Source organism: Rhodococcus sp. UFZ-B548, assembly GCF_903819475.1.
Taxonomy (GTDB): Bacteria; Actinomycetota; Actinomycetes; order Mycobacteriales; family Mycobacteriaceae; genus Rhodococcus_F; species Rhodococcus_F erythropolis.
Map to the genome: position 1 here is coordinate 57672 of NZ_CAIJDS010000020.1, position 57671 is coordinate 115342.

At 62.2% G+C, this 57671-nt stretch carries 48 protein-coding genes (2 of these 48 cut by a window edge); 8 read left to right on the top strand and 40 right to left on the bottom strand.

Features of this window, described 5'->3' with window-relative positions; translation table 11 throughout:
- A protein-coding gene (locus tag H7C86_RS18355; protein WP_182261977.1) for an arabinosyltransferase domain-containing protein crosses the window boundary here: on the top strand, positions 1-1880 show its 3' portion. Its footprint begins 1423 nt before the window's first position; the window shows 1880 of its 3303 coding nt (coding positions 1424-3303); the start codon falls outside the window, past its left edge; the stop codon is at positions 1878-1880.
- Here H7C86_RS18355 and H7C86_RS18360 read toward each other — a convergent pair.
- Positions 1877-2827: a DMT family transporter gene (locus tag H7C86_RS18360; protein ID WP_172932457.1), complete on the bottom strand. Its 951-nt coding sequence runs from the start codon at positions 2825-2827 to the stop codon at positions 1877-1879. The genes H7C86_RS18355 and H7C86_RS18360 overlap by 4 nt on opposite strands.
- 73 nt (positions 2828-2900) lie before the next feature.
- On the opposite strand from H7C86_RS18360, the gene H7C86_RS18365 reads away from it, so the two are divergent.
- Both H7C86_RS18365 and H7C86_RS18370 read left to right on the top strand, forming a co-directional pair.
- Positions 2901-3800 carry a LysR family transcriptional regulator gene (locus H7C86_RS18365; RefSeq protein WP_141487962.1) on the top strand — a complete coding sequence of 300 codons (900 nt, stop codon included), beginning with the start codon at positions 2901-2903 and terminating at the stop codon, positions 3798-3800.
- 150 nt (positions 3801-3950) lie between these two features.
- Positions 3951-4727 carry an SDR family NAD(P)-dependent oxidoreductase gene (locus H7C86_RS18370; RefSeq protein ID WP_182261978.1) on the top strand — a complete coding sequence of 259 codons (777 nt, stop codon included), beginning with the start codon at positions 3951-3953 and terminating at the stop codon, positions 4725-4727.
- A 51-nt stretch (positions 4728-4778) separates the two neighbouring features.
- Here H7C86_RS18370 and H7C86_RS18375 read toward each other — a convergent pair whose 3' ends face one another.
- The 16 genes from H7C86_RS18375 to H7C86_RS18450 all read right to left on the bottom strand — a co-directional run bounded on the left by H7C86_RS18375 (position 4779) and on the right by H7C86_RS18450 (position 19417).
- Positions 4779-5114: a response regulator transcription factor gene (locus tag H7C86_RS18375; RefSeq protein WP_182261979.1), complete on the bottom strand. Its 336-nt coding sequence runs from the start codon at positions 5112-5114 to the stop codon at positions 4779-4781.
- Positions 5024-5794, bottom strand: coding sequence for an autoinducer binding domain-containing protein (locus tag H7C86_RS18380; protein WP_182261992.1), 771 nt, complete (start codon positions 5792-5794; stop codon positions 5024-5026). Before H7C86_RS18380 ends, H7C86_RS18375 begins: the two co-directional genes overlap by 91 nt.
- A 304-nt stretch (positions 5795-6098) precedes the next feature.
- Complete coding sequence (locus H7C86_RS18385; RefSeq protein WP_134998589.1) at positions 6099-7619, bottom strand: sodium:solute symporter; 1521 nt, start codon at positions 7617-7619, stop codon at positions 6099-6101.
- Between the two features lies 1 nt (position 7620).
- Complete coding sequence (locus tag H7C86_RS18390) at positions 7621-7920, bottom strand: hypothetical protein (protein ID WP_134998590.1); 300 nt, start codon at positions 7918-7920, stop codon at positions 7621-7623.
- Positions 7917-9287, bottom strand: a complete 1371-nt coding sequence (locus tag H7C86_RS18395; protein WP_182261980.1) for an ArgE/DapE family deacylase — start codon at positions 9285-9287, stop codon at positions 7917-7919. Before H7C86_RS18395 ends, H7C86_RS18390 begins: the two co-directional genes overlap by 4 nt.
- A gap of 297 nt (positions 9288-9584) precedes the next feature.
- The gene (locus tag H7C86_RS18400; RefSeq protein ID WP_042950310.1) at positions 9585-10355 is read right to left on the bottom strand and encodes a GntR family transcriptional regulator; all 771 of its coding nucleotides are present in this window, start codon (positions 10353-10355) and stop codon (positions 9585-9587) included.
- Positions 10356-10458: 103 nt separating this feature from the next.
- Positions 10459-11238, bottom strand: a complete 780-nt coding sequence (gene fabG / locus H7C86_RS18405; protein ID WP_042950308.1) for a 3-oxoacyl-ACP reductase FabG — start codon at positions 11236-11238, stop codon at positions 10459-10461.
- A gap of 38 nt (positions 11239-11276) precedes the next feature.
- Entirely contained in the window at positions 11277-12293 is a 1017-nt protein-coding gene (locus H7C86_RS18410; protein WP_134998592.1) for a phosphotransferase enzyme family protein, read from the bottom strand.
- Positions 12294-12326: 33 nt separating this feature from the next.
- On the bottom strand, positions 12327-12935 hold the full coding sequence (locus tag H7C86_RS18415) for a microcompartment protein (protein WP_050794046.1): 609 nt from the start codon (positions 12933-12935) through the stop codon (positions 12327-12329).
- Between the two features lie 117 nt (positions 12936-13052).
- Entirely contained in the window at positions 13053-13334 is a 282-nt protein-coding gene (locus H7C86_RS18420) for a BMC domain-containing protein (RefSeq protein ID WP_124566847.1), read from the bottom strand.
- 62 nt (positions 13335-13396) lie between these two features.
- Positions 13397-13672 carry a EutN/CcmL family microcompartment protein gene (locus tag H7C86_RS18425; RefSeq protein WP_124566848.1) on the bottom strand — a complete coding sequence of 92 codons (276 nt, stop codon included), beginning with the start codon at positions 13670-13672 and terminating at the stop codon, positions 13397-13399.
- Positions 13672-14010 (bottom strand): hypothetical protein, encoded by a 339-nt coding sequence (locus tag H7C86_RS18430; RefSeq protein WP_308115616.1) that lies wholly within the window; start codon positions 14008-14010, stop codon positions 13672-13674. The genes H7C86_RS18425 and H7C86_RS18430 overlap by 1 nt, the downstream gene beginning before the upstream one ends.
- Before the next feature lie 149 nt (positions 14011-14159).
- Positions 14160-14762 (bottom strand): BMC domain-containing protein, encoded by a 603-nt coding sequence (locus tag H7C86_RS18435; RefSeq protein ID WP_003943811.1) that lies wholly within the window; start codon positions 14760-14762, stop codon positions 14160-14162.
- A gap of 3 nt (positions 14763-14765) precedes the next feature.
- Positions 14766-16328, bottom strand: coding sequence for an aldehyde dehydrogenase family protein (locus H7C86_RS18440; protein ID WP_182261981.1), 1563 nt, complete (start codon positions 16326-16328; stop codon positions 14766-14768).
- A complete protein-coding gene (locus tag H7C86_RS18445) occupies positions 16328-17614 on the bottom strand; it encodes an aspartate aminotransferase family protein (protein ID WP_003943881.1) in 1287 nt (428 codons plus the stop codon). The genes H7C86_RS18440 and H7C86_RS18445 overlap by 1 nt, the downstream gene beginning before the upstream one ends.
- A gap of 228 nt (positions 17615-17842) precedes the next feature.
- A complete protein-coding gene (locus tag H7C86_RS18450) occupies positions 17843-19417 on the bottom strand; it encodes an APC family permease (protein WP_372461250.1) in 1575 nt (524 codons plus the stop codon).
- A 397-nt stretch (positions 19418-19814) separates the two neighbouring features.
- Here H7C86_RS18450 and H7C86_RS18455 point away from each other — a divergent pair, with 397 nt between their 5' ends.
- Positions 19815-20603 carry a GntR family transcriptional regulator gene (locus tag H7C86_RS18455; RefSeq protein WP_134998596.1) on the top strand — a complete coding sequence of 263 codons (789 nt, stop codon included), beginning with the start codon at positions 19815-19817 and terminating at the stop codon, positions 20601-20603.
- Between the two features lie 42 nt (positions 20604-20645).
- Here H7C86_RS18455 and H7C86_RS18460 read toward each other — a convergent pair whose 3' ends face one another.
- The 13 genes from H7C86_RS18460 to glf form a co-directional block, all read right to left on the bottom strand.
- On the bottom strand, positions 20646-22187 hold the full coding sequence (locus tag H7C86_RS18460; protein WP_019746413.1) for an acyl-CoA carboxylase subunit beta: 1542 nt from the start codon (positions 22185-22187) through the stop codon (positions 20646-20648).
- Positions 22184-27112 (bottom strand): polyketide synthase Pks13, encoded by a 4929-nt coding sequence (pks13, locus tag H7C86_RS18465; RefSeq protein WP_182261982.1) that lies wholly within the window; start codon positions 27110-27112, stop codon positions 22184-22186. Before pks13 ends, H7C86_RS18460 begins: the two co-directional genes overlap by 4 nt.
- 37 nt (positions 27113-27149) lie before the next feature.
- On the bottom strand, positions 27150-29039 hold the full coding sequence (fadD32, locus tag H7C86_RS18470) for a long-chain-fatty-acid--AMP ligase FadD32 (RefSeq protein ID WP_003943899.1): 1890 nt from the start codon (positions 29037-29039) through the stop codon (positions 27150-27152).
- A gap of 182 nt (positions 29040-29221) precedes the next feature.
- Positions 29222-30217, bottom strand: coding sequence for an LLM class F420-dependent oxidoreductase (locus H7C86_RS18475; RefSeq protein WP_020968111.1), 996 nt, complete (start codon positions 30215-30217; stop codon positions 29222-29224).
- Positions 30218-30423: 206 nt separating this feature from the next.
- Positions 30424-31377 (bottom strand): cutinase family protein, encoded by a 954-nt coding sequence (locus tag H7C86_RS18480; protein WP_019746409.1) that lies wholly within the window; start codon positions 31375-31377, stop codon positions 30424-30426.
- A 9-nt stretch (positions 31378-31386) separates the two neighbouring features.
- The gene (locus H7C86_RS18485; protein ID WP_019746408.1) at positions 31387-31938 is read right to left on the bottom strand and encodes a DUF732 domain-containing protein; all 552 of its coding nucleotides are present in this window, start codon (positions 31936-31938) and stop codon (positions 31387-31389) included.
- 106 nt (positions 31939-32044) lie between these two features.
- The gene (locus H7C86_RS18490) at positions 32045-33928 is read right to left on the bottom strand and encodes an alpha/beta hydrolase-fold protein (RefSeq protein ID WP_020905771.1); all 1884 of its coding nucleotides are present in this window, start codon (positions 33926-33928) and stop codon (positions 32045-32047) included.
- A gap of 253 nt (positions 33929-34181) precedes the next feature.
- Entirely contained in the window at positions 34182-35192 is a 1011-nt protein-coding gene (locus H7C86_RS18495; protein WP_020905770.1) for an alpha/beta hydrolase family protein, read from the bottom strand.
- A gap of 331 nt (positions 35193-35523) precedes the next feature.
- Entirely contained in the window at positions 35524-37443 is a 1920-nt protein-coding gene (gene zomB, locus H7C86_RS18500) for a flagellar motor control protein ZomB (RefSeq protein ID WP_084324965.1), read from the bottom strand.
- Positions 37421-38326 carry a decaprenyl-phosphate phosphoribosyltransferase gene (locus H7C86_RS18505; RefSeq protein ID WP_003943808.1) on the bottom strand — a complete coding sequence of 302 codons (906 nt, stop codon included), beginning with the start codon at positions 38324-38326 and terminating at the stop codon, positions 37421-37423. Before H7C86_RS18505 ends, zomB begins: the two co-directional genes overlap by 23 nt.
- On the bottom strand, positions 38323-38856 hold the full coding sequence (locus H7C86_RS18510) for a phosphatase PAP2 family protein (RefSeq protein WP_003943893.1): 534 nt from the start codon (positions 38854-38856) through the stop codon (positions 38323-38325). Before H7C86_RS18510 ends, H7C86_RS18505 begins: the two co-directional genes overlap by 4 nt.
- Positions 38837-40750: a glycosyltransferase gene (locus H7C86_RS18515; RefSeq protein WP_084324964.1), complete on the bottom strand. Its 1914-nt coding sequence runs from the start codon at positions 40748-40750 to the stop codon at positions 38837-38839. Before H7C86_RS18515 ends, H7C86_RS18510 begins: the two co-directional genes overlap by 20 nt.
- The gene (gene glf / locus H7C86_RS18520; protein ID WP_024488040.1) at positions 40747-41961 is read right to left on the bottom strand and encodes a UDP-galactopyranose mutase; all 1215 of its coding nucleotides are present in this window, start codon (positions 41959-41961) and stop codon (positions 40747-40749) included. Before glf ends, H7C86_RS18515 begins: the two co-directional genes overlap by 4 nt.
- Positions 41962-42166: 205 nt before the next feature.
- On the opposite strand from glf, the gene H7C86_RS18525 reads away from it, so the two are divergent.
- Positions 42167-43087 carry a VOC family protein gene (locus tag H7C86_RS18525; protein WP_182261983.1) on the top strand — a complete coding sequence of 307 codons (921 nt, stop codon included), beginning with the start codon at positions 42167-42169 and terminating at the stop codon, positions 43085-43087.
- Here H7C86_RS18525 and H7C86_RS18530 read toward each other — a convergent pair.
- The 5 genes from H7C86_RS18530 to H7C86_RS18550 form a co-directional block, all read right to left on the bottom strand.
- Positions 43053-43523 carry a MarR family winged helix-turn-helix transcriptional regulator gene (locus tag H7C86_RS18530; RefSeq protein ID WP_182261984.1) on the bottom strand — a complete coding sequence of 157 codons (471 nt, stop codon included), beginning with the start codon at positions 43521-43523 and terminating at the stop codon, positions 43053-43055. The two genes, H7C86_RS18525 and H7C86_RS18530, sit on opposite strands and share 35 nt — an antisense overlap.
- Before the next feature lie 9 nt (positions 43524-43532).
- Complete coding sequence (locus tag H7C86_RS18535) at positions 43533-44456, bottom strand: MBL fold metallo-hydrolase (protein ID WP_182261985.1); 924 nt, start codon at positions 44454-44456, stop codon at positions 43533-43535.
- A gap of 108 nt (positions 44457-44564) precedes the next feature.
- The gene (locus H7C86_RS18540; RefSeq protein WP_029254205.1) at positions 44565-45716 is read right to left on the bottom strand and encodes an acyl-CoA dehydrogenase family protein; all 1152 of its coding nucleotides are present in this window, start codon (positions 45714-45716) and stop codon (positions 44565-44567) included.
- A gap of 2 nt (positions 45717-45718) precedes the next feature.
- Entirely contained in the window at positions 45719-46900 is a 1182-nt protein-coding gene (locus H7C86_RS18545) for a thiolase family protein (RefSeq protein WP_007731825.1), read from the bottom strand.
- Positions 46901-46990: 90 nt separating this feature from the next.
- Positions 46991-48412 (bottom strand): amino acid permease, encoded by a 1422-nt coding sequence (locus H7C86_RS18550; RefSeq protein ID WP_019746401.1) that lies wholly within the window; start codon positions 48410-48412, stop codon positions 46991-46993.
- 170 nt (positions 48413-48582) lie between these two features.
- On the opposite strand from H7C86_RS18550, the gene H7C86_RS18555 reads away from it, so the two are divergent.
- A complete protein-coding gene (locus H7C86_RS18555; RefSeq protein ID WP_182261986.1) occupies positions 48583-50076 on the top strand; it encodes a PucR family transcriptional regulator in 1494 nt (497 codons plus the stop codon).
- A gap of 102 nt (positions 50077-50178) precedes the next feature.
- Here the strand turns inward: H7C86_RS18555 and H7C86_RS18560 are convergent, their stop codons facing one another.
- Positions 50179-51741, bottom strand: coding sequence for a SpoIID/LytB domain-containing protein (locus H7C86_RS18560; protein WP_182261987.1), 1563 nt, complete (start codon positions 51739-51741; stop codon positions 50179-50181).
- Positions 51742-52072: 331 nt separating this feature from the next.
- On the opposite strand from H7C86_RS18560, the gene H7C86_RS18565 reads away from it, so the two are divergent.
- Entirely contained in the window at positions 52073-54082 is a 2010-nt protein-coding gene (locus tag H7C86_RS18565) for an N-acetylmuramoyl-L-alanine amidase (protein ID WP_070796556.1), read from the top strand.
- 37 nt (positions 54083-54119) lie between these two features.
- Here the strand turns inward: H7C86_RS18565 and H7C86_RS18570 are convergent, their stop codons facing one another.
- From H7C86_RS18570 to H7C86_RS18580, 3 genes are read right to left on the bottom strand one after another with little or no spacing between them, the layout of a single operon-like run.
- Positions 54120-54941, bottom strand: a complete 822-nt coding sequence (locus H7C86_RS18570) for a Cof-type HAD-IIB family hydrolase (RefSeq protein ID WP_024488043.1) — start codon at positions 54939-54941, stop codon at positions 54120-54122.
- Positions 54942-54994: 53 nt separating this feature from the next.
- On the bottom strand, positions 54995-55729 hold the full coding sequence (locus H7C86_RS18575) for a 1-acyl-sn-glycerol-3-phosphate acyltransferase (protein WP_029254200.1): 735 nt from the start codon (positions 55727-55729) through the stop codon (positions 54995-54997).
- Positions 55730-55732: 3 nt separating this feature from the next.
- Positions 55733-56488 carry a 1-acyl-sn-glycerol-3-phosphate acyltransferase gene (locus H7C86_RS18580; protein ID WP_020905757.1) on the bottom strand — a complete coding sequence of 252 codons (756 nt, stop codon included), beginning with the start codon at positions 56486-56488 and terminating at the stop codon, positions 55733-55735.
- 93 nt (positions 56489-56581) lie between these two features.
- Here H7C86_RS18580 and H7C86_RS18585 point away from each other — a divergent pair, with 93 nt between their 5' ends.
- Positions 56582-57421, top strand: a complete 840-nt coding sequence (locus tag H7C86_RS18585; protein ID WP_060939538.1) for a hypothetical protein — start codon at positions 56582-56584, stop codon at positions 57419-57421.
- A gap of 10 nt (positions 57422-57431) precedes the next feature.
- On the opposite strand, the gene H7C86_RS18590 is transcribed toward H7C86_RS18585, so the two are convergent.
- Positions 57432-57671, bottom strand: the 3' end of a protein-coding gene (locus H7C86_RS18590; RefSeq protein ID WP_182261988.1) for an Ig-like domain-containing protein. It continues 2652 nt past the right edge of the window; only the last 240 of its 2892 coding nucleotides appear in the window; its start codon lies beyond the right edge, outside the window — the gene reads right to left on this strand; its stop codon occupies positions 57432-57434.

Sequence of the window (57671 nt, forward strand, 5' to 3'; positions counted from 1 at the left end):
TGGTGGTCATCTTCGCCGACCAGACCTTTGCCGGCGTCATGGAAGCCACGCGCGTCCGAACGATCATCGGGCCCAATCTCGAGTGGTACCAGGACTTCCTGCGCTACTACTACCTCTTCGTCCAGACGGTCGACGGCTCGGTTGCCCGACGCTTCGCGTTCTTGACGATGATCCTGTGCCTCTTCACGACGCTCTTCGTGTTGTTGCGGCGCGGCCGCGTCCCCGGCGCGGCAACCGGTCCGTCGTGGCGCCTGGTCGGCGTCGTCTTCGGCACGATGTTCCTGATGATGTTCAACCCCACCAAGTGGACTCACCACTTCGGTGCGTACGCGGGCATCGCCGGTTCTCTCGCCGCGCTGACCGCCGTGGCTGTGTCCGCGTCTGCCCTGCGCTCGCGTCGTAACCGATCGGTGTTCGTGGCCGGACTGCTCCTGATGCTCGCGTTGACGTTCGCCGGCATCAACGGCTACTGGTACGTCTCGAGTTACGGCGTTCCGTGGTTCGACAAGACCATCTCCTACGACGGCCGTGAATCCAACACACTGTTCCTCGCGCTCTTTGCTCTCGCCTTGGCCTTTGCCGCCTGGCAGTACCTGCGTGAGGGATTTGCTGCCCCGCCCGAGAAGCCGAACACGGCCAAGGGCAGACGAATTCGCAAATTCGCGGCCGCTCCGCTCACCGTGATTGCCGGTCTGATGGTCCTGTTCGAGGTGCTCTCGCTACTCAAGGGCGCAGTGTCGCAGTACCCGGCGTACTCGCTGGGCCGAAGCAACATCGAGGCACTCGCGGGCAAGACCTGCGGCATGGCCGAGGACGTTCTGGTCGAGACCGACGTCAATTCCGGGAATCTGCGGCCTCTGCCCGCTCCCGGATTCAACGCCGAGGATCCGTTGTCCGGAGTTGATTCGAAGGGCTTCTCCCCCAATGGGGTTCCCAGCGATCTGACCGCCGATTACATCGAAGTCAAGCAGGGCATGGGTAATACCGACAGCCAGAGTGTCGGCCCCACCTTCGCCACCGGTTCCGGCGCCGGAACCAGCGGCGGCACCGGTAACCTCGGCGTCAACGGCAGCACGGCCAAGCTCCCCTTCGGCCTCGATCCGTCGAAGACACCGGTCATGGGCAGCTACCAGCCCGGCGTGCAGGAACCTGCTTCCCTCATCTCGAGTTGGTACGGATTGCCCACTCGCAGTGAAGAATCACCGCTGGTGGTCATGTCCGTGGCGGGCCGCGTGTGGTCCGTCGACAACACCGGTGCGATCACGTACGGCCAGTCGCTTCTGGTCGAGTACGGCAAGACTCAGCCCGACGGAACCGTGCAGGTTCAGGGTTCGTACATGCCGCGAGACATCGGCCCGGCGCCGTCGTGGCGCAACGTCCGTATCCCGATCGACGAACTCGCGCCAGATGCCGACGCCGTTCGGGTGGTCGCGTTCGATCCCAACCTCACGGGCGATCAGTGGATGGCATTCACGCCGCCGCGCGTGCCCAAGCTCGAGTCCCTGGACTCGTACATCGGCAGCGAGCAGCCGGTTCTCCTGGACTGGGCTGTCGGCCTTCAGTTCCCGTGCCAACGTCCGTTCACACATCAGAACGGTGTGGCCGAGATGCCGAACTTCCGCATCCTCCCGGACCGTCCCCTGGCCGTCAGCTCCACCGATACCTGGCAGTCCGCAGACAACGGTGGACCGCTCGGATTCACCGAGGTCCTCGCCGGTGCTACGACGGTTCCGACGTACCTGAAGGACGACTGGGCACGGGACTGGGGATCACTCGAGCGCTACGACCGGTACTTCCCGAATGCTGTTCCGGCAGAGGTGGAGACGGGCACCGCAACCCGCTCGGGCATGTGGATGCCCGGCGAGATGCGAGTGCACTAGCCTGCGCTACCTACTCGGGTGACTGCTCGGGTGCGACGTACGGAGACGGCCGAGACCGCTCCGACAACGACGACGCACCCGAGTAGTTGCCCAACGCCTGGCCGTTCGCCGAGCAGCACAACCGCCAGCAGCACGGCGAGGACCGGTTGCATGAGCAGGAGCGTCGCGCCCACCTCGGCGGGAAGCCGAGGGAGCGAGTGCCCCATCAGCATCCAGCCGAACACCTGGCCGACCAGCGCCAGTGCCGCGAGCCAGCCGAACGCTTCCCAACCCGGGACGAAATCGATCCGGCCCCACAGCGATCCGATGACGGAGCCGGCGATGCCCGCGGACGTCGTCGAGATCAACACCTGGCTCGCGGCCCGATCCGCCTCGCCCGTACGGCCGACCACGAAGATGTAACCGCCGTACGCGATTCCGGAGACGAGCGAGAGCGCCGTTCCCCACAGCAAGTCGTCGCCGGTTCCCCCGCTCCCGAACACGCCGCCCGCCAAGGCGATTCCCGTGAACATGAACGGTAGGGCGAAGACGAAGCGCATCGGAACCCGATTGCCGAATACCAACCAGGACAGTGCGGGCACCACAATCACCTGCACGTTCACGACGACGCTTGCCATACCCGCGCCGATCATCAGAATCGACTGCGACCACAACGCAAAATCCAGTCCGAGCAACAGACCGCCGAGCACCTGCAGAACGACTGCCCGCCGGCTCGGTTTGCCCACCCGGCGGTACTCTCGCCACGCCAACCACAACAGCGGCGGCAAGGCCAGGAAGCAACGGAAGAAAACGGCGGTCGAGGGCCCGACATCAGCCAGCTTGATGAGGAGCGAACTGATCGAGATCGCGGCTGCGCCTCCGACGACCAGCAATCGAGGGTCGATACGCCCCCGAGGAGTTCTGGTGGATGTCGGTGTCTGCGCAGTCACGGAGGTCAGAGTGGTCATTCGACAATGTTCCTGCCGCTAACTATTCAGCACAAGCAAATGTTCAGACCGTATATTCGGTAGCATTACTACTGTGTTGAATCTCGAAAGACTCCGCGCCCTGCACGCTGTCGCCGAGAACGGATCAGTAGCGGCTGCCGCCCGCACCTTGCATGTCACACCCTCCGGAATTTCGCAGCAGTTGAACAAGCTCGAGCGAGAGGTCGGTGTTCCGCTCCTCGAACCGCAGGGCCGCGGTGTGCGACTCACAGAAGCGGGCCGGATCCTCGCGCGCCGAACCGCAGAGGTTCTCTCGACGCTCGCCCAGGCCGAGGCGGAAATCGCGTCGCTGCAGAGCGAGGTGACGGGCCGCGTACGCATCGGGGCCCTGGTCTCCCCCAGCAGGACAGTGCTGCCGCGAGCCATCGCCGAGATCAGGCACGCGCACCCCCAGCTCGAAATCACCTTCAACGAAGGCGAATCCGAAGAACTGCTCCCCGCACTGATTCGCCGCGACCTCGACGTCGTGGTGGTCGACAGTTGGAGCACTCTGCCCGTCGAACTTCCCGACGGAGTCTCCTTCACGCCCGTGTACGACGACGTGGCGCTGCTCGCTCTCCCCGCGTCACATCCGCTGGCGGAGAACAAGGTCGTCGCGCTCAGCGAGCTGTCCGAGCATGCCTGGGCTACGTGGACCCGGGGAACGGACTTTCACACCTTCACCGTCAGGACCCTGCGCGCGCAGGGGTTCGACCCACGAATCGAGTACGAAGTCGCCGAGTTTCCCACCCAGGTCGAATTCGTAGCTCAGGGCCTCGCCGTCGCTTTGATCCCGCGCCTGGCGAGAGTTGTACCACCGGAAGGTGTTCGAATGCTCGACACGATTCCGCCGCTCGGCCGAGACATCTACCTCGCCTGGCGGACCGACAGCGAGAGGCCCGCCGTTCTGGCGGCGATAGAAGCGCTGCGCCGCCAGTTCGATCTTCTGGGATGAACCTCAGTGATCACTTCGCCAACCCGTTCCGTCGAATGACGGACACCGCTGGCCAACAGCATGATGTTTGGGGGCCAACCGACCGATACCCTTTGTCATACATGCCTTTTAGGCTCGGAGTTATACACCCCTTCGAGCACCAGGAGCATCATGATCGATCTGACCGGCAAAGTTGCACTCGTAACGGGGGGCTCTTCGGGTATCGGCAGGGCTATCGCTGAAACGCTGTCGGCAGCGGGTGCGCGAATCGTGGTCGCCGATCTTTCCGAACAACCGCGAGAGGGTGGACCCACGACTACGGAGTTGCTCGAATCGCGTGGAGGAGTGTCCGAACACGTCCACCTCGACGTCTCGGACAGCACAGAAGTGACAACCGTCTTCGCCGAGACCTCTCAGCGACACAACGGAATAGACATACTCGTAAATAACGCCGGCATTCTCGTCGCCGGAACTGTCCTCGAAACCGACGACGACCTGTGGCGTCGACAGATGTCGATCAATCTTGACGGCACGTTCTATTGCACCAGGGAGATGATCCGACAGCTTCGCGCAATCAATCGAGGTGGAAAGATCGTGAACATCAGTTCCATCAGCGGGTTTCGAGGAAACCCCGGCTTCGCGGCCTACTGCGCCTCGAAGGGCGCGATCGTCAACTTCACACGACAGGTAGCGCTCGACTACGCACCTTTCGGCATCAACGTCAACGCTGTAGCCCCAGGATTCGTGACGACTGCGATGACGGATTCCTACGACCAACCAACACGCGAGATATTGACCGGCCAAACCCCGAGGAGGCAGTGGGCCACTCCGAAAGATATTGCAAACGCTACTTTGTTCCTGGCATCCGATCTCTCCGATCATGTAGTCGGAGAGAATATCCTGGTCGACGGGGGTTGGACCATCGGCACTCCGACGGGCGGACAGTAGCAAAATCGTCGGGCGGTCTCGGTGTCGAGCGACGCCGAGACCGGTGCGTTGTCACCGCAGCGGCAGGACAATACCTTCAGCTGTCGCGATTCCCGCGGCCGCCACTCGTGAGTGGCAGTCGAGTTTGTCAAGTATGCGTTCGACATGTGTTGCAACAGTGCGATGACTCGCATGTAATTCTCTGCCAATTTCGGCGTTACTGAGCCCGCGGGCGAGATACGTGAGTACCTCGAGTTCACGAGCCGTCAGATTCCGGGGCGCCTTCTCGCGACGAAGCGTCACCAGCGATCCTGCAGCTACGGGCGTAACCGACATACGCATCGTATGTCCGTCGGGCGAAACCCAATAGAGACTTCGAGGGCCGCCGAGGGCAACTGCAATACGCATTTGTTGGTACAGCGCACCATCCTCGTGAGATGTTCTCCACGCGCCGTGCCCTGAACATCGGACACCGATCCTTCGTCGGTCAAGAATGCAGTTTCTTCCGAACCATCGACCAACAGTTCCCAACTGCCCCCATCGTTTGCCCGCAAACCGTCGGTCAGCGCCGCGATGAGGGGCTGAACAGCGAGCAAACAGTCGACGGCCGCGTCACTCAACGGAACCGGAAACGTTGTGCTCAGATGAAGTGAGCCTGTATATCGACCGTCCCGTGTGAACAGACAAGTCGTGACTCCTTCGTTGAAACCGGAAGGTTGAAAGACCTCTCGCGCACTGAAGTTGTCAGCATAATTCGGAATATCGCACCAGCGCAGCGGCCGCGAACGTCGAAATCGCATAGCGAGAAAGGCGGGGTCGTCGACGGTGAACCCCTGATTGAGATACGAACTCACTTCTCCCGGGTAATCCGATGCTGCAACGGTGAAGTGACGCTGCTTTCCCATGTCGAAACTCGCGATCGATGCGGCCTCGAACGGTATCTCCTCGTTCAGCCGATCCATGACCGCGGATGCCCTCTGGCTGACAGGTGCATTTTCTATGCATATCGACGCGATGTCCGCCACAGTGGCGAGCGTGTGATGAGTGAGCGCCATGTCGTCATCCTCACTTCGATCGATGCGCGCCAAGTGACGACAATCGACCAGTCGGTTTCTCGTGCACAATCCCAGCGAAAGTTGAAGCGCATCAGGACTTTTCCACGGGATTCAACCGAAGATTTATCGGCTGATAGCACCGTAGGATACCGCGGAACCACGCTTTTCGGGTGACAATGACCGCCTTACCAAGACAGTGGGCCGCCTCGCAGGGCGATCATCATCAGATCACTCGCACTCGGCCGGAGCCGCTGCCCGAGGATTCCGCGAAACGGACCCCGAACAGCGACTCCGACCGAATAGTGAGAACTAGGCGATGGGTGTGAACGTCATGCAGTCAGGACGCTCGCAGTGCGCCGTCCTGTCGCACACGCACCGGGCTCCGACCGGCCTCGAAAAGGGTGTCGACGCGACGACGATCTGCGTCGGTCCGACCGGTGATCGCCGAGACCGACAGGAAGACAACGAGGTTCACTGCCATTCCGACTATACCGGCGGTGAGCCCACCGAGGCCCGCAATGTCGTCAGGGTAGATCCATGTCAAGATCACCGCGACGCTGAACCCGGAGAGCATGCCGGCAACTGCACCGTGCTTGTTACCACCGCGCCAGAAGAGTCCCAGAAACAGAGGAATCGACAATTGCACGATCCCCTGGTAGGAGATCTGAGCAAGGAGCTGCAAACGCGCCATGTCGAACGTGAGATACGCGACGACACCGGCGACCGCCATGAATACGACCATGCTGGACTTTGCAACTGCCGTCAGCTGTCGATCCGAGAGCGGACGCTGTTCCGAATTGATGATGTCGTTCGCAATCTGCAGACCGCACACCTGGACGCTGCCGTCGATATGCCCCATCGATGCTGCGAAAACAATCGTGACCGCCAGTCCCAGCATCCATGTTCCACCATATTGGTACATCAGGGTGAACCAACCATTCTGCGGCGCCTCGTGCACTTCTGCAATTGTCGACGCCGCGAGTCCCACAAGCATCAACAAGCTGTAGAAGACCCCCGAGATCAAGACGGTGCGGATAGTACCCGCCTTGACTGCTCGCACTCCGGATGCTGTGTAGATACGCTGGAAACTTGTTGGCCAACAAAGTGATCCGACAACACCGGTGAAGATCAATGCAAAGAGGTAGAAGGGCCCGTATGCGTCGCCGTCGCCTGGTACCCGCAGCATCTCCACCGGCAGTTCCGCCAACGCCCCGAAGCTGATGGGTGATCCACCAAATCCGACGAGCATGAGCAGACACACCAATCCGGCAACCACGTAAGCGACTATCCCCTGGAACAGGTCGGTCATGATAAGCCCGCGCATGCCCATCTTGACTGTCCAGATCTGGCGAACGACGATGAGTGCCAAGCCGACCAACAGGCAGGTTGTGACGGACCATTTGCCTTCGCTGGCAACTTCGAGGAGTTGCCCCAGCGCTTGCATTCCGAGCACCACCCACGGAAACAACGACACCACACCGATCACACTGGCAACCTTCTTGACCAATGTCGAGTCGAACCGCAGCCCGAGAAGGTCTGGTTGTGAACGTAATTCGTATCGAGCTCCCCATCGCCAGGCCTTTGTGGCCATGAAATACATCATCGCAACGCCTAGCCCCGAGTAGGCCAGTCCGTAGAATCCGAATACTCCGGCACCCGCCGCCAAACCGAAGAAGGCGATGAAAACCGCACCCGGCCACCAAGAATTGACGTAGGACATCGCGACGAACCATGGACCATAGCTACGACCACCCACCGAATACTCGGTGAAGGACGGCGCTTCGCTGCGCTTGGTGGCGTAGAGGATATAGACGACGACAGCATAGAAGACTGTCAACATTCCGAGCATGATCAACATGTCATTCTCCAGTCGGCGAACTCGGTGACCCAACGGAGGGGCCGGATACCACAGCGAAGTCCTCGTCCAACTCGCCCCTGATGCCTTCGACCAGATAGAGCGCCCACAGACTCAGCCCGACCAACAACCCGTCGAAGAGCCAGTAGAAGATACTGAACGGCAGCCCCAAGATTCGTGTCGAGACGCCACTTGCTGCGAGATACAACGGAGGAAACAGCGCAAGCAGAAGGCTTATGCCGTACAGGAAACCGAATGTCACATGAATTGTTCGCGGCTCGAGTTGCCGAATGAACTTTTTCATTCTGCCTGCTCCTCTAGTCCGCACCAGTCGATTGCAAGGGCGGCAAAAGTTCTTGCAGCAGTATGAACTTCGTCGATCAGACAGTACTCGTCATCTGCATGAGACACCCGCAGGTCCCCGGGGCCATAACTGATCGCGGGAACGCCTGCCATCGTGAGAAAGGAAGTATCCTCAACCGCACAGAAGCCGGCAACGGTTGGCGCACCGGCAAACCGTGTCCCACCTGCGGCAGCGATGTGGGCCTGGGAGATCGCTTGGGTGATCTCAGCTGCCGACTCTCCCGGGTCGTTCGCCGGCCAACTGAGTTTCCATTCGACGGTCGGCGGATTGTCCCGCAGCCAGCCGTCGGTCCGCGCTATCGATTCGATTTGCGCCTCGATCTCCTGCTTGACTGTTTCAGGGTCGTCCTGAGGTGGATACCAAACGCAGTACTCGATGGTCATGTATTCCGACAGGATGAACGGCACAAGCACTCCGTGTGGACCGCCCGTCACCACACCGGGATGAATCGAGAAATGCCCAGGAGCGAAGAGCGGGTGCGTCTTCGTGAATGCCCATTCTTCCTCGAGGCGTTGAAGTGCCTGAAAGACGAGAAACCCCTTGTCGATTGCGTTGACGCCAACATTGGATCCGCCACCGCCGGCTCTGATCGTCTGACCACGCATTGACGAGTGAGTAGCTTTACCCGCTACTGTCACCGAGAACCAGAGCAGACCTGGGGTCACCGGGATTACTCCGAGTTGAGTCGGACCGCTCGGTTCGGCCACGACAGCAGCATCAGCCCGATACCCGCGTTCAAGGGTCGACGAGATCCCGCACTCGTGGTCCATGACCTCTTCCCCGACAACCGCCTGAATGATCAGATCGCCACGAAGCGAGATGCCGGCACGTTGCAGAGCCTTGACCGCGAAAGCCTGTGCGACCAGCCCTGCTTTCATATCGCTTGCGCCGCGCCCCCACACTCGGTCACCGTCAATTCGGCCAGAGAACGGGTCTCCAGATTCCCACCGCGCAACATTTCCCGGGGGTACGACGTCGACGTGCCCGTTGTAGATCAACGAACGCCCACCACCGGAGCCGGAAACAGTCCCCACAGCGTTGGTCCGCTTGGCCTCGACTTCCCATCTCTCCACATCGGCGCCACTGTCCTGATAGATCTCGGACAGCACGTTACTGACTTTGCCTTCCAGACCTACGACTTGGTCGTAGCTCTGGCCGGGATATTTCGGATTCACGCTGGGAATAGCGATGATCTCCGACAACACTGTGACCATGTCCTCAGCCAACGCATCGACAGCGTCGAACGCGCGACGTTTCGCTGCCACTTCGGATGAGGGTCCGGACAACTCCGTGGGATTGCTCACCATGTGCTCCTGAATGTAGGTGAATCGACTTGAACCAGAAAGAGTCCCGTGCATTCGTGGACGGAATACTCACTGCGGCAGCAGATTCGCCGCGAGTAGACAAAGACTAGATGTGAACAAGGTCACGCAACATCAGCAACTCGACCCCAGATGTGCACCTACGGGGACACGTTCATCCGTCAACCAACGGATCCCTGGATTGTCCGACACACAGCCCACACTCTGATCCACCAAGGCTTCGGCACCGACTGGCAGCCTGATCACGCAATCTGACGCTATCTCGTTCTATTACAAGAGAACTCAGGATTCGGAGTCGGTTCGAACTTCCAGGACGGTGGTTGTTGCCTCTCTTCGTCCAACCGATCCCCGGGCAGTGACCGAGATTCGAGTTCGATCAGCGCGAAACAGGTCACGTGAGTATTCGAACGGAATGCCCGACTGGTCTCGGGTGGTGCGCGTGATCAACAACAGAGCAGCATCGACGCGGGTCCCGAGAACCGACGCCTCAGTCGTGGTGGCGTTGACAGCTTCGATCTGCTCCTCGGCGGCACCGGGAACCAAACCGTATGCCTGCTCCATCAATTCGTAGAGCGAGCCGCCGAGAGGACGCTCCAGCAGGCCCGGAAACCTACCAGCCGGGAGTTGTACGTGTTCCAACGAGATGGGAGACCCGTCGGCGAGCCGAATGCGTCGAATATCGATCACGAACTCGCCCTCGCCCAAACCCAGCGCATCTTGCGCGCTTCGGTCGGGAACGGTCATTTGAGTGGACAGGATCCTGCTGCCGGCCACGTATCCTTGGCTCGCCAGATACGCGGGCAACCCGATGACACCGGAGAGATCTCGCTCGACCGTTGCATGACTGATGAACGTGCCGCCGGAACGCCCGATCGCTCGACGAACGACCCCGGCTTCCTCCAATGCAGCAAGAACCTGCCGCAGACTCGAGCGGCTGACTCCGTAGTGTTCTGCCAGTTCCCGCTCGCTCCCGAGCCGCGACCCGGGAGGCAATGCTCCGGAATTGATCTCGGCCACGATTCGCCGCCGGACCTCCTCAGTTTGCGCACCCATGGGGCAGCCTCCTGAACATGGCGGGTATTCGGTCTGACCAAATAATAGCCGTGCGCGGCGACGACGGATTCACCGGGGACAGGTGAATCCGTCGTCGCTTGTCTTACATTTCGCCGAGCGCCATCGCCGACTCCGGAAGGACCTGTCCCCCATCCACGATCAACGACTGACCGGTGATGTACGCGGCTTCGTCCAGGGCAAAGAACAGCGCGGCATTGGCGATATCCTCGACGCTGCCCAGACTGCCGGCCGGGACACTGGACGCCATTTCGTCCAGATACTGCTGTCCCAAACCGTCGAGCCCCTCGGTGATCACATTGCCGGGCAAGACGGCGTTGATCGTGATCTTCTTCGGGGCCAACTCAATGGCAGCAGTTCGGATGAAGCCCATCTGCGCGGCCTTGCTTGCCCCGTAGTGCGACCAACCCGGATACCCGGTCACGGGTCCGGTGATCGACGATGTCACGACGACCCTTCCATGCCCGGAAGTTTCGAGCCACGGCATGCACGCTTGCACGGCGTGGATGGTGCCCTTGACGTTGACGCCGAATACGCAGTCCATGTCCTCCGAGGTCATCTCCCCCAGCCGCTTCGACGGGAAGATCCCAGCATTCGCGCACAACACGTCGATTCCTCCGTGTCGCTCGGCCGCAACTTCCGCCATACCGGCCAAGGAGTCAGGATTCGTGACGTCGACTTGAAGTGTGGAGACAGTGCCAGGAAGATCATTCAAACCCTCCGCGGCACGTTCGAGAGTCAGAGCGTCTCTCGCGGTCATGAGCACATTTGCCCCTGCGCGCGCGAATACCCGAACCATTCCCAAGCCGATGCCCTTGCTACCGCCGGTGACGACGACCGAACGACCTTCAATGGAGTTGAACATTTGGACCTCATCAGAGTTGATTGATCGGGACTAGTCGGTCAGCGAACAGAACCTGTTCGCTCGAGTGAGGAACCGGCGGAATCGAGGTACCTGGTCGCCAGATCGCACGTTCCCGCTGCATAACTCGAACTCTTCGTGCGCGACTCGTGGGAATGCGAATGGGAACCCATCCATGCCACCAAGAGCATCCTGCGCAACATGACGAATGTAGCGAGCATGTCTTCGTCCTCGTCGGACAATTCCGCGACGGTTCGGTACCCGGACAACCACGCTTCCTGCCAACGCGGCAATGCCGGATCGTGCTCGATGAAAGACACGGCGGTACCGAAGTCGTACAGGAACCAGCCGAACCCACAATCGTCGAAATCGATCACGTTGACCTGATCTGCATCAACGAGAAGATTCGCCAGTCGGAGGTCTGCGTGCACCAGACCGAATCGGTCCGGGCCCTGCCCGTATCGTTCCAACCTCCGGCGAATCAAATCCACGGCAGGCTCCAACGTCGCAATCTCGTTGGTCCCGATGCCGACAGCATCCTGCCAGCGTCCCCACCTCGGTGCCTCGCCCAGTGTATTGGTCCAATCCCACGAGAAGCGAGCGAAACCAGTCGGCTTGCGCCAACGCTTCGAATGAGAGTGAAGCCTCGCTGTCACCGCTCCGAGTGTATGAAAGTCGTTCGCACAAATTCCCGCTTCATCCGGCTCCAAGCCACCCATCGTCTCGAAAAGGACTGCGTGCCGCGTACGTCCGGAAACTTCCGTCGTTACGATTCGACGCCCGTCTGCTGTCCGAATCACTGTGGAGGCATCAACGATGTTCTCCTCATGGAGGGCATCGAGCCAATCCAGTTCTGACTCGATCGCCTGCGCATCGTGGTATCCCTCCCGATGCACGCGGAGGATTCCACCCGAGCCTGTCCCCGGGTCTTCGACCAGATAGGTCGCATTTTCCGACAAATTGATCATGCGCCACTGCGCATCTCGCGAGAACGTGTACTCCTTGATCGCACGATCTGCGACCAGGTCCTCGGCCGATCCCGCACCTTCGACAAACATCAGGTGGTCCTCCTCTCCTCTCAAGAAACTGACTCAGCCGTGTTCGCGGCCTTCGATACCTGCCAAGACGTCCGTGATCCTGTCTCGGGCCGACGTGACCTCTTCGGTCGATCCTGCGATATACAGCCGTCCGGCTGCACCGATCATCTGCACGTCCACGAGAGTGATTCCCGGAGCTGCGCGTTCGGCCTCGTTGGCAGCCACCGTCGCGAACAGCGCCGGGGTCATTTCGTACACGAGCAGCGACTGCCCAGGCATTACCATGGATGCCTGTCTGTTCCGATTGATGATCACCGCATGCTGATCCGTGATGTCCTCGATCACGTCGTGGTAGAGCACCTTCGGTCGCAGCTGATCAGCTGCCTCGCTACCGGTGCCGTCCAAGATCGCCTGACCCGCACGTTCCACATCGGCAAGGTTGTTCGCATGAATCTCGAGAACTCCGAATTGCCTTTCCACGTATAGTATCCCGGGCTCGACGGAAGGAACCGCCCTCAGCGCGAGGTCCATCACACGTTCGATCGCCAGAGCTGGTGACACCTCGACGATGAGTGCGTAATCGTGCTCATACGGCGGGTACCCACGCGCGCGAGTGGGTGTACCCATGTACGCCGCAAACTGACGTTGCAGGTCATGCACCATCAGGTAGACACGGATATCCGTTGTTGATTGCACTTGTGCGGACACCGAGGTGCCTCCTCCTCAGATTTTGATCCCGCCAGGACGTTGATCCTGCTGGGCCTAACCGATGCGAGCGAGCTACTTGGAGACCACCGAGAAGTGCGCACCGAGTTCGGCATGCGGACGCGGAATCACATGGACGCTTACCAATTCGCCTACCTGAGAAGCTGTTTCAGCACCGGCCTCCGTGGCGGCCTTCACCGCCCCCACTTCACCGGTGACGATGACCGCCACCAATCCGTCCCCGACCTCTTGCCGATCCGTGATGGTGACGTTGGCTGCCTTGACCATTGCATCGGCGGCCGCCAACGCTGCAACGAATCCCTTGGTCTCGATCATTCCGATTGCTGTGCTGGACATTTGTCGACTCCTTTATTGACGGTTCTGTCGCGAGGTACGCAGACAGGAGGATCACGATCCGGTCAGAGACCGGAGTTCGGGGGAACTTCGGGGGTGGCGTCTCGATCGATCGATCCGATGACGAGAGCGTCCACAGGTGGTGGTGTACCGGGAAACCAGTTGGATGCGACGGAGCCCTGCGCAACGAGGACGTGCTCGCCGACACCCGAACCCAGAACATCGAACGCGATGAATCGGTCGCCCGACTCCAGAGCCTCGACGCGCAGAAGCGCGCCGTTCGGCAGTCCGTCGATGCGTCGCGACGACCAGATGCTTCCCGTGACAACTGCGGCAATCATCAGCGCTCCTTTTCGAATGAGACCCCGAGAGCGCGTGCCTTCTCGCGAGCCAGCGGGGTTATCACTGCTTTGCGCCCGAGAACAAGGCGCGCACCGGATTCTGCAAAGCGAGCTATGTGCCGCTCGGTCACCACACCCTCGTCGATACGGTGAACTGCCGATGTTGGTCCTGCCGCCTTGGGGCCGGGGGCGAGTGTGAATTTCAATCGGCCGGCACGCAGGTCTTGCCGCGATTTCGGATTCTCGAACAATTCCAGCAGCTTGAACACGAAGGTCTGCAGTTCGGCGCTGGTGCTCAGCCGCACTGCTTCGGTCTTGTTTCGACGAGAGACAGCCATCGGACCAGTCGGCGCCGGAGCGAGCTGAGGTGAGGGGGGCTTGCTCGGGGCGGGTTTATCCGGAGTGAGTTTATTCGGGACCTCAGGTGCGACTTCCCGGATGATCTCTCGAATCATAGTCCGAAGCTCTTCGGGCGGAGGCAATTTCATCAGAATTCACCTCCCAGAGCACTCTGAGCTGCCTCGGCGGCCTGCCGCACATCTGCTTCGCTACCCGATAGATACACTCGACCAGTTGCACCCATCATGCGAAAGTCGACCACCTTGACGTCGGCTGCCTTCTCCGCCTCGTTCGTGGCCAGGATCGCATATGAGGCAGGCTGAACTTCCAGAACGAACAGCGAATCTCCAGCCAGCACCATCGATCCGATCTTGTTGCGATTGATCAGGAACGCATGCTGCGGTTCGATACTGGAAATGATCTTCGAAGCGAGAATAGTCGGCGAGATCGCAGAAGATCTGGTCGCCTCGAGTGCGTCCAGCGCCGCGTCTGCGGCAGATGTCACCGCCCCTGTTTCACCGTGAAATTCCAAGTACCCGAATTGCCTTTCGACAACCAACACGCCAGCCTGCACATCAGCGTGTTTGAGGGCAACGTCGGTAATGCCTTCGATATCGAGTCCTGGCGCAACCTCGATAATCTGAGCGGCAGAATCGGCCCGAGGAAGCGTTCCACGAATGAAGGTACCCAGATAGGACATCGTCTGTGGTTGCAGCCTGTCAATGAAAATGAACGATCGAAGTTCAGCCATGGGTCACCTCTTGTTCAGTTGGGAGAGTTCTTCGACGACTATCCGACGGAGCTCTGCGCGGAGCCGATCCGCATCTGTCGACGAGCCTCGAACAGGCGAGTCAGCGCGGATTGTCCGCGGAACCGATTTCGGCACAGCCACTCCCGACCCGGGGGCAGCATTCGAGGCGATGGGGTAAACCGGCACGGCGCCGACCGGCACCTGCCAGATTTCGACACCCGAAAGATTCGCCATGCGGACACTTTCGTCCGAGTTGTAGGCGACGCGAGCCCAGTTCAGTAGATGCTTCGGCTCGAGATTGTCACCGATCGAACTGCGCCCGGCGAATCCGGTACCGATCGTCATTGATGGAGCCAGATTCGTGTCGAGTCCCGCGCTACCCGTACTGTTTCCGACGTTCACCGAAATACGCAGCACCGGCACCAGCGCCGCATAGTTCATGATCGTGTGCGAATTCTCGCTGTGAATCGCCGCAGAATGACCGGCGCCGGCGATACGGACCACTGCCCGCGCAGCTCGTACACCTCGATCAGCGTCAGGGACCCGCACCATCCCGATCACCGGTGACAGTTTCTCGTGCGCCAGAACCTCTTCCGAGCGAACAACATCGAACGGAGCTACGAGCAGTCTGGTTTTCGCGGTCAGTCGCAGTCCGATCTTGTCCGCGATCCACACTGCATCCTTGCCGACGACGTCCGTGTTGAGGTGACCCTCGGGAAACATGTACTCGCGCAGTCGATTCACATCGTCGACATCCAGCAAGTGAGCCCCCGCACGCTGCATCTCGCGCGTCAAGCCATCCGCAACTGAATCCTCGGCGATGAGTACGGATTCGTTGGTGCACAGGAGAGAATTGTCGAAAGCCTTGCTGTCGACGATTCGTTGTGCGGCCAAACGCACATCCGCAGTGGCGTCCACGAACACAGGGACATTGCCGGGGCCCACTCCTAGAGCCGGATTGCCCGACGAGTAAGCCGCGCGGACAACGCTGGACCCACCCGTTGCCACGATGACGTCGGTTCGATCGTCCGACATCAGCGCTTCCATCAACGGAATCGTCGGCTCGTCGACCACCTGAATGATGCCGTCCGGTGCGCCCGCTGCCACCGCTGCAGCACTGAGCATGTGCGCCGCATCCGCACACGACAGCTTTGCCCTCGGATGTGGTGCAACCACGATGGCATTTCGGGTCAACATCGCGATCAATACTTTGAAGTACACCGACGAAACAGGATTGGTAGTAGGAGTGAGGGCAAGCACGACACCGGCAGGGCGTGGAATCTCGACTATCTTGTGGAGCTCGTCCACCCTGGGGCTGACAAAATCTTGCCCACGGTAGAACTCGAGGATTCCGCGTGAGCAGGCCTGATTCTTCCGAACCTTGTCTGCAACCACGCCCATCCCCGTCTCGCGAACCGCCCATTCGGCATAGTGCCCAGACGCTTCGTACGCCGCGTCGGCTACCGCCTGCGCAATTCGACCCACAGAGTCGGCGTCGTAGGTGGCGAATGACTCGGCGGCCCAAACGGCGCGTTCGAGCATATGCCCGGCAAAAGCCGTACTCATCAGATTGCCCTCCGGTCAGAGTTGTGAACGTCGTCGCGTGCTCGTCCGACAGCAACTTCAACGCGATCGAGGACGTCTTCGCATAGCTCACGCGACATCAGAATGCCTGGTTTGAACTGCAGCACACGCGGATCCAAAGTCGAAAAGATCGCCCATACCCCCAGTTCGTACAACTGGCGCATCACGAACTTCGCCCCTTCGGGGTGGTCGAATCGCAAACCGAGGATCACTCCGTTCTGACGAATCTCGGCGAACCACCCGGGGTATTGATCTTGAATTCTGCGAAGCCCGGCACCCATGAGTTCGGATATGTAATGCACCATCGATCTCACCTGTGGGCGGGTGGTGATCTCGAGTGTCTTGAGCGCTGCGACACAACCGAGTTCGGCGCCACCGAACGTCGAGATGTGGCCGAAACCATCCTGCTCGAGCCACTGCCCCGCCCGATCGCTGAGCAGCACAGCCGCGATCGGATAGATACCGCCTGAAATTCCCTTACCGGTCACCATGATGTCGGGATCGATCCCGTGCTTGGTGATACCCCACAGTTCACCGGTACGCATCAGTCCTGTCTGCACCTCGTCTGCGATGTACAGAGCGTCGTACGCTTCTGTCATCGCTTTGACCGCTTCGAGGTAGCCCGGCTCCGGTAGTGGAAATCCGTACGTCGCCGGAATCGTTTCCATGATCACCGCCGCAACGTCACGGCCAGACAAGGCCTTGTCCATTGCATCCAGATCACCGAACGGCACTTGAATGAACTCGTCCGGTCGATCCGCGAGGAAGAGCTTCGCGAACCGATCGTCACCGGTGCCTACCGCAAGTCCGGTATGACCGTGATAAGCCTTCACGATCGATACGATCTTTCTCTTCTGCGTTGCATGCCGAGCACTTTTGAGCGCGATATCGATCGCCTCTCCACCTCCGGACGCGAACGCAACCTTCGTCAGACCTGCAGGAGCCGTCTGGACCAATGCTTCAGCGAGTGCGGTGCGCGCGACCGAGGGAAAGTGGTGGTTTCCGATGTCGAACAGCTCGAGCCCCTCGGCAACTGCCGCCACTACCTCCGGATTTCGATGCCCGAGGTTGTAGGTGCCGCCATTCAAATGAAGGTCGATGAGGCGGCGGCCCTCCATATCCCACAGCACGTAACCCTCGCGTCGGCCGATGACCAGATCGATGCCACTGTCGGTCCAGAACTGAGTCTTGTCGGGGTTCCAGTACCGTTTGGCCTTCTCCAGCACTTCGCTCTTGGAATCGAAGCTGAATGAGCCGTAGTCGTACATATCCCACCTGTCCTGACTCGGGCCCGATTCGTTCGGGCTTTCGACTCTCTGCGTACATGTAAATCATTAATGGTCCGACCAATAAAGTCAATGGCACGGGTAGGAAAATGTTGAATTATCTGATCGTACGACTCAATAATGCTGCACACCATCGCTATTCGAACGCCAACCGGCTTTCTCGCAACGAGACATGCCCTCCATATCATGATTGGTCATACCAAATGAAAATCACTTGATCGAAGGTTCAGCTTCCGGTTCCGATTCGGGTGTGTCGTCCAAGACGATGCGTCCGATTCGGGCGTATCGCTCGGGAGCCCGGTACCTGTACCAAACAGCGACGAGCATTCCGAAAAGAAACAGTCCGCCCACGATGTACGGACTCAAGCGGAACAGCAGGGTATCCGCAGCAGCACCCGCCGCGAAACTGCGGTTCTCCCATAAGAGGTACACCACGTACAGCATTCCCAACCCGCCGAGGAGGGGAGCCAGAAGAGTTCGAAACCAGTTGGCCGTTTCCGGATGGTTCCTGGAAACATGGAAATAGCCGATGACTGCAAAAGCGCAGAGCGACTGAACAATCAGGATTGCCATCGTACCGAGAATCGCCAACAACCCGAATAGGTGGATGTACGGATCCATCCCGGCAACCGCGAAGGCGATCACAATCGCAGTGGCCATGACCGTCTGGACGAACGACGCGATGTGTGGCGACCCGTGCACGGGGTGGGTTCGACCGACGGAGCCTTCGGAACCGGGAATCAGCCCCTCACGCCCCAGCGCATAGATATATCGAGATGCGCACTGATGGAAGGCCATTCCGCACGCGAATGACCCTGAAATGAGTAGTACCTCGAAGACACTAACGGCCCAGCCGCCGACGAAATCACGTGTCGGACCGAAGAATATCTCACTGGAAGTCGAGGAATCCTGCGCCAGCTCGATGGCCCGGGCCGGACCGGTGCCGGCGATGGCCATCCAGGAAACGAATACGTAGAACAGTCCAATTCCCAGAACTGACAGGAGAATTGCGCGCGGAATGATTCGTTTGGGGTCGCGCGACTCCTCGCCGTACATTGCAGTCGACTCGAAGCCTACCCACGACCAGAAGGCGAAGAACAGTCCGATACCTGCCACTGCACCGCCGACGCCTGCCGCAGGCTCGAATGCATTCACCGGGTTGATCGAAGACACTGCGAAGCCGTCCGGACCACCACCGTGAACGAGCACTGCAACGGCCATCAGTCCCAACATCAAGATTTCTGTTACCAGAAAAGCTCCCAAAACCTTTGCAGCCAAATTGATATCAAAGTAGGAGAGGATCGCGTTGGCCGCGAGCATCACCAAAGCGAACACGATCCACGGAACGGATATGCCGGTGTACTTCTCCACCGTGCTGTGCGAGAAGAAGCTGAAGATGCCGACGAGGGATGCCTCGAACACCACGTACGCCATCGTGATGATCGTCCCCGAGGCCATCCCGAGTACCCGTCCCAGCCCATGACTGATGAATCCGTAAAAGGCCCCGGTTGCGGTGATATGGCGTGCCATCGCTGCATATCCGACTCCGAAGAGGCCAAGCACGATGGTCGCCACCAGGTACCCCGCCGGAGCGCCACTGCCGTTGCCGAAGCCGATAGCAATCGGAATGTTCCCGACCATGGCAGTAATCGGCGCAGCGGTCGCCACAGCCATGAAAACCACACCTGCGAGGCCGACTGAATTCTTCTTCAGACGTTGGACCGGCTGACCAGACTTGTTCTCACCGGCGGCGGCCGCACCGTCGGCCTCGGATACATCGGTCACGACGAAGGTCCTCTCAGTATTTGCCGAACAGATTCGACGACTCGAACTGCGACCTGCTGCCGCAGCGCACCTTGCGATCGACTGAGTGTGACACACCTAACATACCAAAACAAGACTTGTTTGAACCTTTTATATGGCTATGTACTGCGGTTATATCAATTGGATTGAATTTTGGTATGGCTGTTGGTTGAGGAAAATCAGTGTTTGGTCCAACTTTCACAAGGCTCACCTGGAAGGGGCAACCGCTCGGCCCCCGCCAAGACGCAAGAAGCTCCGATCAACCGCCCACCATGCGATAAGCTGCCGAAACAGACCGCAGCGGCTCCAGCAGTGTGCGGGATTGGCGAATGGGTGATGGACGTGCCGCACTCCGGCGCCGGGGCGGGAGGCGATTCCGATGACGACTGGTATGGGCGGGCCGGTAGCCGAGCAGGTTCGCCGAAAGATACTGAGCGACATTAGTTCCGGGATTCTCAAACCCGGGGATCGTCTCCCGAGCGAGCGAGAACTGGCCGAGCACTTCCAAGTGAGCCGATCCACATTGCGGGGCGTTCTGACAGGTCTGTGCCAGGCAGGAATCACGCATCGCATACCAGGTCGGGCGGGAGGCACCTTCATCGCGCAGCGGAAATTCGAGCGCGACCTTGATCGAGTCGACGGGTTGCCGTCCTATCTCGCTAGACAGGGGATGACATCCGGTTCACAGGTGCTGTCGGCTGTCCTACAAAACCCTGAACAGTCGATTCGAATCCGACTCGGCCTCGACGACGAAAGCTCACTGGCGTTCAGCATCCTCCGATTGCGATTTGCCGACGGAACTCCATTGTCGATAGAGCAGGCATGGCTCCCCGCTCAACGCTTCCCCGGGCTACTGGAGCGGCCATTGGGTGGCTCCGTCTACGAGCTTCTACGAAGTGAGTACGAAGTCGAGGTCGTGAGCAGCGAGGAAAGACTCGAAGTAGCCTCGGCGACACCGGAAGAGGCTCGATTGCTTTCCGTTCACACCGACGCGCCACTCATTTCGATTCAGCGAACCGCGCGGGACGCGGCCGGCGCAATCATCGAATGTTCGAACGACCTGTTCCGAGCCGACCGCACCCAGATCCTCGTTCGCTCGGCCGGTCACGGGATACGTGCCGAATCGGACAATCCTGATTCGGGGGTAGAACTCAACCTTATCTATTGAGCCAACCCCCGACCGAACCCTCGAGGCCGTACCCCTCAGGTACTAAAGCGGCATCAAGTTGTGCTTGCGCGGGTTCTTGAAGATCGTCTTGTCCTTGAGCAACTTCAGAGCCTTGCGGATTTCGAGACGCGTCTGCGAAGGCTCGATCACCGCGTCGATGTATCCGCGCTCAGCCGCGATGTACGGCGTCGCGACGAACTCGTTGTAGAAGTTGATCAACTGAGCACGCACCGCGGGTGCGTTCTCTCCCGCCTCGGCGAGCTGACGACGTCCCATGATGTTGACGGCACCCTCGGCACCCATCACGGCGATACGAGCGGTCGGCCACGCGAGGTTGATGTCGGCACCGAGCTGCTTGCAACCCATGACGGCATAACCGCCGCCGTACGCCTTACGAACCACCACAGTCACCTTCGGGACAGTGGCTTCGATGTACGCGAACAGGAAACGCCCGCCACGCTTGATGACACCGACCTTTTCCTGATCGACGCCGGGAAGAAAGCCTGGTGTGTCGACGACAAAAACGAGCGGGATGCTGAAAGCGTCGCACAGGCGCACAAAATGGGCAGCCTTGTCGGAGCTGTCCGCATCGAGGGCGCCACTGAGGTACGTGGGCTGGTTGGCCACGACACCGACGGGCAGGCCGTCGACGCGGGAGAACCCGGTTATCACGTTGTGCGCGACCTGGGCTCCGATTTCATGGAAGGTTCCGTCGTCGAAGATCCGCAGAATGATGTCGTGCATGTCGTAGCCGGCATTGTCGGCATCCGGCATGAAGGCGTTGAGTTCGAGATCCGACTCGGTGATCTCGGGTTCGAGACCCGGGTTGATCAACGGCGCCTTCTCCGTGCACGAGGACGGCATGAAGCTCAGGTACTCACGCACCCAGTCGAATGCAGCCTTCTCGTCGGGAGCGACGTGATGGATGTTTCCGTACTCCGCCTGCTTGCGCGCCCCGCCCAGATCCTCGAGACTGACCTCTTCGCCGGTGACCGACTTGATGACGTCGGGTCCGGTGACGAACATGTACGACTCTTCGGTCGCGACCACGACGTCGGTGTTGATCGGTGCGTACACGGCACCGCCGGCGCACTTACCGAGGATGACCGAGATCTGCGGGCAGACGCCGGACAAGGGCTCCTGACGTGAACCCATGTTGGCGTACCAGGCCAATGAGGAAACGGCATCTTGGATTCGAGCTCCACCGGAATCGTTGATACCGACGACCGGGCAGCCCACCTTCAGTGCAAAATCGTTGACGGCGGCGACCTTACGGCCGAACATCTCTCCGGCGGCACCGCCGAACACAGTCTGATCGTGCGCGAACACGGCAACCGGACGCCCGTCGACAGTTCCGTGACCGGTCATGACGCCGTCGCTGTACGGGTTGTCCTCGCCCGCCATCTTCACCAGGGCGCCGACCTCGACGAAGCTACCGGGATCGAGCAACATGTCGATGCGCTGGCGCGGCGTACTGTGCCCTGCTGCATCGCGCTTCGCAATGGCCCGAGCCGAGCCGGGTTCCTTTGCCTTCTCCAACTTTTCGCGGAGTTCAGCGAGCTTCTCCGCGGTGGTTGTCGTCACTTCTGAACTCCGGTTTCCGCTGCTTTGGTCTGAGCTGTCTCGATCTGGGCCAGCTTGGTGGTGAGGTCTGCCGCAACCTTCGCGATGTACGGCTCGTCGACGATCTGCAGGTGGTCCCCGCCGATGTAGACGACCTCGAGGTTCTTCACGTAGTCACCCCAACCACCATCTGCCTTGCGGGTCTTGAATGCAGGCTCGAGCGTCATCAACTCGTCGTGGTACTTGTCGGCCATGTAGAGCACGACGTCGCCGTCGTAGCTGCTGAACTCGGCCGTCTGGATGGCGCGGTTGTCCAACCACGACGTCCGCTGATGCTCGATGATGCCGCCGGGAATCTTGGCGCCGCTCATCTTGATCATGTCCATCAAGATCTGGATCTGATCCTCGTCCGCTTCGGTGGAGGCCAGAACGTCAAGCGGCAGCGGAACATCCAGGTTGTAGGTGCGCTTGGCGAACTTGCCGTAGCGCTCCCAACGCTTGCGTCGTTCCGCCTCGGTGTCCGGCACGACCTCGCCGGCCATGACGGTGTCGAGCAGTCCGACCACACGCACGTCGGCGCCCTGCTCACGCAGCAACTTCGCGACCGCATACGACATCACGCCGCCGAACGACCAGCCGCACAGCACGTACGGTCCGTCGCCCTGGATCTCACGCAGCAGCGGAACGTAAGCAGCAGCACGGGTTTCGATCGAGCCCTCGACCCGCTCGAACCCGTACATCGGCGTGCCGGCGGGCAGGCGCTTGAGCAAAGGCTCGTACGTCACCGTCGAACCACCGGCAGCATGGAAGACGCATACCGGTACGGCAGTGGAACCTTCGGGACGGGCACGCAGAGTGCGTACGAGTCCGTCGATCTTGCCGTCGTCCTCGAGGTACTGGCGCACGACGTCCGCGAGCTCTTCGATGGTGGTGGAATCGAGAACGTCGTCGAGAGTGATCTCGCCGCCCGCACGCTCGGAAAGCCGAGCAGCAAGCTTCTCGGCGACCTCGTCACCGACGATCGGCAGATCGTTGAAAATACCCTTGGCGGACTTCCCGGTGACGACGGCCCACGTCGCAAACGTCAAGCGCTCGGCCGCATCTCGCGGCGGAACATCGGAGCCGGCATCGTCGGCAGTTCCGGCTCGAGAAGGATCGGAAGGCGCAGCAGCAACCGGAGCAGTCGCCGGCAGTTCCACCGACTCCTCAGCGGGAGCAGCGTCCTCGTCGTCAGCAGCATCGGCCGCCAACTTCTCGGCAGCCTGCTTGTCGGCCATCGCCTGAACCTCTTCGCGATTGTCGATCGCGTAGCGCAGGTACTTGTTGACCTCGTTGAGGCTCGCGTCCTTGACTGCCTGGAGCTGGAGCTGCGGAATGTCGAACTCGTACTCGACGCGGTTCTTGATACGCATCGCCATGAGCGAATCGAGACCCAGTTCGATGAGCGGAACCTCGGCCGGAAGATCTTCCGGCGAGTACCCCATCGACTCGGCCACAACGATCTTGAGGCGATCGTCGAGGCTCTGCGAACCGTTCGGATCCCACTTGTCTCCGGCGTCTTCGACGACCTCGGCCAGCGTTTCCATCGGCGCGCTGGTCTTGACCGGCGCGCTGACGACCAGCTCGGGCAGCGGCTCACCGGACGTGACGACGGCGTCGAACAGCAAACGGAACGTAGCGCCCTCACGAGCATGCACCTGCACCGACGCTCCACCCGGATGCGGGTTGAGGGTTGTCGTCAGGGTCGCAGCGCCGGCCAGCTCACCGTGCGGAACGGCAGCGGTGAGAGCGACATCCGAGAGCACCTGTCCGGCAGCAGCGCTCACGAGCACAGCCAGATCGGTGACGGCGGATGCGTCGACCTCCCACACGTGGCGGCCGTCGGGCAGAGCGACGTGCGAACCGGGTACGCGAGCCGAACCGCCGGCACTGACGCGAATGTCGAGCCAGTACGGCTTACGCAGGAATGCAGTACGCGGAACCGAGGCGAAATCGCCTGCAGGAAGCAAGGACTCGAGGTTCACGGCATGGCCGTGCACGTACAGCTGCGCGAGAGCGGCAAGCACACCCGCGGACTCGTCTTCCTTACGCTTGAGCGTCTGGATGAGTTCCATGTCGTGCAGGCCCGAATCGAACGCGGTAGCCGCCACCGACATCAGCGTCACCGGGTTGGGTGCAAGCTCGACAAAAGTGGTGTGGCCGTGGGCAACTGCACCGCGTACCGCATTGGTGAAGTACACGCTGTGGCGAAGACCCTTGACCCAGTACGCCTCTTGATGGATCGGCTCGTGACCGGGACGGTAGAAAGTGTCCTTGTCGACGGACGAGTAGACGCCGAGCTTCAACGTGGTCGGCTCGATACCGGCCAACTCCGCGGCAAGCTCGCCGAGCAACGGATCGACCTGCGAGGTGTGGCTGGCACCCTTGGTCTGCAGGACACGCGCCATCTTGCCGTCGGCCTCGGCGGCCGCGACGATCGCCTCGATGTCCGGCTGCGGTCCACCGATCACCGTGTGTGTCGGAGCTGCGTAAACGCAGACCTCGAGCTTGGGGTACGTGGGCAGCAACGCCTCGATCTCGGATGCGCTGTACTCGAGCAGTGCCATCAGACGGATGTCGTCACCGACGAGTGCGCCCTCGGCCTCACCCATCAGCCGTGAACGTGAACAGATCACGCGCACAGCGTCTTCCAAGTTCAGACCACCGGACACGTATGCGGCAGCGGCCTCACCCATCGAGTGCGGAACCACGGCTTCGGCCTCAGCGCCGTGGTGACGCAGCAATGCGGCCAGACCGACCTGGATGGTGAAGATTCCCACCTGTGCGGTCTCGACGTTGTACTCGATCGCATCGTCGAGGAACATCTCGACCATCGAGTAGCCGGCCTCGTCCTGGATCAGCGCATCGACCTCGTCGACGGCTGCCTTGAAAGCCGCGTTCTCCGTGTAGAGCTGCTTGGCCATCTTGCGGTGCTGCGAGCCGAAGCCCGAGAACACCCACACCGCGCCCTTGGGCGACGGCGAGTCGGCCGAGAAGACTCCTTGAGCCGGCTTGCCTGCGGCGACGGCGCGCAGCGAGCTGATGGCCTCGGACCGCGTCTTCGCCAGAACAGCGGCCCGCGAGCGGCCGTGGTTGCGACGCGCGAGTGTGCGGGCGACATCGGCGAGGGGCGTCTTGCTTCCCTCTTCGGTTTCGAGCCAGTCGGCCAGATCTGCAGCTGCGCGGCGACGACGCGAAGCCAGCGCACCGGACACAGCCAGCACAACGGTGCTCTCGTCTTCCACAGGTGCATCGGCGACAGGGGCATCCACTACCGTCTCGGCAGGCACGTATTCCTTGACCACGACGTGCGCGTTGGTTCCGCCGAAACCGAAACCGGAAACGCCGGCGACAGCCTTGCCGGTGTAGCGCGGCCAGTCGGTGGCCTCGGGCGTCACCTGCAGGTGCGCCTTCTCGAAGTCGATGTGCGGGTTCGGGCCCAGGTAGTTGATCGTCGCGGGAATCTTGTTTTCCTGCATCGCCAGAACGACCTTGATCAGGCCGGCGGCGCCCGCAGCTGCTTCCAGGTGCCCGAAGTTGGTCTTCGCACTACCGAGCAGAGCCGGCTTGTCGTCGTCACGGCCACGACCGACGACACGGCTGAGCGCGTCGGCCTCGATGGGATCACCGAGATCGGTACCCGTTCCGTGCGCCTCGATGTAGTCGACTGTGGTCGGCACGATGCCGGCGTCGCGGTACGCGAAACGCAACACGTCGGCCTGGGCGTCAGGGTTGGGCGCGAGCAGACCGTTGGAACGACCGTCCTGGTTGACCGCGGATCCGGCGATCACCGCGAGGATGGAATCGCCGTCACGCTCGGCGTCTTCGAGACGCTTGAGCACGACGAGTCCGCCACCCTCACTGCGAACGATGCCCTGAGCGTGTGCGGAAAATGCACGCAGTTTTCCGTCGGGAGCGAGCATCCCGGTCTGATCGAAACCGAGGGTTCCGGGAGGGGCCAGCAGCATGTTGACGCCACCGGCCAGCGCGATGTTGGAATCACCACTGCGCAGCGAACGCACAGCCTCGTGAACGGCAACCAGCGAAGACGAGCACGCGGTGTCCAGAGCGATGGACGGTCCACGGAAGTCGAAGAAGTACGAAACCCGGTTCGCGACGATGGCCGTCGACGTTCCGGTCAGTGCGTACGGGTGCGCCGTCGTCGGATCACTGACCGCGAGCAACTGGTAATCGTTGGCGGAACTGCCGATGAAAACACCGACCTGCTTGCCCTTGAGCCCGCTGGCCGGAATGCGCGCGTGCTCGAGCGCTTCCCACGCGAGTTCCAGGGCGAGGCGCTGTTGCGGATCGACGTTGACGACCTCGAGCGGAGACATCGCGAAGAACTCGGCGTCGAAGCCCTTGACGTCGTCGAGGTACCCGCCCTTGGTGTTGGCGTTCTCGACCGCGGCCCTGATGGCTGGATCCGACATGAACTCGGCCCAGCGGTCCTCGGGGAGGTCGCTGATGCCGTCGCGTCCGGCCGCCAGCATTTCCCACATGTCCGAAGGCGTGTGCCCGGCACCGGGGAATCGTGTGGACAGTCCGACGATGGCGATGTCGTGGGCGTCCGTCGTGGCGCCTGAGACGTAGTACGACGCGTCGACGGTCTCCTCCGGCGCCTCGGGCTCACCTTCGATGATCCGAGTAGCCAGCGAGGCGATGGTGGGGTGTTGGTAGACGATCGTGGCGGTCAGCGTGACACCGAGCAGATCCTCGATGTCTCCGCTCAGAGCAACTGCGTCCCGCGAGGCGAGTCCGAACTCGTCCAGCGGCCGGTCGTCCACAATCGTCGACACCGGCTGACCGGTCGCGTCGGCGATCCAGTTGCGAAGCCACTCACGCAACTGCGCGACACTCATCTCGCTCACAACGTCTTTGCTCTGCACACCATCTTGTTCAACCATCAACTCACCAAGCCACCGATCATGAAGGGACTGCTCCTCAAACGCTATCGGGGAATGCGGTCTGCTGATAGCCGCCTCGCAACGTTCCCTCGATATAACTCGCCTTACACGCGCGGCGAGCGATCTTGCCGCTGGACGTACGCGGAATCGAACCCGCGGGGACGAGCAGGATGTCTCGGGCCGTAACACCGTGACGGGAAGAAATCGCCGCACGCACGGTGTCCGCGATCGGCTGCGGATCGGCCTTGCCTGCGCCGGGAGCACGCTCGGCCACGATGACCAACTGCTCCGAGGAATCGTCGTCGTCGAACTTCAGACCCGAGTGCGTGTTGGAGAACACGACAGAAGGCAGCTGGTTGGCCGGGACGGCAAACGCAGCGATGAAGCCGGGGCGCAGGGCGGGGCTGGCTTCCTGAGCCGAAGCCTCGAGGTCCTGCGGGTAATGATTGCGACCGTCGACGATCACGAGGTCCTTGACGCGGCCGGTGATGTACAGCTCGCCGTCGACGTAGACGCCGAAGTCGCCGGTACGCATCCAGTTGGCATCCGCCGGCGTGCCCTCGGTGTGGCTGTCTTCGCTCAACCGATTGTCCAGCTTGTTGTGGAAGGTCTCCGCCGTCTCGTCGGGGCGACCCCAGTAGCCGATGCCGATGTTCTCGCCGTGCAACCAGATCTCGCCGACGTGATTGTCGGGGACCTCGGTCAGAGTTTCGGGATCGACGATCGCCGCCCACTGACTGCGCGAGACGTACCCACAGGAGACCTGTGCGATGGCGTTCTCGGAGTACTGGTCGACGATGACCATGCGGCCCTTGTTGAGTTCCGTGCGGTCGACGTAGATGACCTTGGCCTCGTCGGAGTGCTTGGTCGAGGAGACGAAGAGCGTCGCTTCGGCCATGCCGTACGACGGCTTGATCGCAGTCTTGGGCAGACCGTACTGAGCAAAAGCGTCGTTGAACTTGCGCATCGACGACGTCGTGACCGGCTCACTGCCGTTGATCAGGCCGATGACGTTGCTCAGGTCCAGGGTCTCGCCGTCCTTCGGCAGGCCGCGCGCGGCAGCGTGCTCGAAAGCGAAGTTGGGAGCGGCGGCAAAGGTGCCTGCGCCGTCGGAAACCGCAGCCAGTTCCTTGATCCACCGGTACGGCCGCTGCACGAAAGCGCGCGGGCTCATGATGGTGATGTACTTGCCGCCCAGAGCAGGCAGGATGACCGTCAGCAGGCCCATGTCGTGGAACAGCGGCAGCCACGTGACGCCGCGTGAGTCCTCGTTGAGTTCGATGGAGTCGACCATCTGCAGCGCGTTCGTTCCGACAGCGCGGTGGGTGATCTCCACGCCGGCGGGAACTCGGGTCGAACCGGAGGTGTACTGCAGGTACGCGATGTCGTCGAGCTCGATGTCGGGACGAACCCACGTTTCACCGACGGTGTCGGGAATCGCGTCGACGGCGATGATGCGCGGACGCTCGGCAGCGGGAAGCGAGCGGAACAACTGACGAACACCGGCTGCCGACGATGCGGCAGTCAGAATCGCAGTCGGCTTGCAGTCACCGAGAACAGCGTGAAGACGGTCGGTGTGGCCGGGCTCGTCCGGATCGAAGAGCGGCACCGCGATGGAACCTGCCTGAATGGCGGCAAAGAACGAAATGACGTAGTCGAGCCCCTGCGGCGCAAGAATCGCGACACGGTCGCCACGCTTGGTGACCTGCTGCAGACGGGCCGCAACAGCGCGCAGACGCACACCGAACTGCTCCCAGGTCAGCTCCAGGGCTTCACCGTCACGTTCGCGTGAGTAATCGATGTACCGATACGCGAGCTCGTCCGCGTTGACACGCGAGTGTTGCTCGACGTAGTCGACCAGCGTGAAGCCTGGTTGCAGGCGGATCTGGCCCTTCTCGTCGAGAAAGCCATCGAACAGCGCGTTCATTCCATCTCCTCCGAAGCGATCACACAAGCACTGTCTTTCATGCCTGCGCCCCAGACTTCCTTCGCTCTCTCGGGTCCATCTTCGATCAATCGAATCGCACTTTGTGCGCAACTCACCTGAATCACTTCATCGATCCCAAACCATCGATATGTTACAGATTCGCATCGTCCGTATTCTCCGGCCTACTCGCCCGCCAGTAACGGGATGATCGGGGCGAACGCTTCCATCTGCGTCGGGAAGACCCCGACGTACGACATCGACGTCTTCTCACGGACCAGTCGAATCTGGTCTGCGATTTCCTCGAAAGTGCCCACAGCCAGGTATGGAGAGTTCAGCAACTCCTCCACGCTCAGCTTACGATCCACTTCGATGTTCGGCGGAAAACCTTGGTCCAGAGCGGCGATTGCCATCTCGGCAGCCTGCTCTCGATCGTCGGTGATCATGATCATGGTGATGGTCCAGTTGAGTTCGATCTCATCGAAACGCTCGCCGGCAGCTTCGCGGATCCGCTCGACACGTTCGATGGTCTTTTCCATCGTGATTCCGGAGAGCAGAAGCCGCCCGTCACGGTTGGTCGGTGTGGCGACCGAGATGATGTCCGCGTACTTCGCGGCGAGAGCGAGCATCTTCGGTCCACCGCCACCGACGATGATCGGTGGCCGCGGGCCCTGCCGCGGTCGCGGGCTGCCCTTGAGGCCACGCACCTGATAGTGCTTGCCTTCGAAAGTGCATTCCTGCCCGCGCAGCAGTGTGTCGAGAATCTGCAGAGACTCCTCGAGTTTCTCGATGCGAACGCCTGGGCTTTCGTATGCGATGCCGCCCTTGTCGAACTCTTCCTTCATCCAGCCTGCGCCGATACCGAGTTCGAGTCGACCACCGGACAGCACGTCGATAGTCGCCGCGTCCTTCGCGAGCACAGCAGGATGACGGAAGCCGTTGGCCAACACGGCAGTGCCCAGACGGATCTTGTCCGTGGCCACTGCGAGCGCTCCCAGAGCGGCGATCGGTCCGACCTGATTACCCAGGTGGTCCGGAATCATGAACGAGTCGTAGCCGAGTTCCTCGGCCTTCTGCGCAAGCTTGATGAAACGTCGCGCACCACCCTCTTCGGCGTTGCCCTCGCCACCGGCCGCAAACCGGAATTTGCGTAGGGCATCGCTGCCGTGGGTGGAACTCATATAGCGATTCTCCTGTGATGGACACGTACGTCGTACTCGGACTTCGAAACCGGACAAATCGAACCTACTCGCCAGTCACTTACGTGACAGCACTGTAGAGGACGCCCCCGGACCGTGCAGCACTCTACCGGGACCAAACGAGCAGATTACCCGCGAGCGAACTCCCGAGACGCCCGATTGTGACGAATCAACAGTGCGGCGGTGACTCAACTGTGGGGCGGTGTCGGTGCGGCGTCGATCTTCTCCGCAGCCCACTGTGCCATCCATTGGGTGGCCGTCGTGCCGTTCGGATCGACTTGGAAGGAGTTGTACATCGCGTGCACAGGGTTGTTGTAGTACTCGAGAAGCCGCGGCGCCGAACTCAACCAGTTGGTCGGATTGAGAGCGGCGGCCGGAGCGTCGCAGATACCGTCGCTCGGCGCGCAGATCTGATAAGTCCGGTCGTTGAGGTCGCCGAATCCGCCTGGCCTCGGGCCGGTCATCGTGAGACCGGGAAGCTTCAGCCCGTTCAGCGACAGCTCGGCGCCGACACCGGCAACGCTCGGGCCAACCGTGTTCCCGAACGCCGGATCGCGCCGACCGTCGGCAATCAAGCCCACGCCCAGAACCAGATCGGCAGGCACCGCGCCGGTACCGTCGCCGATACTCGCGGCGACGTCACCCGCGATCACCGCGCCCTGGGAAAATCCGGTCAGGACGTAGCTCGTGAGCGGGCACTCGGCGTGCCGCTTCATCAGAAAGTCGTTAGTGGCAGCAGTTCCCGCAGCCCGGCTGTTGTTGTAGGACTGCTGTCCGTCCGGCGGGATCGCAACCGGATTCGAAAACTGTGCGACGTAAGGAACGGTGTAGACGTCGGCCCTCGAACTATCGAACTTCTCCTGAAGAGGACGGGTCACGTTCAGCATCAACGACGCCGGATTGGCCGTCGGGTTGTACGGGTCGTCGGTAGCACTCGACTCCCACGTACCCGGTATGGCTACTACCTGGACATCGGGGCAACTGGCCGGCTGAGAGACCGGTGGCTCCGGACTCGGCGGGATCGGAGTCGGCGAAGGCACCCGCCCGGCCAGGATGTACCAACCGCCGATCACGACCGCTGCGACCACAAGAATGATCAGCAGCGGGATCAGGCACCCACGACGCTTTCCAGACCTCGCCATGACCCGCGCCTACTTGCAGTAGGTGGTGTTGGCGACGTCGATATAGATCTGAGCGTTCGCACCTGCCTGCTCGGGAGTGATCTGCTTGCCTTCCGCCGACGCTTCCTGGCCGACGAAGGCAGTCACGAAGGTCAGGACCTCGTCGTCGGTCTGAGGACCGGCAGCGCAGATGTAATTGGCCGTGTTGACGGCGATGCTTCCGTCACCGGCTGGGGTGATGCCCTTCGCCTTCAGTCCGTCGAGGAACTTCTGTGCCTCTGGACTGACCTCGACGACTGTGGGGCCCGGGAAGCCTTCGATGCTCTGCGGCTGCTCCGGGGGCGCAGTGGCTGCTGCTCCTGGACTGGTGGGTGCAGCCGACGCCGTCGTGGTCGCAGAGGCGGACGCAGACGCCGAACCGCTCGAGGACGAAGCCGCAGCGGACGTCGTGGTGACCGGATTGGAGGTTGCAGTGGAGTCGTCACTACCGCACGCGACAAGCGCACCACCCGTGGCGAGCGCCAAGGCGCCGACCGCGATCGCGCGTGCACAAGTGTTTCGGTTACCCGAGAAAAGCGACATCAATGTCCGTCCTTGCCTTCAGTCGAAAGTCCATCAACAGGTTACGCAACGCACGCGGGCGGGCACCGATCCGTGATCGGGCCCGCCCGTCGTGCACCACTGTGAGTTAGTGAACTTCTGTCTTGTCACCGATCACCGTGATGTAGCCGAACTGGAAGTTCTGCTGGACACCACCGGGAATGTCGAATTTGTCACTGATCGGGAATCCGAGGCGGCCGCCCTCGTATCCGACGCTCTTCCAGCCGTCGAAGAGCGGGCCGTTCTCGACGGACCATGCACCGGTGCCGGGGCTCCAGTAGATGTTGCCGCCCTCGAACTCGGTGAAGCGTCCGTTGTCCTTGATGGGAACCTCGTTCGACTTCGGGAATCCGAGCCAGCCGTTTTCCCAACCGAGTTCGCCGTACTTGCCCATGATCATTCCGAGAACCGCGTGAGTTCCGTTGGCGCTGCTGTACATCGCGCCGATCTCGAATCCCTGAACCTTGCCCGGCTTGCCGGGGGTCGCGATCTCGTCGGCAGTCGGGTAGCCGAGCGGGCCACCTTCCCATCCCTGTGCGGACCACTCGGCGAGAATGTCGCCGCTGACGGGGTGAGCGCCGGTCTGCGGGGTCCAGTAGATGGAGCCGTTCTGGAAGTGGTTGAAGCGTCCGCGTCCGTCGGGGGTACCGAGTTCGGGAGTACGCGGGAAGCCGAGCGGGCCGGCCGCTGCTCCGGTGTTCATGTACGCGCCGGCGATACGACCGGCGACAGGCTGGGCGCCCGTTCCACTGGTGAAGTAGATGCGACCGTTGCGGAAGTCCTGTGCCAGGCCACCCGCGACGCTGTACTCGGGGGTGATGCAGTCGCCGATCCAACCGTTGGCTGCAGCCGTCGCACCGATCTCACCCGACGTGCCGCAAGCCGGCTTCTCGACCTCGACGCCGATGGCGTTGGCCAACTGCGGCCACAGCTGATGAAGCTCGAACTGCCAGTACGGCCACGAGTGGGTTCCTGACGGGCGGTAATTGACCTGCGCGGGGATGCCGAGCTGGTTGAGCTTGGTCGCGAAGGTCTGCGAGGTCAGGCGAGCGAGGATCTCGAGGCCCATACCTGCGTAGTTGGTGCTGACGCCGGGAATTCCCGACGGCTGGTCGTACGGGCCGGTCGTACCGCTACCACTCGAGACGTACAGGCTGACGCCCTTGAGCTTCTCGGCGAGCGCATACGGATCGTGTGCAGCCCACTGTGCGTTGGACGGCGGTCCCCACATCGCGGCGGAGTTGTATCCACCGGCGTCGGTCATCGCGAACTGGATTGCCTGAGGCATGCCGAGCGAGGTGGTGGTGAGGATGCCGGACAGCGAAGCCGCGAACTTGAAGAAGCCGGGGTTGCGCGCCGTGAGGAACATCGCGGACGTGCCGCCCATCGACAGTCCGACGACTCCGCGCGTCTGCGTGGTCCGCCAGTCCTTTTCGAGGATCGGGGGCAGTTCCTTGGTCAGGAACGTCTCCCACTGGTAGTTCTTGCCGTTGTCGGGCTCGAGCCAGTCGGAGTAGAAGCTGGACTGACCGCCGACGGGAAGAATGACGTTGACGTTCTTGTCCGCGTAGAAGGACTCGGCGTCGGTTTCGTAGGTCCAGGCGTTCTCGTTGTCGGTCGCGCGAAGACCGTCGAGCATCCAGACCGAGGGGAAGCTGGCCGACGGATTGACGTTCCAATCGCGAGCCAAGAGGATCTGCACCTGAATCGGGGTGCCCATCGCGGGAGAGTTCACCCACAGCGCGACGCGACGCTCACTGAGCCAGTCGACCTTCGTGACCGCTGCGCCGGTGGGGTTCTGGGTCACGGCCGGTGCGGCCTGAGCAGGTGCCGGCGCGGCTGCCGCGGTTCCGGCCGTCGTCAAGCCCGCGGCGATCGGCAGTACCAGCATCGCTGCCAGTGCGCCGACGACCTTTGTCCGGAAGGTTGCCCGGGACCGGCGACGGTCCTCCGTGGCAAGGCCTACTCGCATGAGCTCACTCTCTTTCCTTACGTTCGGTCCGCGCGTCGATCGTGTAGCCGCCTGAGCAGCCAGACCCCCGTTGAAACTATTTCTACACGCAAACGATCCCCGCTTGGGGTAGCCGCGCTGTTACTGGTGGTGCAATTGTTACTGACCTCAGGCGATCGTGCAGCGCCTGAATACACAAGTGCCGTCCCGGTTTCCCTTGGAGGGAGTCCGGAACGGCACTGGTGAAGTGACTAGGTCACGGGATGGCGCACGATCACCAAGCGTTCATGGTGTCGAGGATCTGGCCGCGAGCCTTCCACAGCTCTGCCGACCAGTACGGCCACGAGTGCGTGCCGTTGGACGGGAAGCTGTAGGTGGCCGGGATACCCAGCGAGTTCATGCGGATCTGGAATGCACGGGTGTTGACCAGGGCGAGTGCTTCGAGGCCCATGCCGTTAGCCGTGTTGTAGTAATCGATCGGTGCGCGCGGGTGGTCGTATTCACCGGGCAGGCCGCTTGCCGACGAGATGTACATCGACAGGCCCTGCAGACGCGGTGCGAAGACGAACGGGTCGTTGCGCAGCCAGGACGGGCTCCACGGCGGTCCCCACATGGAGTCGACGTTGAAGCGACCGGCATCGAGCATTGCGACGCGGATTGCCTCGCGCATGCCGGGAGCCGAGATGTTCAGGTAGCCCGAGAGCGAGCCGGCGAACTTGAACTGGTCGCGGTGGTAAGCAGCCAGCGTCAGAGCAGCGCTGCCACCCATCGAGAGACCGAGAACCGCGTTGTTGTTCGGCGAGACGCCGTAGTTCGCGAGGAAGTTGGGGAGTTCCTGCGTGAGGAACGTTTCCCACTTGTACGTGATCTGCTGGCCGTTGAAGTTCGACGGTGCATACCAGTCGCTGTAGAAGCTGGACTCGCCGCCGACGGGCATCACGAGGGTGATGTTGTCGTTGCGGTACTGGTCCATCGCGTTGGTCTCGAAGCTCCACGCGTTGGCGTCGTTGCGCGCACGCAGGCCGTCGAGGAGGTAGAGGGCAGCGTTTCCGCCGCGTGCGGCCCACTGGACCTGGACCTTGATGTTGCCCATCGAGGAGGGCACCCACAGCTCGTCGTATCCGCCGGAGGGGGCGGTGTGGCTGGGAGCAGTGTGCGCGGGCGCAGCAGAGGCGACAGCACTACCGGCAACTCCTGCAGCAAGGGGTAGCACAAGTGCTGCGGCACCGATGGCCAACGCTCGGTGCTTGAGGCGCTGGGTCAGCCTCTTTCTGGCAAAACGCATGGATACTGCTCTCTCTCTTCGTCTGCGGCACTCACTCGGTGGAGTGGCTCCGGCGGATTCCGTCGGGGAACAGGCTTTTCTGCCAGCCCGAACAAGTTCGGGTCGGCAGCGGACCTCTTCCAAGTCACACTGCGCTCGCTGGACTTTATGTCACAGGTTCAGCTGTGACAAATAGACAGACCGTTACGTCTCAGTCCGCGGGCGACGCCGTCATCACCCCTAGGGAGTGATTCAGGTTAGGTGAATCGTCTTCGAGTACATCGTGGCCAATCGATTCGGTGTTACTGAATCGAAATATTCAAACCTTCAACCGTCGGTGATGCTGATCACATCACTTCGGCGGCTCCGGCGGAACGAGCCCGCAGCGTTCCAATTCGTAGGCCGGAACCCGGTCGAATCGGTACTTCGCGAAGTCGAAAGCCTGCTGGAAGTTCTGTTTGAATCTGGCCCAGGTCAGCTCGGAGCGGTACGACGTGAGCAACTCCTGCGTTTCCGGGCACGTGATCGCCAGCTTCGCGTCGGCAACCCAGTCCTCGTCGAGGAAGAACGGCAGCCACGGGCGAACGTCGATCATTCCGGTATCCGCGACCACCCAGTCCGGATATAGGTTCTTGTCGTGCCCGATCCGGCCGTCTTCGAGGCGCTCGGTGTGTGCTGCCAGGGGGTACGCCAGCCCCATCTGATCGAGCACCCGAACGTCGAGGCCCACGTTCATGCTCGTCATTCCGAGGTTGAGGAAGAAGACGACGTGCTCGGCAGGCTCCTCGAGCGGCCCTGGCGGTGGGACGACGAACCAGGAGTCGTAACTCGCCGACGGCAACAGCAGCCCACCCTCCGGAGTCCGCGCGATGGTCTCCACCATGGCACGCATTCGCGGATAGTCGAGGTAGTCCTCGGCAAGAATCGGGTGCTTGTGACCGGTGTTGAGTGCATAGAACGCACGCTCGTCGACGATTCCCGAGCGACCCACCACGGAGCCTTCCGGCATGCCCGTCGTGTTTGCAGCGAAGAAGGCCCAGATGATCGTGCCGATCCACAGCACCGCCGAGACTCCGAAGATCGCGGTGTCGCGGTTACTTCCGAACGCTGCCCGCGCCGGAACCCGCAGCGGAATGACCGCGACCGGCATGAGCAGGCAGAACAACACCGGCAACAGGACGCGGCCGTGCATGAAGTCGCCGCCGACGCGCAGAGAGTAGATCCCGAGGATCAGCCCACTGCCGAGGATGAACGTGACGACGGCCCGCGGCGTGCGCAGAAACTGCTGAAAGCGCTGCCACAGCGAGCGTGCGGGTTGATCGGAGGCGGTAGCAGGTGCGTCCGCTCGGCTTCGCCACACGAGCAGCAGCGCGCCGATGAGCAGGAACAGCAGCGGCAGCCAGAGCAGGTACGGCCCGACGAGGTTCCACAGGTACGCAAAACCCTGCGCCCACTTCGCGCCACCGGCGTCCTTCGACACCGCGGTGTTCGGGTACGGCAGGGCGTAATAGCCCATTCGCCAGATCTGATAGCCCACCGGCACAAGTCCGGCGACGACCACGATCAGTGCGCGAATCTTCCAGGTCAGGCCTGCGGAGAGAACGATCATCATCAACGCGGCAGCACCGGGAATTGCCATCTCGGGTCGAACCAATGGTCCGAGGCCTGCCACGAACGAGAGAGTCAGGATCGACGCCGTGGACGGCGTCGACGCCTGCGCCCACCGAACGAGCAGTAGCCACAGGAGCGCGATCCAGAAGATCACCAAGCAAGTCTCGAGCCCGGAAGTGGCGAAATCTCGCGCAGGCGGAACCGCGATGTAGACGAGAACACCTGCCGGTACCAGCAGGATCGTTCCGCCCGCCGACGGCCGAACGCCGCGGTACAGACGACCGGTGCCGAGCATCGCCAGTACGACGGCAGCAGTCGAGAGCACGAGCGCGATCGTCAGAACGACGTATTCGAGGCGGATCTGCGTGAGCCAACTGAACGCGTAGACGATGTACGTCCACGCGGTACTCGTGTTCGCCTCGACACGCTCACCCGCATTGAAGACCGGGCCGTTCCCCGCGAGCAGGTTGCGGACGGTTCGCAAGACGATGAGTCCGTCGTCGGCGATCCAGCGACGCTCCCACGCCCCCCAGAACATGAGGGCAGCAGCAAGCACCACCCCGCCGAGAAAAACTCCTCGACTGAGGGTGGTGCGGTTCGCCGCAGTGTCGACGTGCGGGTCGGCCTCGGTGCGTGGCTCAGACGAGGTAGACAGCGACACCCACTACTCCGATCCACGCAATCGCGAGGAGTTGCAGCACCCGGTCACCGAGCGCGATCTCCTCAGGCTCTCCGGCTTCGCCGCCGTCGACGTCCACCGCATATCGCAGCACCGCAATGGTGAACGGCACCATCGAGATGGCATACCAGTTGGTGCCCTTGATGGCGTCCTGTTGGAACGCCCACAGTCCGTAGCAGAGGACCAGCGTCGTCGCTGCCATCGTCCACACGAAACGCAGGTACGTCATCGTGTAGCTCTCGAGGGACTTACGGATCTTCGCGCCGGTCTTCTCGGCCAACTGCAGTTCGGCGTAGCGCTTGCCTGCCGCCATGAAGAGTGAGCCGAACGCCATCATCAGCAGGAACCACTGCGAGAGATCGATCTCGGCGGCAACGCCACCGGCGATCGCTCGAAGCAGGAAGCCGGACGAGACGATGCAGATGTCGATGACGGCCTGATGCTTGAGACCGAAGCAGTAGGCGAGCTGGATGACGATGTACACGCCCATGACCACGGCGAGTTGCCAGTTGGCCAGGAAGGACAGCCCGATCGCACCGGCAAGCAGCACGACTGCCATTCCGTACGCGATGTTGACGGGTAGAACTCCGGCCGCGATGGGACGGAATCGCTTCGTGGGGTGAGCACGGTCGGCTTCGACGTCCATCGCGTCGTTGACGAGGTAGATGCCCGATGCCGCCATGCAGAACACGACGAACGCCAGCGCGACGGGCAGGAGCACGTCGGCTTCGGTGGCGGTTCCGGCCGCGATGGGCGCTGCCAGCACAAGGACGTTCTTGACCCACTGACGTGGGCGAAGCGCCTTGACGATGCCGGCGGGCAGGGACTTCGGGGGTCCGCTGACCGTAGCCGGTTCCTCGCTCATTTATCTCCACATTTCTGTTCGGCTCTGGCTTCTTCGACCCGGCGAACTACCGCCGCGGATGCGGCTCCCAGTGCCGCTCCGGCGAGTACGTCGGTCGGGTAGTGAACTCCCAGGACCAGACGCGAGAGCATCATCGGGGGCACCAGCAACGCCGGTAAGGGTAGCCCGGTGAGTCGACCGATCAGCACAGCCGCCGCCGTCGTCGACGTCGCGTGGGATGACGGGAAGCTGAGCTTGCTCGGTGTCGAGACGTTGACCTGCACCGAAGGATCGGAAGGTCGCTTGCGCCTGACGACTCGTTTGATCACCACGGAGGCGGCGTGTGCACCGAATGCTCCGACGGCTGCTCCGGCCCATTCACGTCGACGCGGCTTGTCCACGGCAGCTCCGACGGCAGCGATCGCTATCCACCCGAGGGAGTGCTCACCGAAGTGAGACATACCGCGGGCGACCTTGACGGCTCCCGGCAGCTGCCCGACGGTCGATTGAATACCGGCCAGAATCTGTACTTCAGGAGATGCCGAAGACACGTTCCCACCTTTCCGTGCTGGTCAGTGAAGGAACGGCGTCCTGGTACTGCTTCTTGAGCTCGGGGAAACGCGCGGCGAGTTCGCGGCGCAACCGTGTGGCTTCCTTGAGCAGTTCGAGTGCAAGCTTGGGGTTTCGCTTGCGGTAGACGACGCCGCGACCGTCAGCGGTGGTGACCGTGACGCCGTCGACCTGTGAGAGCAGGAACCAACGGGCGTCGATGGTCGGCACGTTGAGCTGAGGGCGCTCGAGGTGTTCCGGCTTGGCCGGCTTCACGTTGTGCACTCCGGCCTTGAGGACCCGGGTGATCTTCGCGACGGTCGACAACGGCAGGCTCACGTCCCCGACGTCGGCACCCGAGGGCAGCGGAAGCGCAGTCGACGAAGGCAGTACGACGGCATCGGAGAATTCCTTGCGCTGGGCGTGGACCTCACCGAGTGCTGTCGGCAGCATGTTCGCGACGTGCTCGGGTCCGGCGAGGAAGTCTGCGATTGCCTTGTTCTGGATCGCGACGGTGGAGTACTCGAGGCACAGCAGGTGCTTGAGCGTTGCCTTCACCGTGTTGACCACGAGGCCACGGCCGTTGCCCGGCATGTGGAGCGCTGCCACCACCAGGCGGTTACGGAGGTGGAAGTACGCCTGCCAGTCGATGGCGTCGTCCTTGTCGCTCCACGCCATGTGCCAGATCGCGGCACCCGGAAGTGTGACGGTCGGGTATCCGGCTTCCTTTGCGCGCAAACCGTATTCGACGTCGTCCCACTTGATGAAGAGCGGCAGCGGCTGCTTGAGTTCTTCGGCGACCTGGCGCGGGATCATGCACATCCACCAGCCATTGAAGTCGACGTCGATGCGGCGGTGCAGGAGCTTCGACTCGCGCAGCGGTTTCTTCGAGAAGTCGTGGTCGTATTCGACGTTCGGCGCCGCGGACCACATGAAGGTGCCGCGGTTGACCACTTCACCCATCACGTGGAGGTGACTGCGTTCCTGCAGGTTGAGCATCTGCCCACCCACCAGCATCGGCGACTTCGCGAAACGTGAGAACGAAAGCGCACGCAGAATCGAGTCGGGTTCGATCTCGATGTCGTCGTCCATGAACAGGATGTGCTGGCACTGCGTCGTCTTGAGCGCCTCGTACATGATTCGGCTGTATCCGCCCGAACCACCGAGGTTGCCCTGATCGTGAATGGCGAGCCGATCACCGAGCGCTGCAGCAGCTTCGGCAAATCCGGGTTCGTCGCGCACCTTGCGCGTGCCCTGATCCGGCATGATGACGGCCTTGATCACGTCCGACACCAGGGGATCGGAAGCAAGTGCAGCGAGAGCCTTGACCGCGTCGGTCGGACGGTTGAACGTCGGAATACCAACGGCGACAGTCGCTTCGCCGGGAGCCTCGACGGGCGCGTACCAGCCGCCACTCTCGACGACGACGGCCGTATCAGTGGTGATGTCGAACCAGATCCAGCCACCGTCCTCGAACGGCGCCAGTTCCACCTCGAACTCGACCGCGGCATCGCCGTCGGCAAATTCCTTACCTTCCACGTGAATTCGCGAGGAATCGGCCTTGGAACGGTAGATGTCGACGCGGCCGTGTCCGGACAGTTCGAGTCGAAGGACCACCGATTTCAGGATGGACCAGCGCCGCCAGTAGCTGGCGGGGAACGCGTTGAAGTAGGTCGCGAACGAGACCTCGGTCTCGGCGCCGAGCGCTACCGACGTGCGCGAGGTCGAGTGCGCCCGCCGACTGTTGGACCAGGACTCTTCCAAGTACAACGTGCGGACGTCGAGCGGCTCACCGGCACGGGGCAGGATGATCCGCTGGAGCAGGGACTTGCCGAGGTAGGTCACCTCGTCGCCGCTGACGGCGTCTTCGCCTTCGAGTAGATGACGTGCGTTCATTCGCTCTCCCCTGCCAATTCCGCACCCGTTTCGAGATGCGGGCGCAGGGTGTTCTCGAACATCGTCAGTGCGCTGGCGATCGCCATGTGCATGTCCAGGTACTGGTAGGTGCCGAGACGCCCGCCGAAGAGGACCTTGTTTTCCGCCGTCTCCTTCTTGGCACGGGAGCGGTACGCACTGAGCTTCTCGCGATCCTCGGGCGTGTTGATCGGGTAGTACGGCTCGTCCTTCGCCTCCGCTGCACGTGAGAACTCACGCATGATGACGGTCTTGTCGGTCGGGTACTCGCGCTCCGGGTGGAAGTGACGGAACTCGTGGATACGGGTGAACGGCACGTCGGCGTCGTTGTAGTTCATGACCGGGGTGCCCTGGAAGTCTCCGGTGGGCAGAACCTCGGTCTCGAAATCGAGGGTGCGCCATCCCAGTGCACCTTCGGAGTAGTCGAAGTAGCGGTCGAGCGGGCCCGTGTAGATGACGGGTGCGTCGGGGCTCGCGGCGCGCAGTTCGTCGCGGACGTCGAAGTAATCGGTGTCGAGACGGACCTCGATCTTCGGATCCTTCGCCATGTTCTCGAGCCACGCCGTGTAGCCGTCGACGGGCAGGCCCTCGTACGTGTCGTTGAAGTAGCGGTTGTCGAAGTTGTAGCGGACCGGCAGGCGGCTGATGTTCGCCGCGGGCAGCTCGGTGGGGTCGGTCTGCCACTGCTTTGCCGTGTAGTCACGCACAAATGCTTCGTAGAGCGGGCGTCCGATCAGGGAGATCGCCTTCTCTTCGAGGTTGGAGGCATCCTTCGAATCGATCTCGCTGGACTGCTCGGCGATGAGGGCGCGCGCCTCTTCGGGAGTGAAGTACCGACCGAAGAACTGCGACACGAGGCCGAGGCCCATCGGGAACTGGTACGCCTGTCCCTTGTGCAGCGCGAAGACGCGGTGCTGGTAGTTCGTGAACTCCGTGAACTGGGTGACGTAGTCCCAGACCTTCTTGTTGGAGGTGTGGAACAGGTGGGCACCGTACTTGTGGACCTCGATGCCGGTCTCCGGCTCAGCCTCCGAGTATGCGTTCCCCCCCAGGTGGTGACGGCGATCCAACACCAGCACGCGCTTACCCAGCTGGGTAGCGGCACGCTCGGCGATGGTCAGCCCGAAGAATCCCGAACCGACGACGATCAGGTCGTACTGGGCACGGGCGGTCTCTGAATTTGCAGCGGTCACGATGAACCAGGGTATCGGACCTGTTCGGACGCCGAGGGTTGGATGCGTCACCAGGGACTATGGCCCTTGTTTCCTGATTTCAGCATCCCTGGCGGCTACTACTCATGAATTACTTGGCAATACCAACGATTGTCTTGCCAATCATTGGTAACACTGCTTATATTTTAGGAACAGTGACCATCAAGTGCATTCGAGGGAGATCATCGTGATTCAGGAACTGTCGTATATCGGAGTCGCGTCACCCAGGGCTGAGGACTGGAGAAAGTACGGAACGGGACTTCTGGGCGCGAAACTGTCACCAGACGGACCGGATGGCGCAATCCGGCTCGCAGTAGACGACGTCAACTATCGAATTGCCGTCCACCCCGGCAAGGTAGACGAATTCCTTTACGCCGGTTGGGCAATGGCCAATGAATCCGATCTTCACTCGTTTGCCGCACACCTCGACCGGAACGGCATCACGCTGCACGACGGCAATCCCGACCTGCTCGCCGAGCGGCAAGTCGCCGAACTCGTGTGGTTCACCGACCCATGGGGAACTCGACACGAGATTTCGTGGGGAAAGGCATCGACGCCACTGTCGTTCACACCGGGTCGTGTCATGCGCGGTGGATTCGTGACCGGAGATCAAGGCCTGGGCCACATCGTTTTACAGGTACCGAATATCGAGGAAGCCAACAAGTTTTACGTGGATGTGCTGGGTTTCCGACTCTCGGACCGGATCACCAACGACCAATTCACCGTGCGCTTCTATCACGTCAACGGACGTCATCATTCACTTGCGCTGGCCGAATATCCCGGCCACGTCGGATTTAACCACGTCATGCTCGAAGTCGAATGCATGGACGATCTCGGACGCCTGATCGATCTTCTCGACAGCCACGACACCGAGGTCATGCAAACGCTGGGGCGCCACACCAATGACCTGATGACGTCGATCTACATCGGCAGCCCGTCCGGTCTGCAGATCGAGTACGGGTTCGGTGGTCTCACCGTCGACGATCTGAGTTGGGTGGCAAGAACTTACAACCAACCGAGTTACTGGGGCCACAAGCGTCCAGCCGAGATGAGCAAAAGAGTACCCGGAATCATCAGGCCTCTGACGGCCGCGCCGTCGGCCCCGTGAGCTTGGCGGATACGACCGTCAATGTCTCACGTTCCTGATCGGTCAACGACTCGAAGACCTCTTGCTCGACGGCGTCGAGGGCCGCATCGCCCTCGATCAACTTCGCTACTCCGGAGTCCGTGATCGATACGACCTGCCTACGACGATCAGATTTATCGCGTTCGCGCACAACGTATCCCGACTCCTGCAGACTGTCGAGATAGGCAACGATGTCACCGGGGTCGACCACCACTCGGGAAGCAAGCTCCTTTTGATGGCATGGGCCGAGTTCATCGAGTGTGCTGAGAATGGCGTGATGATTGGGCAGCAGTCCGACGCGAGACAAAGCCTCCGCGTACGACTGCCTCACGCGGAGTGCGGCTTTGACCAAGCCGTATCCGATCCGACTCGAAAGCGGCCTGCCGGAGAGCGATGGCGTCGATTCGGTCGCAGGCATTGGCCCATTCTATGCAGGCCTCGCAACATATATCGAAGGTGCCATCGGGCGATCGTCCTCGTTTAACCGAACCGTGATCGGTTCGTCGACGGGGAAGTGTGCGGGAAGTAGAAGCAGTCCCTCCGACGCGCAGCGTTCGAGAAGTTCGCGGCGGGTGACCCTGGCGATCTCGGGATCGGCGTCGCCGCCCTGGCTGAGGTCCGGGTACAGAAACTGGATCGGATGGTGGATCACGTCGCCGGAGATGACGGCGCCGCCGTCGGCAGTGCGGATCTCGATCACGACGTGACCCGGCGTGTGACCGGGCGCGCTGCGCACGACGACGCGTGTGCCTTCGGACTCGGCCAGGACGTGGCCGTCGTCGACCGCCTCCCACTTCGCCCCGTCCAGAACGGGACGGACGCTGTCCTCGAAGGTCTGCGCCAAATCCGAGACCACTCCTTCGTGTGGACCGTCGGCGGCGAGTTGTTCGAGCGCGGCCAGTTCGGTGCGGTCGAAAATGTATGTCGCGCGGGGAAAGGTGGGCCGCCAGGTTTCGGCCTCGAGGTTGGTGTTCCAACCACAATGATCGGGGTGCAGATGTGTGCTGACCACCAGATCGACGTCGTCCACGTCGACGCCGGTGTCGGCGAAGCGCGAGAGGTAGTCGGTACCGAACATGTGGTGCGGCAGGAGGTTCGGCCGGTGCTTGCTGTTCCCGTTGCCGGTGTCGACGACGATGGCCTTGCCGCCGATCTCCACCAGGTAGGTGTGGATGGCAAGTACGAGGTCACCGCTACCCGCGTCGAAGAACTCCGGTGTCAGCCGCGCCGACGCGTCCTCGATCTCCGCATCACCCGCGTGCGGAAAAAGCTCTCGCGGCGGAAACGGCCAGTGCGCCAGCTCCGTCAGTTGGGTGACGCGCGCCGATCCGACGTCGATGGTGAAGCTCATCAGTGATTGCCTTCCGAACAGCTCGATCCCGCTTGTAGGCACACAAAGGCACCCACCGAAATGCTCGGTGGGTGCCTGGTCGGTGTCAATGGTTTTCGACGCCGGTGATCAAAGACTCTTCGCGATGATGCCCTTCATCACTTCGTTGGCGCCGGCGTAGATCTTCTGGACGCGGGAGTCCTCGTACATGCGCGCGATCGGGTATTCACGCATGTAGCCGTATCCGCCGTAGAGCTGCACGCACCGGTCGACGACGGCGCACTGCTGTTCGGTCAGCCAGTACTTGACCATCGCGGCGTCTGCGCCGTCCAGCTCGCCATTGAGGTGATCCTCGATGCAGTTGTCGAGGAAGACACGGCAGGTGCGCGCGATCGTCTGGCACTCGGCCAGCTCGAAGGCGGTGTTCTGGAACTCGAAGAGGCTGTGCCCGAACGCTTGACGCGCCTTGGTGTACGCGACGGTCTCCTCGACGGCACGCTCGATGGTGCCGATGGCCTGCGCGCCGATGATGAGACGCTCCTGCACCAGCTGCGCCATCAACTGACCGAAACCGAGCCCCTCGGACTCGCCGAGGAGGTTCGAGACGGGAACGCGAACATCGGTGAAGGACAGCTCCGACGTATCGGCGCCGTGCTGACCGACTTTGTCGAGGACGCGGCCAACCGCAAAGCCTTCGCAGTCACGCAGATCCACGATCAGGAGCGAGACACCCTTGGCGCCCGCCTTGGGATCGGTCTTGACGGCAAGCACGATCATGTCTGCGCTGCCACCGTTGGTGATGAAGGTCTTCGACCCGTTCACGACGTAGTGGTCACCGTCGCGGGTCGCGGACGTGGTGATTGCCTTGAGGTCGGAACCTGTTCCCGGCTCGGTCATTCCGATGGCGCCGAGGATCTCGCCCGTCGCCATACCTGGCAGCCAGGCCTTCTTCTGCTCTTCGCTTCCGTACTCGAGCACGTAGTGGGCGACGATGCCACTGTGCACGGAGTTCCCGAGTGCATAGTCCCCGCAGTAGCCCTGCGCCTCGAAGACTGCAAGATCGTGCGCGAAAGTTCCACCGCCCCCGCCGTATTCCTCGGGAATCGAGCAGCACAGCAGGCCGAGCTTGCCGGCTTCGAGCCACACGGACCGGTCGACGCGATGCTGAGCGTCCCACTGCTCACGCTTGGCGATCAGTTCACGATCGAAGAAACCACGGGCCAGTTCGGCTACTGCGGTGATCTCGTCGTCATGCCACGACGGCTTGCGCTTGGTCGCCATGATCAGACCCGCTTCAGCAGGGCAGCGAGTGCCTGACCGCCGCCGATGCACATGGTGACGATGCCGAATTCGAGGTCGCGACGGACCATGTCGCGTGCCGCGCGCAGCGTGAGGATGGCTCCGGTAGCGCCGACCGGGTGTCCGAGGGCGATTGCTCCGCCGTACGGGTTGGTCTTCTCCGGATCCAGGCCACTGTCACGGATGACGGCGATGGCCTGCGAAGCAAAGGCCTCGTTGACCTCGGCGGTGCCGATGTCGGACGGCTTCAATCCTGTTTGCGCAAAAAGCTTTTCGAGAGCGAGCACGGGAGCGTAGCCCATCAGGCCGGGCTCCATGGCTGCCGTCGTGACAGTTTCGAGCGTGACGAGTCCGGTGAGACCGCGCTTGGCTGCCTCGGTTCCTGTAGCGAGGACGAGGGCGCCGGCGCCGTCGTTGATGCCCGACGCGTTACCGGCGGTGACGGATCCGCCCTCTTCGAATGCGGGGCGCAGCTTGGCGAGGGTTTCGACAGTGGTTCCGGGCTTGGGGTGCTCGTCTTCGGTGACGGTGACGGAGCGCCGACCACCGGTCTCGACGGGAGTGATCTCCTCGGCGAATGCTGCCTTGGCTGCGTCGGTAGCAGCGCGGCGCTGAGATTCCACGGCGAACTCGTCCTGCTGCTCGCGGCTGACGCCGTACTTGCGGGCGACGGCTTCGGCGGTGCGGCCCATATGAGCCTTGCTGAACGGGTCGGTGAGCATGGCGACGGTGCCGTCGACGAGGCTGCGATCGCCGAGCTTGTAGCCCGAGCGGGCGGCGAAGTCGTAGAACGGCATGCGGGACATGCTCTCGTCGCCGCCGGCGAGGGTGATGGCAGCTGCGCCCCAGCGCATCTGCATCGCCGCCGACCACACGGCCTGCAGGCCGCTGCCACAGAGGCGGTTGACGGTGTAGGCGGGAACGTTCTCGGGCAGTCCAGCGGCGATGCCCACGCGGCGTGCGTTGTAGGCGTCGGGGCCGACCTGGCCGATGCAGCCCATGACGACCTCGTCGATGTCTTCGGGTGCAACGCCGGCGCGGCTCAGCGCGGCCTTGGCTGCTGCGGCACCCAGCTCGTGTGCGGGTACGTCCTTGAAGACGCCGCCGAAGCTACCGACGGGGGTCCTGGCCCCGTCGACGATGACGATCGGTTCGGGTGTGGTCATGATTGTCCCCATCTGCTGTGCTCACGTCGATTTCTCTGTCCGTGGCCGATACTAGGACATCTAAGTATCTCGCAGATGGGGACGTTGGTGTCAGGGTGTGGGAGCGCTCTCGGACACGGGTACAACCTCGGCGTCGGCGCCTTCGGCGTCCTCGGTCTCTTTGTGGTTCCGGTATCGGTAGAGCCCGATGCCCACGAGGATCGCTGCGAGCCCCAGGGACACGATCATCTGGCTGCGCGTCGAGTCCAGGGTGAGCATGCCGATGCAGAGCGCGATGATGGCGGCGATCGTCGCGTAGGTCAGGTACGGGAAGAACCACATCTTGAGCTCCAGCTCCTGGCCCGAAGCTTCGAGCTTGCGACGCGTGCGCAGCTGGGACACCGAGATGACGAGCCAGACGAACAGAGCGATCGCACCGGAGGAGTTGACCAGGAACAGGAAGACCTTGTCCGGGGAGAGGTAGTTCATGCCGACGGTCAGGAAGCCGACGATCGTCGAGACCAGGACAGCGCGCATCGGGACGCCGGTCTTCTCGATACGTGAGAGCGACTTGGGGGCGTCGCCGCGGCCGGCGAGAGAGAAGATCATGCGGCTCGCGGTGTAGAGACCGGAGTTGAGGCAGGACAGAACCGACGTGAGGACGACGACGTCCATGATGTTGCCCGCGGCCGGAATGCCGTAGGAGTCCATGACGGCGACGTACGGGCTGAGCGCGACCGATGCGCTGTCCCAGGGAAGCAGAGTGACGACCACCGCGATCGAGCCGATGTAGAAGATGAGAATTCGCCAGACGACGGACTTGACGGCAGCGCGAACAGCTTCGAGCGGGTTGGCCGATTCACCGGCGGCGATGGTGGCGATTTCGGCGCCGAAGAACGAGAACACGACCACAAGGACTGCGGCGAGCATGGCTCCTGTTCCGTTCGGCAGGAAACCGCCGTGACCGGTCAGGTTGGTCATTCCCGGTGCTTCGACGCCGGGCATCCATCCGCAGATCGCCACGATGCCCATGCCAAGGAACGCGATGATGGCGACGACCTTGATGGAAGCGAACCAGAACTCGAACTCGCCGAACGACTTGACCGAGATGATGTTGGTCAGCGTCAGCACGATCATCAGAATCAGAGCCCAGGTCCACTGGGGAACGCCGGGAACCCAACGATTCATGATGAGGGCACCGGCGGTGGCCTCGATGCCGAGCACGATGATCCAGAACCACGCGTACAGCCAGCCGATCGAGAAGCCCGCCCAGCGGCCGATGGCCTTGTCGGCGTACGACGAGAACGAGCCGGTTTCCGGCGACGCTGCCGACATCTCGCCGAGCATGCGCATCACGAGGATGACGACTACGCCGGCCAACGCGTAGGAAACCAGGACACCCGGTCCCGTCTCCTGGATCGCCACACCGGAGCCGACGAACAGTCCGGCGCCGATGACGCCCGCGATCGCAATCATCGACAGATGCCGCTTCTTCAGCGTGTGCTGAAGTGCCGGCTGGTCTGTACTGGACATCAGTACTCCTTGTGGGCTGTTCGGGACGTGGATCTCGGTGACGCTCTTCTGGAGCGCATTTTCGATAGCGCCAGTGTCGGACCTTCGGCAAGCTCGCGTCAGGCTCCACTTTGTACAAACGTGACCGCAGGCACTACAAAGTGGCGAGTCGGAGGTGTCAGACTGGACCCATGCCCATCACGCTCCGCCAGCTTTGTGCGACCGAACAGTTCGGCCTTCGCGTCCTGGCGGGGCACGATCAGCTCGATCGCACCCTGACCTGGGCACATGACTCCGAACTTCCCGACCCGACGCCCTTCCTCGACGGCGGCGAACTACTACTCATCACTGGAGTGTCGCTACCGACGACAGCCGCGGAAACGACCCGTTTCGTACGCACCCTGGTGGCGGCCGGAATTGCCGGAATCGGTTTCGGAACCGGCCTCGGATACGAGCAGGCGCCGCAGACTCTGGTGGATGCGGCCACCTGTTTCAGTGTGCCCCTACTCGACGTCCCATTGCGAACACCTTTCATCGCCCTGACCAAAGCGGTGTCGAAGGCGCAATCCGACGACGACATGAAAGCGCTGCGCAGCAACTACCAGAGCCTGCGGCGACTGCTTCAAGCTGCAGTGACGGTCAACGGCACCCGGGCAGTCGTACGACGGGTGGCGGAATTGATCGGCGGATGGGCGGCCCTGCTGGACTCGGCCGGCCATACCGTCGAGATCTCACACACCGCTGCTGCCGCAGGAATCGAGCGAACGGCTCCCGAGCGCGACGCCCGCCCGATGGAAGTCAGTTTCCTCACGAGTGAGAACGAGGACGTCATCTCGCACCCTTTGATGACGTCGAGGGGAAAGCTGATGGGGTATCTCGTCGCCGGCTGCCCCGGCGCCGTCGGCTCTCTGAATCAGGGCATCGTCATCGCCGCCGCGTCTCTGCTCACGTTGATGACGGCTCGAACCCGAGATGCGCAGTTGACGATGAACCACTTGCGTACCGTGGCGATGCATCAGCTGTTCGAAGGACAGAATGCGCTCGCCCGCAACATCTCCGGGGAACTGTGGGGAGGATTTCCGGTCGAACCTTTCCAGGTCTTCCACGTAGCGGGCCCGAGTGGCCTGCTCGAGAGCGTGTCCGTCTCACTGCTCGACGGCCTCAGCCGCGATCTGGCGTTCGGCATCACCGACGGAGCGTTGATCGCCGTCGTCTCCGCTACCGACAGCGGGCGAATCCTCGCCCGTGTCAACGAAATCGACGTAACCGTCGGCGTGTCGGACATGCTGTGGTGGGACGATCTCTCGCGCGCCAGACGCCAAGCCGCGCAGGCAGCAGCCGAGGCCGGCGCCCGCAACCTGCCTTCGATGCGGTTCGCCGAACTCTCGGAGAGCGGATTGTCCGCATTTCTCGACCAGGATCGCTCGACGGCATTCGCGGCGGCACACTTGCGCCCACTTCTGGAAGCGAAGGGCGGTAGCGATCTCTACCGAACCTTGGCCATGTGGTTGGCACACAACGGGGTGGGCGACGCCGCAGCCACAGCGCTGAATATTCATCGGCATACGTTGCGCAGCAGACTCGCTCGGATCGAGAGCCTTCTCCAACTGGACCTCGGCTCCCCCACAGAACGCGCGGAGTTGTGGCTCGAGTACCGCTTGCTCGGCGACGCTCCGACCATCTGACCGACAAGCAACGAACCCTGAACGACCTGAAGGGCCTCCGCCGGGTTACGGCAGAGACCCTTCAGAGTCGATACGTGCGAGTCGCTACCGACCGACCTTCCCCTAGCTTCCGCCCGTCGGTATCCACTCGCGGAGCACGTTGGCATCAACTACCTGCGCACCCAAAACCTTTGTCCAGATGATGGTTCCGTTTTCGTAGACACGGAAAGTGCCTGCTTCGGAGGGCAACTGCATCTCCGGGCCGGCAGGAGCACCGAGAGAGCCGCTTGCACCGCCGAGCTCCCGATACTTCTTCTCGATCTGCGTCTCCGTAACCGTACCCGATGGATCGCCGGATGGCGAATTGGATTCCGGCACTGTCGATTCCGAATCCGGTGCCACTACCACACCAGCCCCGTCGCCGATGGTAAACCAGTCCGATTTCAGGCCGAGTTTCTGACGGAACTGCATTCCGGTGGCGCCGACGGTTCCACCCGTGCCGACCACCTCGACTGCCGTCACTCGCCCACCGTCGGTACCGAATCCGTTGCGCGAGAGAATCTTGAGCGATTGCAGCTCGCCCACATCGAAGGCGTCCGCAATCTCACCCGCGGTCAGATTCACTGTCCAGTCATGATTGGGCGAAAGGGCGTCACCGAGATCCTCGACGGCCGGGAATTCACCGCCGGAGCTGTAACCTCCTGTGGACGAAGAGAATTCGGTGGCAACGATCTTGCCGTCACGCGACAGAACGGCGCCGGCGGTGGACCGAACGGCTTCAGTGGTGCGGGGATCTTCCTTGCCCGCTCCGCCGTACACCTGGCAGTCCTGAGTGTCGCACGTGTCGGCGTACGAGCTGCGATGCTCGGTCGCAGCGTACGAGCGCGCCGCCACGGCTTGCGCCCGTAGTGCTTCGGCCCCACCGGAATCGGCCCATTCGGCCTTCGCTTCGACCGGCACCACGCCGAGCAGGTAGTCCTCCATGTCGAGGAGATTGACCGTCCGAGCCGAGCCGTTGTCGAGCACTACGCCGAGGGCGCCGCGATAGGGCGCGTCGTTGTTGCACAGCTTCAGGAACTGGTCGGCGGGTCGATCGGGACCGAGATCCACAGGATCCACCCACGGATGCTCGGTGACCGCTTCCCAGACAACCCCGCCACCACACCCGCTGGTGACAACCACCTGCGCACCGCCACCGGGCAGTGCAGTGAGATGGGCAGCCTCGCCGGGCGCGGTGCGCTGACCGTTGACCACGAGGCCGGCGTCGGAGTAGACGTCGAGCGTCGAGTTGTCCTGGGCTGTGAGCCGCACACTCATCTGGGCGGGCGGCAAGGAGTCCAGGACAGTTCCGCCGTAGTAGTGACTGAGGATTCGCTCGCCGGACCAGCCGTCGTTCTTGGCGTAGCCGTAAGCGCCCCACTGCCCCATTCCGCGGCCGTGTCCGTTGCCGTGACCGGAGAGCGTGAATTGTGTATCGGCGGCGACGGCGTGCAGGATCGACGGCTCGTCAGCGCGGATTTGCGTGAAACCTCCGATCGCGACGCCGAGCGCAAGAGCCGGAACGAGACCGAGGACCGAGACCCGCATCAGCGAGGTTCGCCTCCCGGGCCCGCCCACCAGAAAGCGACCTGCGCGACCGGACACAGGCTTCTTACCTGCAGTTCCGCTTCTTCCGCTTCTCGCCATCAATGCTCTCCTCATCGCTACCGGCCTCACGAGTCCGCGAAGTCGGTACTTCGCGCGCAGGCCAGTCCACAACGATTTAACTAAAGTCTCACCCTAAGGTTGAGCGTTATGGACTTTTGTGACTAGTGTGGCAAGAGTGTTTGGAGTTAGCAACACCAGTCACACGAGTCACATCAGCATCACGAGTTGCAGACGTACGCGTCCGAAAACTGGAGTTCAACCCCAGAACATGGCATCCGACCTGCTCGGATCCGGTTTTGAAGGATTCCGTTCACGGCCGTCATCGGCCCTGAAGTTCGCTCGCAAGTAACTACAACCGAGGAGTAATCCCTTGCCACACCGTCGACCGAAGCCCTCGCTCGTACTCGGGGCTGTAGCCGCAGTGGCTGTCGCAAGTCCTTTTGCGGTCTACGGCTTCACGAGCACTACGTCCGATGTACGTTCCGCGAACGAAACGACGTCAGTAGCAGTGCCGACCCAGATCGCAGAGGTGCTCCTCGCGTCGGTGCCCGACATCATCATTCCGGTCAAGGAGCTGACCGGTCTCGATCTCCCCGACATCAACCTGGGCGATCTCAGAAACCTCAAGCTCCCGACCGAAATCCCGCTACCTCCAGGGATCACGTTGCCGACCGAGCTCTTCCCGGCACCCGCTGCTCCCGGGGCCCCGACCGAAACCGCTCCGGTTCCCTCCGAGGAAGAGCCAGGTGCCGTGGTCAAGGAAGTCACCCGCGACACTCCGTTCAGCATGGTCGCGTTGACCTCGGACACGCTCGCCTCGGCGCAGTCCAAGGTCCGCGCCCTGGCCGAAGACGGCACCTGGGGTCCGTGGTTCACCCCTGACGCCATCGACTCCGCCAGTTCGGATCAGGCCACCAACGCCGGTACCGCCACCGAACCTGTCTTCGTCGGCGCCACCAAGTCCATCCAGATCCTCACCCCGCAGGGTGTCGCTGCCCCCGCGGCCGAAGCTGTGCCGGCTCCGGAAGCCGCACCCGCACCTGTCGAAGCACCTGCTGAAGCGCCTGTGCCTGCCGAAGCGCCGGCCGAAGCACCTGTGCCTGCGGAAGCACCCGCAGCCACCGGCGAACTCGGGTACACCCCGGCTTCGGTGTCCAAGCCGCTTCGCCAGGCGACGACGGCAGCAGATGCCGTTACCGCAGTGTTGATCGATCCGGGTACCAGCGACGCGGACAGCAATCTGCAGGCAGTCGCGGCACCGCTCGGCGGCAGTGGACCCTCCGTCATCACCCGCGCACAGTGGGGAGCCGACGAGTCACTTCGCTGCGACTCCCCCACGTACGACGACTTCACCGGTGGAGCAACCGTTCACCACACCGCGGGCAGCAACAACTACACCAAGGAAGAATCGGCCGGCATCGTCCGCTCGATCTATGCCTACCACGCACGCACTCTCGGCTGGTGCGACGTCGGATACAACGTCCTCGTCGACAAGTACGGTCAGACCTTCGAAGGCCGCGCAGGCGGACTCGACAAAGCAGTTCAGGGCGCGCACGCCGGCGGCTTCAACGAGAACACCACCGGTATCGCGATGATGGGTGACTACTCCACCGTCGAGCCTTCGCAGGCGACGCTCAACGCCGTCGGCAAGTTCCTCGGTTGGAAGCTCGGCCTGGCCGGCCTCGACCCGAAGGGCCGAACGACGATGTACTCCGAGGGCACGGAGTTCACTCCGTACCCGCAGGGCGCAGCAGTGGATCTGCCGATCATCTTCGCCCACCGCGACGTCGGAAACACGGCTTGCCCTGGTGATGCCGCATACGCACACATGAACGACATCCGGAACATCGCGGCCGCGAATATCGGCGGATCGTTGAACCCGTCGAACCCCTCCAATCCGTCGACGCCTGCGCCCAAGCCGACCACTCCGGTCGACACGGTCACCGGTGGCACCGGATCGTCGATCCCGGATCTGGTCACCCAGATTCTGAAGATCACCGACAATTCACCGCTCGCGCAGAAGTGGATCGCCGAAGGTGGTGACCTCGGACGCCTCGGCCAGGCGCTGTCCGGAATCCTGCAGGCGAAGCTCGGCAACCAGGGTGCGTTGTTCCAGAACGGCGCTGTCTACACCTCACCCAACGGCGGAGTGTTCACCGTGCTCGGCGAGATCTTCAAGTCGTGGCAGAGCTTCGGTTCCGACGCGGGTGAACTCGGATTGCCGATCTCGGACGAATACTCGATCCCGGACGGCCTGCGCAGCGACTTCGAGAACGGTTCGCTGATCTTCAACCAGATCACCGGCATGGTCACGAAGGTCCTCAAGACCTACAACGAGACCTTTGCCCAGGAAATGGCCAACAGCGCGCCTGTCGGCTGACACTCGCGCAGTACACGTCCTCGGGCGCTGGTGGGTTCTACGACCACCAGCGCTCGAGGACTTTTGCGACCCCGTGCGCCGAATTGGTGTCGGTGACCTCGTCGGCTGCGGCTTTGGCTTCGGGGTGAGCGTTGCCCATGGCAACGCCGAGGCGTGCCATCCCCAGCATCGGGATGTCGTTGGGCATGTCCCCGAAGGCAACCAGACCCGACAGGTCGAAGCCGAACCTTTCGGCCGCGGCAACCAGGCCGGACGCCTTCGTGATTCCCGGCGCCGAGAGTTCGATCAGTCCGTTCTCGGTGGAGTACGTCATGTCGGCGAGCGCACCGACGTGCGGGGCGAGCGTGTCGTACATCGCCGTGCTGGTCATGCCTGGACGGCGAATCAGGAGTTTGACGGCCGGCGCCGCAAGCACTTCGTCCTCGGACATCTCGGTGTTGTCCGGGTTGAGCCAGGCGTGTTCGTAATCTGGTGAGCTGACGAACTGTGGGGTGGCGGCGTCGTGTGCGCTCTCCCCCACCCGTTCCGCGGCCAATCCCGACCCGGGAAGTGCAACCAGAGCCAACTCGGAGAGTTCGGTGAGTGCGTCGACCGACAAGGTCGCGGCGCTGAGGACGCGGTCGGCGTAACTGTCGTAGACAACAGCACCGTTGGCGCAGACCGCGAGTGGCGCGTATCCCAAACCTTCGACGACGGGCGAAATCCATCGCGGAGGACGCCCGGTTGCCAGCAGGAACGGCGTGCCGGATTCGACGACGGCATGCACGGCGGCGCGGGTGCGGGCACTGACCAACTCGTCGTGATCGATGAGGGTGCCGTCGACATCGGTCGCAACCAAGGTTGGGCGGTCAGGGCTGATACGACGGTCTGGGCTCACACCGCCATTGTGCCTGCCCGGTACGACGGTCTCGCTCAGCGCGCCCGCTTCGCGCGCTCCTGGGCATCCATGGCCGCGGCTTCCGCCGGCGTCGGCGCGCCACCGCCGAGTCGGCGAGGCACCCAGTACGCCCCGGGCTCGTGCACGAACCCGTCCTGAACGTGGCGCAGGATCGCATCCATCTCGATGCGCAGGATCTCGCTCAGCGCTTCGGCGGGTTCGACCGGATCGATCGGTGCGCCCACTTCCACCGAGATCGGGAAATGATTGCGGCCCAGATTTTTCGGTCCGCCTTTGGTGACGATCCGCTGGGCGCCCCAGACGATCAGCGGAATTATCGGCACGCCGGCGTCGATGGCCATCCGAGCTGCTCCGGATTTCATTTCCTTGATCTCGAAGCTCCGGCTGATCGTCGCTTCCGGGTAGACGCCCACCAATTCGCCACGCTCGAGGGCGTCGACTCCGGCTCGATACGCCTGCGCTCCGGCGGAGCGGTCCACTTCGATGACGCCACATCCACGCATGAGGAAGCCGAGGACCTTGTTGTCCGCCAGCTCAGCCTTGGCCATCACTCTGAGCTTGCGTTTCGCGGTGCCGACCGCCAGGGCCGCCGGTATGAAATCGAGGTAACTCGTGTGGTTGATCGCGATGACGGCACCGCCGGACACCGGGACGTGTTCCGTCCCGGTGCGGGTGACTTTCACGCCCTGAAAACCGCTCAGACCACGCGCGACTACCTCGACGGCGGTGTAAACGGGTTCGAACGACATAGGTCAGCCTTCGGACTTCCGCGCCTCACGTGCTTTGGCTTTCGCCTCGGCCTCGTCGGCATCCATCTTGTCGGCCTGCTCGAGCGTCGGCGCGCTGCCACCGAGGCGGGCCGGTACCCAGTACTCGCCGGCGGGATGGTCGTAGTCCTTCTGCAGATCGAGCAGCAACTCCTGCATCGTCGACCGTAGCTTCGCCGTCAGCTCACTCGCCGGTTCGAAGGGTGCAATCGGCTCGCCGACGGCAATGGAGATGGGAGTGTTGGTGCGGCCCAACCGCTTCGGATAACCCTTCGTCCACACGCGCTGAGCGCCCCAGATGACGACGGGAACGATCGGGACGCCCGCCTCGATCGCCATCCGGGCGGCTCCGGACTTGAATTCCTTGATCTCGAAGCTCCGACTGATCGTCGCTTCGGGGTACACACCCACCAATTCGCCGCGCTTCAGGAAATCTACGGCCGCCTTGTAGGAGTCGGCGCCCGCGCCGCGGTCGACCGGGATGTGCTTGAGGGCCCGCATGATCGGTCCGGAGATCTTGTTGTCGAAGACCTCCTTCTTCGCCATGAACCGGATGTAGCGCTTGGGGGTCCGCGCCGGCAGTCCCGCATACGTGAAGTCCATGTATCCGGTGTGGTTGATCGCGATCACGGCGCCACCGGACGCCGGGATGTTCTGCTCTCCCTTGACGGAGAACTTCAGGCCCTCGAAAGCGAAGACGGTACGGGCGATGCCGATGACTGTTCTGTAAACGGGATCCACAGTTCGCTAGCGTAGACGGGAATCCGTGATCTGACCCGCAGCAGTTATGGGGTGGATGTTGGTCAGAATGTCGCAAAAGGGGCGTAAGAACGAATGAAGTCGGCAGGACGAGCGGCAGTGGGGGCAGTCGCACTCGCCATGACGTTGGCGATAACCGCATGTGAGGACGACGGACGGACAGGAATCCTGACGGACGAACCGTCTCCGCCTACGACGGAAACCACGACGACAACCACTCTCGCGCCCACGACCACCACTGCGCCCGCCACGCCGGTCGCGCCACCTCCGGTTGGTGACGTGCCCGGTAATCCGGCTGCTGCGCCGGCCTTGGCGGCCTGGGCAACGGACCTGGTGTCTTTGGACGTCGACGCGCTCACGAACGCATGCTGGACGATGCCGCCCACAACAATTGCCGACCGATACTCGGATGTGCCCGCCATCTTGACGGCCATCGCCGCACCAGGCGTCGACGGCCAGTACGCGGTCACCTGGAGTGGAGGCGGACTCTCCGTCGCCGCCAAACGCTCGGAGATCGCTTCCGGCTATGCGTGCCCGTTCGTCTTCCCTGCGGGGCAATCAAACTTCTACACCGCGGCCGACGCTTCCCACGCCGTCGTCCGGTTTCTCTCACGCGCCACGGGACGGCCGGTCAATACCCGCGACGTCGAGACGTTCTATCCACTGATCTGCCCCGGCAACAGCCCGTGGGATCCCGACGGCACCGGCGCCACCGGCCAGCCGCCACTCAAGCTCGATCCGAATCAGCTGGCCGGTATCAAGTCTTTCGACGCCGACGCTGCAACAGTCACTCCGGTTCGCGGCGACTACGTCCGTGTCACCCTGCCCGTCAGCGACGGAACCGGTAACTCACGCTCGATGCAGTTCACCCTGTCGATCGGCCCCGAGGGATACTGCCTCGGGGCCGCGACCTGAACTGTTCCGGTCAGGAACCGAAGGGAAGGAAATCGCTCGAGCCAGCGCTGCCTGAACCGAGGCTGCCCGTGCCACCGCCGGTTGCAGCCTTGATCTGAATTGCGTGGGCCGCCGAGGTGGAGCCTGTGAATCCGGCTGCGCCGCTGTAGATTGCCGAAATCGAATGCGCACCGGTTGTGGTGAAGGTGTGGTTCAGCGCCGCGATCCCGTTGACCACTGGCACAGCGTCACCGATCGGAGTGTCCCCGTC

Bases quoted from the DNA above. Each gene is read 5' to 3' on its own strand.
- H7C86_RS18560 (WP_182261987.1), bottom strand. From the start codon at position 51,741: ATGGCGAGAAGCGGAAGAAGCGGAACTGCAGGTAAGAAGCCTGTGTCC.
- H7C86_RS18585 (WP_060939538.1), top strand. From the start codon at position 56,582: ATGAAGTCGGCAGGACGAGCGGCAGTGGGGGCAGTCGCACTCGCCATG.
- H7C86_RS18515 (WP_084324964.1), bottom strand. From the start codon at position 40,750: ATGAACGCACGTCATCTACTCGAAGGCGAAGACGCCGTCAGCGGCGAC.
- H7C86_RS18400 (WP_042950310.1), bottom strand. From the start codon at position 10,355: ATGGGTGCGCAAACTGAGGAGGTCCGGCGGCGAATCGTGGCCGAGATC.
- H7C86_RS18490 (WP_020905771.1), bottom strand. From the start codon at position 33,928: ATGCGAGTAGGCCTTGCCACGGAGGACCGTCGCCGGTCCCGGGCAACC.
- H7C86_RS18395 (WP_182261980.1), bottom strand. From the start codon at position 9,287: ATGGTGAGCAATCCCACGGAGTTGTCCGGACCCTCATCCGAAGTGGCA.
- H7C86_RS18540 (WP_029254205.1), bottom strand. From the start codon at position 45,716: ATGGCGACCAAGCGCAAGCCGTCGTGGCATGACGACGAGATCACCGCA.
- H7C86_RS18530 (WP_182261984.1), bottom strand. From the start codon at position 43,523: ATGCCTGCGACCGAATCGACGCCATCGCTCTCCGGCAGGCCGCTTTCG.
- H7C86_RS18535 (WP_182261985.1), bottom strand. From the start codon at position 44,456: ATGAGCTTCACCATCGACGTCGGATCGGCGCGCGTCACCCAACTGACG.
- H7C86_RS18410 (WP_134998592.1), bottom strand. From the start codon at position 12,293: ATGTTTGTCGAAGGTGCGGGATCGGCCGAGGACCTGGTCGCAGATCGT.
- H7C86_RS18485 (WP_019746408.1), bottom strand. From the start codon at position 31,938: ATGTCGCTTTTCTCGGGTAACCGAAACACTTGTGCACGCGCGATCGCG.
- H7C86_RS18445 (WP_003943881.1), bottom strand. From the start codon at position 17,614: ATGTACGACTACGGCTCATTCAGCTTCGATTCCAAGAGCGAAGTGCTG.
- H7C86_RS18495 (WP_020905770.1), bottom strand. From the start codon at position 35,192: ATGCGTTTTGCCAGAAAGAGGCTGACCCAGCGCCTCAAGCACCGAGCG.
- H7C86_RS18425 (WP_124566848.1), bottom strand. From the start codon at position 13,672: ATGATTGCCGCAGTTGTCACGGGAAGCATCTGGTCGTCGCGACGCATC.
- H7C86_RS18475 (WP_020968111.1), bottom strand. From the start codon at position 30,217: ATGAGTTCCACCCACGGCAGCGATGCCCTACGCAAATTCCGGTTTGCG.
- H7C86_RS18360 (WP_172932457.1), bottom strand. From the start codon at position 2,827: ATGACCACTCTGACCTCCGTGACTGCGCAGACACCGACATCCACCAGA.
- H7C86_RS18455 (WP_134998596.1), top strand. From the start codon at position 19,815: ATGACGACTGGTATGGGCGGGCCGGTAGCCGAGCAGGTTCGCCGAAAG.
- H7C86_RS18505 (WP_003943808.1), bottom strand. From the start codon at position 38,326: ATGAGCGAGGAACCGGCTACGGTCAGCGGACCCCCGAAGTCCCTGCCC.
- pks13 (WP_182261982.1), bottom strand. From the start codon at position 27,112: ATGGTTGAACAAGATGGTGTGCAGAGCAAAGACGTTGTGAGCGAGATG.
- H7C86_RS18415 (WP_050794046.1), bottom strand. From the start codon at position 12,935: ATGGTGCATGACCTGCAACGTCAGTTTGCGGCGTACATGGGTACACCC.
- fabG (WP_042950308.1), bottom strand. From the start codon at position 11,238: ATGTTCAACTCCATTGAAGGTCGTTCGGTCGTCGTCACCGGCGGTAGC.
- H7C86_RS18550 (WP_019746401.1), bottom strand. From the start codon at position 48,412: ATGTCCAGTACAGACCAGCCGGCACTTCAGCACACGCTGAAGAAGCGG.
- H7C86_RS18545 (WP_007731825.1), bottom strand. From the start codon at position 46,900: ATGACCACACCCGAACCGATCGTCATCGTCGACGGGGCCAGGACCCCC.
- H7C86_RS18440 (WP_182261981.1), bottom strand. From the start codon at position 16,328: ATGAGTACGGCTTTTGCCGGGCATATGCTCGAACGCGCCGTTTGGGCC.
- H7C86_RS18370 (WP_182261978.1), top strand. From the start codon at position 3,951: ATGATCGATCTGACCGGCAAAGTTGCACTCGTAACGGGGGGCTCTTCG.
- H7C86_RS18575 (WP_029254200.1), bottom strand. From the start codon at position 55,729: ATGTCGTTCGAACCCGTTTACACCGCCGTCGAGGTAGTCGCGCGTGGT.
- H7C86_RS18385 (WP_134998589.1), bottom strand. From the start codon at position 7,619: ATGTTGATCATGCTCGGAATGTTGACAGTCTTCTATGCTGTCGTCGTC.
- H7C86_RS18555 (WP_182261986.1), top strand. From the start codon at position 48,583: ATGCCCATCACGCTCCGCCAGCTTTGTGCGACCGAACAGTTCGGCCTT.
- H7C86_RS18390 (WP_134998590.1), bottom strand. From the start codon at position 7,920: ATGAAAAAGTTCATTCGGCAACTCGAGCCGCGAACAATTCATGTGACA.
- H7C86_RS18375 (WP_182261979.1), bottom strand. From the start codon at position 5,114: ATGCGTATTGCAGTTGCCCTCGGCGGCCCTCGAAGTCTCTATTGGGTT.
- fadD32 (WP_003943899.1), bottom strand. From the start codon at position 29,039: ATGAACGCGCTGTTCGATGGCTTTCTCGACGAGAAGGGCCAGATCCGC.
- H7C86_RS18420 (WP_124566847.1), bottom strand. From the start codon at position 13,334: ATGTCCAGCACAGCAATCGGAATGATCGAGACCAAGGGATTCGTTGCA.
- H7C86_RS18435 (WP_003943811.1), bottom strand. From the start codon at position 14,762: ATGGCTGAACTTCGATCGTTCATTTTCATTGACAGGCTGCAACCACAG.
- H7C86_RS18430 (WP_308115616.1), bottom strand. From the start codon at position 14,010: ATGGCTGTCTCTCGTCGAAACAAGACCGAAGCAGTGCGGCTGAGCACC.
- H7C86_RS18480 (WP_019746409.1), bottom strand. From the start codon at position 31,377: ATGGCGAGGTCTGGAAAGCGTCGTGGGTGCCTGATCCCGCTGCTGATC.